The sequence below is a fragment of the Streptomyces typhae genome (genome assembly GCF_009755605.1).
GTDB classification, from domain to species: Bacteria; Actinomycetota; Actinomycetes; order Streptomycetales; family Streptomycetaceae; genus Streptomyces; species Streptomyces typhae.
In genome coordinates this window covers 1-57,050 of record NZ_WPNZ01000026.1, presented here as the reverse complement: position 1 = coordinate 57,050, position 57,050 = coordinate 1, and the positions used below count along the sequence as shown (strand labels likewise).

General features: G+C 71.6%; 49 protein-coding genes, 1 tRNA gene, 1 rRNA gene and 1 pseudogene. 23 read left to right on the top strand and 29 right to left on the bottom strand.

The window, feature by feature from the left end; translation table 11 throughout:
* Positions 1 to 161: 161 nt before the first annotated feature.
* Together GPA10_RS34405 and GPA10_RS34400 are read left to right on the top strand one after the other, a co-directional pair.
* On the top strand, positions 162 to 713 hold the full coding sequence (locus tag GPA10_RS34405) for a hypothetical protein (RefSeq protein ID WP_157168879.1): 552 nt from the start codon (positions 162 to 164) through the stop codon (positions 711 to 713).
* 25 nt (positions 714 to 738) lie between these two features.
* Positions 739 to 1,050: an antitoxin gene (locus GPA10_RS34400; RefSeq protein WP_157168878.1), complete on the top strand. Its 312-nt coding sequence runs from the start codon at positions 739 to 741 to the stop codon at positions 1,048 to 1,050.
* 258 nt (positions 1,051 to 1,308) lie between these two features.
* Here GPA10_RS34400 and GPA10_RS34395 read toward each other — a convergent pair whose 3' ends face one another.
* The 5 genes from GPA10_RS34395 to GPA10_RS34375 all read right to left on the bottom strand — a co-directional run bounded on the left by GPA10_RS34395 (position 1,309) and on the right by GPA10_RS34375 (position 5,365).
* Positions 1,309 to 2,133 carry a class III extradiol dioxygenase subunit B-like domain-containing protein gene (locus GPA10_RS34395; protein WP_157168877.1) on the bottom strand — a complete coding sequence of 275 codons (825 nt, stop codon included), beginning with the start codon at positions 2,131 to 2,133 and terminating at the stop codon, positions 1,309 to 1,311.
* A gap of 32 nt (positions 2,134 to 2,165) precedes the next feature.
* Complete coding sequence (gene miaB / locus GPA10_RS34390; protein ID WP_058852629.1) at positions 2,166 to 3,698, bottom strand: tRNA (N6-isopentenyl adenosine(37)-C2)-methylthiotransferase MiaB; 1,533 nt, start codon at positions 3,696 to 3,698, stop codon at positions 2,166 to 2,168.
* Between the two features lie 70 nt (positions 3,699 to 3,768).
* A complete protein-coding gene (locus GPA10_RS34385) occupies positions 3,769 to 4,110 on the bottom strand; it encodes an Asp23/Gls24 family envelope stress response protein (RefSeq protein ID WP_157168876.1) in 342 nt (113 codons plus the stop codon).
* Positions 4,107 to 4,787: a hypothetical protein gene (locus GPA10_RS34380; protein WP_246260298.1), complete on the bottom strand. Its 681-nt coding sequence runs from the start codon at positions 4,785 to 4,787 to the stop codon at positions 4,107 to 4,109. Before GPA10_RS34380 ends, GPA10_RS34385 begins: the two co-directional genes overlap by 4 nt.
* Positions 4,778 to 5,365: an RNA polymerase sigma factor gene (locus GPA10_RS34375; protein WP_425505865.1), complete on the bottom strand. Its 588-nt coding sequence runs from the start codon at positions 5,363 to 5,365 to the stop codon at positions 4,778 to 4,780. The genes GPA10_RS34380 and GPA10_RS34375 overlap by 10 nt, the downstream gene beginning before the upstream one ends.
* Before the next feature lie 267 nt (positions 5,366 to 5,632).
* Here GPA10_RS34375 and GPA10_RS34370 point away from each other — a divergent pair, with 267 nt between their 5' ends.
* The 7 genes from GPA10_RS34370 (at position 5,633) to GPA10_RS34340 (ending at position 11,789) form a co-directional block, all read left to right on the top strand.
* Positions 5,633 to 6,145, top strand: a complete 513-nt coding sequence (locus tag GPA10_RS34370) for an Asp23/Gls24 family envelope stress response protein (protein WP_058852632.1) — start codon at positions 5,633 to 5,635, stop codon at positions 6,143 to 6,145.
* Between the two features lie 237 nt (positions 6,146 to 6,382).
* Positions 6,383 to 6,586, top strand: coding sequence for a hypothetical protein (locus tag GPA10_RS34365; protein WP_157168875.1), 204 nt, complete (start codon positions 6,383 to 6,385; stop codon positions 6,584 to 6,586).
* The gene (locus GPA10_RS34360) at positions 6,583 to 7,935 is read left to right on the top strand and encodes a DUF6286 domain-containing Asp23/Gls24 family envelope stress response protein (protein WP_157168874.1); all 1,353 of its coding nucleotides are present in this window, start codon (positions 6,583 to 6,585) and stop codon (positions 7,933 to 7,935) included. The genes GPA10_RS34365 and GPA10_RS34360 overlap by 4 nt, the downstream gene beginning before the upstream one ends.
* Complete coding sequence (locus tag GPA10_RS34355; protein WP_157168873.1) at positions 7,932 to 8,516, top strand: hypothetical protein; 585 nt, start codon at positions 7,932 to 7,934, stop codon at positions 8,514 to 8,516. The genes GPA10_RS34360 and GPA10_RS34355 overlap by 4 nt, the downstream gene beginning before the upstream one ends.
* A 348-nt stretch (positions 8,517 to 8,864) precedes the next feature.
* Positions 8,865 to 9,662: an SAM-dependent methyltransferase gene (locus tag GPA10_RS34350; RefSeq protein WP_343041651.1), complete on the top strand. Its 798-nt coding sequence runs from the start codon at positions 8,865 to 8,867 to the stop codon at positions 9,660 to 9,662.
* A gap of 127 nt (positions 9,663 to 9,789) precedes the next feature.
* The gene (locus tag GPA10_RS34345; RefSeq protein ID WP_246260311.1) at positions 9,790 to 10,683 is read left to right on the top strand and encodes an aminoglycoside phosphotransferase family protein; all 894 of its coding nucleotides are present in this window, start codon (positions 9,790 to 9,792) and stop codon (positions 10,681 to 10,683) included.
* A 110-nt stretch (positions 10,684 to 10,793) separates the two neighbouring features.
* Positions 10,794 to 11,789: a TAXI family TRAP transporter solute-binding subunit gene (locus GPA10_RS34340; protein ID WP_157168871.1), complete on the top strand. Its 996-nt coding sequence runs from the start codon at positions 10,794 to 10,796 to the stop codon at positions 11,787 to 11,789.
* Here GPA10_RS34340 and GPA10_RS34335 read toward each other — a convergent pair.
* A complete protein-coding gene (locus tag GPA10_RS34335) occupies positions 11,779 to 13,203 on the bottom strand; it encodes a sensor histidine kinase (RefSeq protein ID WP_058852638.1) in 1,425 nt (474 codons plus the stop codon). The two genes, GPA10_RS34340 and GPA10_RS34335, sit on opposite strands and share 11 nt — an antisense overlap.
* Before the next feature lie 9 nt (positions 13,204 to 13,212).
* On the bottom strand, positions 13,213 to 13,902 hold the full coding sequence (locus GPA10_RS34330; protein WP_058852639.1) for a response regulator transcription factor: 690 nt from the start codon (positions 13,900 to 13,902) through the stop codon (positions 13,213 to 13,215).
* A 436-nt stretch (positions 13,903 to 14,338) separates the two neighbouring features.
* Between GPA10_RS34330 and GPA10_RS34325 the strand changes: the two genes are divergently transcribed.
* From GPA10_RS34325 to GPA10_RS34295, 8 genes and pseudogenes are all read left to right on the top strand, one after another.
* Complete coding sequence (locus GPA10_RS34325) at positions 14,339 to 15,115, top strand: amino acid ABC transporter ATP-binding protein (protein WP_058852640.1); 777 nt, start codon at positions 14,339 to 14,341, stop codon at positions 15,113 to 15,115.
* Between the two features lie 83 nt (positions 15,116 to 15,198).
* A complete protein-coding gene (locus tag GPA10_RS34320) occupies positions 15,199 to 16,119 on the top strand; it encodes a glutamate ABC transporter substrate-binding protein (RefSeq protein WP_157168869.1) in 921 nt (306 codons plus the stop codon).
* A 183-nt stretch (positions 16,120 to 16,302) separates the two neighbouring features.
* A complete protein-coding gene (locus GPA10_RS34315) occupies positions 16,303 to 16,950 on the top strand; it encodes an amino acid ABC transporter permease (RefSeq protein WP_058852642.1) in 648 nt (215 codons plus the stop codon).
* Positions 16,947 to 17,828, top strand: coding sequence for an amino acid ABC transporter permease (locus GPA10_RS34310; RefSeq protein WP_058852643.1), 882 nt, complete (start codon positions 16,947 to 16,949; stop codon positions 17,826 to 17,828). Before GPA10_RS34315 ends, GPA10_RS34310 begins: the two co-directional genes overlap by 4 nt.
* Before the next feature lie 307 nt (positions 17,829 to 18,135).
* Positions 18,136 to 19,788, top strand: a pseudogene (locus GPA10_RS34305) (FAD-dependent monooxygenase); the annotation flags it as partial.
* A 382-nt stretch (positions 19,789 to 20,170) separates the two neighbouring features.
* A complete protein-coding gene (locus tag GPA10_RS44190; protein ID WP_425505864.1) occupies positions 20,171 to 20,338 on the top strand; it encodes a putative leader peptide in 168 nt (55 codons plus the stop codon).
* Between the two features lie 72 nt (positions 20,339 to 20,410).
* Positions 20,411 to 20,959, top strand: a complete 549-nt coding sequence (locus tag GPA10_RS34300; protein WP_157168868.1) for a cupin domain-containing protein — start codon at positions 20,411 to 20,413, stop codon at positions 20,957 to 20,959.
* Positions 20,956 to 21,402, top strand: coding sequence for a rhodanese-like domain-containing protein (locus GPA10_RS34295; protein WP_058852645.1), 447 nt, complete (start codon positions 20,956 to 20,958; stop codon positions 21,400 to 21,402). The genes GPA10_RS34300 and GPA10_RS34295 overlap by 4 nt, the downstream gene beginning before the upstream one ends.
* A 224-nt stretch (positions 21,403 to 21,626) precedes the next feature.
* Here the strand turns inward: GPA10_RS34295 and GPA10_RS34290 are convergent, their stop codons facing one another.
* The 4 genes from GPA10_RS34290 to GPA10_RS34275 all read right to left on the bottom strand — a co-directional run bounded on the left by GPA10_RS34290 (position 21,627) and on the right by GPA10_RS34275 (position 25,481).
* Complete coding sequence (locus GPA10_RS34290; protein WP_058852646.1) at positions 21,627 to 22,268, bottom strand: DUF6629 family protein; 642 nt, start codon at positions 22,266 to 22,268, stop codon at positions 21,627 to 21,629.
* A gap of 227 nt (positions 22,269 to 22,495) precedes the next feature.
* Positions 22,496 to 23,287 carry a recombination regulator RecX gene (gene recX, locus GPA10_RS34285; protein ID WP_343041639.1) on the bottom strand — a complete coding sequence of 264 codons (792 nt, stop codon included), beginning with the start codon at positions 23,285 to 23,287 and terminating at the stop codon, positions 22,496 to 22,498.
* Positions 23,288 to 23,290: 3 nt separating this feature from the next.
* Complete coding sequence (recA, locus tag GPA10_RS34280) at positions 23,291 to 24,418, bottom strand: recombinase RecA (protein WP_058852647.1); 1,128 nt, start codon at positions 24,416 to 24,418, stop codon at positions 23,291 to 23,293.
* Between the two features lie 244 nt (positions 24,419 to 24,662).
* Complete coding sequence (locus tag GPA10_RS34275; protein WP_157168867.1) at positions 24,663 to 25,481, bottom strand: SAM-dependent methyltransferase; 819 nt, start codon at positions 25,479 to 25,481, stop codon at positions 24,663 to 24,665.
* Positions 25,482 to 25,640: 159 nt separating this feature from the next.
* Here GPA10_RS34275 and GPA10_RS34270 point away from each other — a divergent pair, with 159 nt between their 5' ends.
* Complete coding sequence (locus GPA10_RS34270) at positions 25,641 to 26,021, top strand: SRPBCC family protein (RefSeq protein ID WP_058852649.1); 381 nt, start codon at positions 25,641 to 25,643, stop codon at positions 26,019 to 26,021.
* Between the two features lie 161 nt (positions 26,022 to 26,182).
* Here GPA10_RS34270 and GPA10_RS34265 read toward each other — a convergent pair whose 3' ends face one another.
* A complete protein-coding gene (locus GPA10_RS34265) occupies positions 26,183 to 27,469 on the bottom strand; it encodes an AI-2E family transporter (RefSeq protein WP_343041638.1) in 1,287 nt (428 codons plus the stop codon).
* Between the two features lie 139 nt (positions 27,470 to 27,608).
* Complete coding sequence (locus tag GPA10_RS34260) at positions 27,609 to 27,803, bottom strand: DUF3046 domain-containing protein (protein WP_058852650.1); 195 nt, start codon at positions 27,801 to 27,803, stop codon at positions 27,609 to 27,611.
* A gap of 79 nt (positions 27,804 to 27,882) precedes the next feature.
* On the opposite strand from GPA10_RS34260, the gene GPA10_RS34255 reads away from it, so the two are divergent.
* A complete protein-coding gene (locus GPA10_RS34255; protein ID WP_157168866.1) occupies positions 27,883 to 28,824 on the top strand; it encodes a hypothetical protein in 942 nt (313 codons plus the stop codon).
* 12 nt (positions 28,825 to 28,836) lie between these two features.
* On the opposite strand, the gene GPA10_RS34250 is transcribed toward GPA10_RS34255, so the two are convergent.
* Genes GPA10_RS34250 through GPA10_RS43035 form a run of 3 tightly spaced genes read right to left on the bottom strand, consistent with a single transcriptional unit; the run spans position 28,837 to position 30,910 of the window.
* Positions 28,837 to 29,145, bottom strand: coding sequence for an AzlD domain-containing protein (locus tag GPA10_RS34250; RefSeq protein WP_157168865.1), 309 nt, complete (start codon positions 29,143 to 29,145; stop codon positions 28,837 to 28,839).
* Positions 29,142 to 29,999, bottom strand: coding sequence for an AzlC family ABC transporter permease (locus GPA10_RS34245; protein WP_425505863.1), 858 nt, complete (start codon positions 29,997 to 29,999; stop codon positions 29,142 to 29,144). The genes GPA10_RS34250 and GPA10_RS34245 overlap by 4 nt, the downstream gene beginning before the upstream one ends.
* A complete protein-coding gene (locus GPA10_RS43035; protein ID WP_157168864.1) occupies positions 29,984 to 30,910 on the bottom strand; it encodes an AraC family transcriptional regulator in 927 nt (308 codons plus the stop codon). Before GPA10_RS43035 ends, GPA10_RS34245 begins: the two co-directional genes overlap by 16 nt.
* Positions 30,911 to 30,989: 79 nt before the next feature.
* Between GPA10_RS43035 and GPA10_RS34235 the strand changes: the two genes are divergently transcribed.
* From GPA10_RS34235 to GPA10_RS34225, 3 genes are all read left to right on the top strand, one after another.
* Positions 30,990 to 35,681, top strand: a complete 4,692-nt coding sequence (locus GPA10_RS34235) for an Lhr family ATP-dependent helicase (protein WP_157168863.1) — start codon at positions 30,990 to 30,992, stop codon at positions 35,679 to 35,681.
* A 68-nt stretch (positions 35,682 to 35,749) separates the two neighbouring features.
* Positions 35,750 to 36,550, top strand: a complete 801-nt coding sequence (locus GPA10_RS34230) for an Fpg/Nei family DNA glycosylase (protein ID WP_157168862.1) — start codon at positions 35,750 to 35,752, stop codon at positions 36,548 to 36,550.
* A 36-nt stretch (positions 36,551 to 36,586) separates the two neighbouring features.
* Entirely contained in the window at positions 36,587 to 37,363 is a 777-nt protein-coding gene (locus GPA10_RS34225; RefSeq protein ID WP_157168861.1) for an SDR family NAD(P)-dependent oxidoreductase, read from the top strand.
* On the opposite strand, the gene GPA10_RS43030 is transcribed toward GPA10_RS34225, so the two are convergent.
* The 10 genes from GPA10_RS43030 to GPA10_RS34175 all read right to left on the bottom strand — a co-directional run bounded on the left by GPA10_RS43030 (position 37,311) and on the right by GPA10_RS34175 (position 52,971).
* Positions 37,311 to 37,556: a hypothetical protein gene (locus GPA10_RS43030; RefSeq protein ID WP_343041636.1), complete on the bottom strand. Its 246-nt coding sequence runs from the start codon at positions 37,554 to 37,556 to the stop codon at positions 37,311 to 37,313. The two genes, GPA10_RS34225 and GPA10_RS43030, sit on opposite strands and share 53 nt — an antisense overlap.
* 20 nt (positions 37,557 to 37,576) lie before the next feature.
* Positions 37,577 to 38,047 carry a Dps family protein gene (locus tag GPA10_RS34215; RefSeq protein ID WP_058852657.1) on the bottom strand — a complete coding sequence of 157 codons (471 nt, stop codon included), beginning with the start codon at positions 38,045 to 38,047 and terminating at the stop codon, positions 37,577 to 37,579.
* 222 nt (positions 38,048 to 38,269) lie between these two features.
* Positions 38,270 to 38,644: a helix-turn-helix domain-containing protein gene (locus GPA10_RS34210; protein ID WP_030688912.1), complete on the bottom strand. Its 375-nt coding sequence runs from the start codon at positions 38,642 to 38,644 to the stop codon at positions 38,270 to 38,272.
* A gap of 109 nt (positions 38,645 to 38,753) precedes the next feature.
* Positions 38,754 to 39,341, bottom strand: coding sequence for a CinA family protein (locus GPA10_RS34205; protein WP_157168918.1), 588 nt, complete (start codon positions 39,339 to 39,341; stop codon positions 38,754 to 38,756).
* A gap of 305 nt (positions 39,342 to 39,646) precedes the next feature.
* Positions 39,647 to 40,453 (bottom strand): CDP-diacylglycerol--glycerol-3-phosphate 3-phosphatidyltransferase, encoded by an 807-nt coding sequence (gene pgsA / locus GPA10_RS34200; protein WP_157168860.1) that lies wholly within the window; start codon positions 40,451 to 40,453, stop codon positions 39,647 to 39,649.
* Positions 40,450 to 42,024, bottom strand: a complete 1,575-nt coding sequence (gene rimO, locus GPA10_RS34195) for a 30S ribosomal protein S12 methylthiotransferase RimO (RefSeq protein ID WP_157168859.1) — start codon at positions 42,022 to 42,024, stop codon at positions 40,450 to 40,452. Before rimO ends, pgsA begins: the two co-directional genes overlap by 4 nt.
* A gap of 95 nt (positions 42,025 to 42,119) precedes the next feature.
* On the bottom strand, positions 42,120 to 43,001 hold the full coding sequence (locus GPA10_RS34190) for a helix-turn-helix domain-containing protein (protein WP_058852660.1): 882 nt from the start codon (positions 42,999 to 43,001) through the stop codon (positions 42,120 to 42,122).
* A gap of 246 nt (positions 43,002 to 43,247) precedes the next feature.
* A complete protein-coding gene (locus GPA10_RS34185; protein ID WP_157168858.1) occupies positions 43,248 to 46,055 on the bottom strand; it encodes an FtsK/SpoIIIE family DNA translocase in 2,808 nt (935 codons plus the stop codon).
* 393 nt (positions 46,056 to 46,448) lie between these two features.
* Positions 46,449 to 47,132 (bottom strand): response regulator, encoded by a 684-nt coding sequence (locus GPA10_RS34180; protein WP_058852662.1) that lies wholly within the window; start codon positions 47,130 to 47,132, stop codon positions 46,449 to 46,451.
* A 265-nt stretch (positions 47,133 to 47,397) separates the two neighbouring features.
* Positions 47,398 to 52,971 carry a HAMP domain-containing protein gene (locus GPA10_RS34175; protein ID WP_343041635.1) on the bottom strand — a complete coding sequence of 1,858 codons (5,574 nt, stop codon included), beginning with the start codon at positions 52,969 to 52,971 and terminating at the stop codon, positions 47,398 to 47,400.
* A 263-nt stretch (positions 52,972 to 53,234) separates the two neighbouring features.
* Here GPA10_RS34175 and GPA10_RS34165 point away from each other — a divergent pair, with 263 nt between their 5' ends.
* Positions 53,235 to 55,895 carry a SpoIIE family protein phosphatase gene (locus GPA10_RS34165; protein WP_157168857.1) on the top strand — a complete coding sequence of 887 codons (2,661 nt, stop codon included), beginning with the start codon at positions 53,235 to 53,237 and terminating at the stop codon, positions 55,893 to 55,895.
* A gap of 94 nt (positions 55,896 to 55,989) precedes the next feature.
* Here GPA10_RS34165 and GPA10_RS34160 read toward each other — a convergent pair.
* From GPA10_RS34160 to rrf, 3 genes are all read right to left on the bottom strand, one after another.
* Positions 55,990 to 56,062: transfer RNA gene (locus tag GPA10_RS34160), tRNA-Thr, on the bottom strand.
* A gap of 93 nt (positions 56,063 to 56,155) precedes the next feature.
* The gene (locus tag GPA10_RS34155) at positions 56,156 to 56,815 is read right to left on the bottom strand and encodes a DegT/DnrJ/EryC1/StrS family aminotransferase (RefSeq protein WP_198351790.1); all 660 of its coding nucleotides are present in this window, start codon (positions 56,813 to 56,815) and stop codon (positions 56,156 to 56,158) included.
* Between the two features lie 115 nt (positions 56,816 to 56,930).
* Positions 56,931 to 57,047, bottom strand: a 5S ribosomal RNA gene (rrf, locus tag GPA10_RS34150).
* Positions 57,048 to 57,050 lie beyond the last annotated feature (3 nt).

The window sequence follows — 57,050 nt, the reverse complement described above, 5'->3', positions numbered from 1 at the left end:
GGGGCAGGTGCCCGAACGAGCTACGTGACGGCACGGCTCCGGGGTCGTTGCCTGTTGCGAGGTTCCGGCCGCCGGTTTCGAGAACCGGTGACCCGGGCGACGCAATCGGACGCACCGGGCGGCGCGGGATTTCGCCCACACGAGTACTATATGGAGTAGATATGGGCGTTTTTGCACGGTTCCGCCGGAAGTCAAAGGGCACCGAGGAGGTCTCGACCGCCGAGGCGACCGCCGACGGCCGGACGGCCGAGCAGGAGGCGGCCGTCAAGCCCTCCGAGCCCTCCGAGGCTGAAGGCGGGGCCGCCGCGGACGACGCCAAGGCGGAGGCGGAGGCAGAGGCGAAGACGGAGAGCGACGCGGGCACCGGCTCCGCGTCCGGATCCGACTCCTCCGGTCCCTCCAGGCCCTCCGCTTCCACCCGTTCCACCGCTTCCACTGGTTCCTCCGGTTCCTCCGGTTCCTCTGTGTCCGACTCGGTCGGGGGATCCGGCTCCCAGGTCGACACCGACGCCGATGTCGACTCCGACCTCGACTCCAAGTCGACGGAAACGGCCGCGGCCGCGGACAAGGGCGGAAGCGGCGGAGGCTCTGAGGGCACCGAGGCCGCCGACGACAGCACCGCCGCCGACGGCGCGGACAACGTGGAGATCCCCAAGCAGCAGTCAGCGCAGGAGGCGGCCGACAACGAGGCCGGTGAGAGCGCCCGCAAGTGAGACACCCGTCAGGAAAGGTGACCCCATGGGCTTCCTGAACCGTCTGAAGGACAAGCTCGCTCCGGCCAAGGGCAAGGCCTCGGAACTCGCGCAACAGCACGGGGACAAGGTCGACCAAGGCCTCGACAAGGCCGCCCAGCTGGTCGACCGGAGGACCAAGGGCAAGTACAGCGACAAGATCCAGACGGGGGCGGGCAAGGCGAAGGACGCCCTGGACCGTTTCGCGGGAGCGGACGACGGCCGCAAGGAGGACGGCGACCGCAAGGACGGGGGCGGTCGCACTCCCCCCGGCGACACTCCGCCGCCGTCGTCACCGACGCCCCCTACGGCTTCCTGAGCACCCTGCACCACCGGCTGACGGCCGTGAAGCGCACTCGGCTTCGCGGCCGTCGGCCTGTGCGGCCTGCGTACGGGGTTACGGGGTTACGGGTTACGGGTTACGAGTTACGGAGTTATGGGGCTACGAAGGGGCTCGCGCGCGGCGCGCGACCGCGTACGCACGCCCCGCGTCCCCCGTGTCCGCCGTGTCCCCCGCGCCGCCCCGGCAGCCCCGACGCCGCCCCGGCGACCGCCGCACCCCGCACGGCCGGGCGGCCTACGACCAGGTCGCCACCAGGTAGCCCACCCCGTACGGCGCGTCGTCGAAGAGCAGCCGGCCGCCCAGACCCGCCCCGCCCGCCGCCCCCGCGAGCACCTGCCAGGGCGCGCGTCCGGCCGCCTTGAGCTGCCCCGCGAGGTCCACGTCCAGTTCCTTGAGCGCCTCGACGTCCGCGGCGGCCAGTGCCCGCGCCACCGCCACGTCGAAACCGGCCGCCCGCTCGTCCAGATAGCCGGGCGCCTTCAGTGTCCGGCAGGCGCTGGCGTCGCCCATCACGAGCAGCGCCACCCGCTTCGCACGCGCGGCGATCTCCTCCCCCACCTGGACGCACCGCTCGGCCGCGAGGGATTCCGCGACGCCGACGCCTTCGAGGGGCGCGGCCGCCCACCTCGTGCGCTCCAGGAGCCACCCCGCGACGGCCAGGGACACCGGGAGCTCACCCGCCGCGTCCGGCTCCCCTTCGGAGCCGTCTCCGGGGCCGTCTTCGAAGCCGTCTCGGGGGCCGTCTTCGGGGCCGCTCTCCCCTTCGGGAGCGTCTTCCCCCTCGGGGGCGCCGACGGCATCCGCGAGTGTCTCCCCCAGACGTACGTCCAGGTCCACACCGAAACCCCGGAACGAACCGCGCGCCCCCTGGGCGTGCGTACCCGCGTCGCCCGCCCCCGCCGGGCCCACGACGACGAGGCGGTCCGGCCTGGACGCCGCGAGCACCGCGATCGCGTCGGAGCACGCGGCCCGCGCGGCGTCCATCTCGGGTGCCGCGCCCGCGGCGACCTCGGGGATCAGCAGGGGCGGGCAGGGGCAGACTGCTGCGGCGACAAGCATGATCCGCAGCGTATCGGGTCCAGTCGCGGGATCTAGTCGCAGCCGCAGCCGCTCCCCGCGGCCACCGGCAGCGGCTGCGGCACGCCCACCTTGGGCAGGCCGAGCAGGACGCCCGCGGGCTTCGCGGCCTCCGCCGCGTTCCGCTTCTCCCAGGCGTCGCCCGCGCGGGTGCGCCGTACGTCGAGGACGGCACCCTCGGCGAGCAGGTGGTGCGGCGCCGCGTATGTGATCTCGACCGTCACCACGTCGCCGGGGCGCACCTCGGTGTCGGGCTTGGTGAAGTGCACCAGGCGGTTGTCGGCGGCACGCCCGGACAGGCGGTGCGTGGCGCCGTCCTTGCGGCCCTCGCCCTCGGCGACCATCAGCTCCAGGGTGCGGCCGACCTGCTTCTTGTTCTCGTCCCAGGAGATCTCCTCCTGGAGGGCCACCAGGCGCTCGTAGCGTGCCTGCACGACCTCCTTGGGGATCTGGTCGTCCATCTCGGCGGCGGGCGTCCCGGGGCGCTTGGAGTACTGGAACGTGAACGCCTGCGCGAAGCGGGCCTCGCGGACCACGTGCAGGGTCTGCTCGAAGTCCTCCTCGGTCTCCCCGGGGAAGCCGACGATGATGTCCGTGGTGATAGCGGCGTGCGGGATGGCCGCGCGCACCTTCTCGATGATCCCCAGGTAGCGCTCCTGGCGGTACGAGCGGCGCATCGCCTTCAGGACGGTGTCCGAGCCCGACTGCAGCGGCATGTGCAGCTGGGGCATCACGTTCGGCGTCTCGGCCATCGCGGCGATCACGTCGTCCGTGAAGTCGCGCGGGTGCGGCGAGGTGAAGCGCACGCGCTCCAGCCCCTCGATGCGCCCGCAGGCGCGCAGCAGCTTGCTGAAGGCCTCGCGGTCGCCGATGTCGGAGCCGTAGGCGTTCACGTTCTGCCCGAGCAGGGTGATCTCCGAGACGCCCTCGGCGACGAGGGCCTCGATCTCGGCGAGGATGTCGCCCGTCCTGCGGTCCTTCTCCTTGCCGCGCAGCGCGGGGACGATACAGAACGTGCAGGTGTTGTTGCAGCCGACGGAGATCGAAACCCAGGCCGCGTACGCGCTCTCACGGCGGGTGGGCAGCGTCGAGGGGAACGCCTCCAGGGACTCGGCGATCTCGACCTGCGCCTCCTCCTGCACGCGGGCGCGCTCCAGGAGGACCGGCAGCTTGCCGATGTTGTGCGTACCGAAGACGACGTCCACCCAGGGCGCCCTCTTCACGATGGTGTCGCGGTCCTTCTGGGCCAGGCAGCCGCCCACGGCGATCTGCATGCCTGGACGCTGTGTCTTCCTGGGGGCGAGGCGGCCGAGGTTTCCGTAGAGGCGGTTGTCGGCGTTCTCCCGTACCGCGCACGTGTTGAAGACGACGACGTCCGCGTCGCCGTCCGAGCCCTCGGGTGCCCGCACGTAACCGGCATCCTCCAAGAGGCCGGAGAGCCGTTCGGAGTCGTGGACGTTCATCTGGCACCCGTAGGTGCGGATCTCGTAGCTTCGCGCAACGGCCACTTCGTCCACTGCTCCGGTCCGGACACTGCTGCTGGTCATCCCTCAAGGGTAAGGGGGCACCCGTGGTGCACCCTCACCCCGTCGGCCGCGCCCTCGTCCGCACCGCGGCTCACACGACTCCGGTCACCGTCACCTTGACCTGTGCGGAGCCGCCCTCACCCGCCTCCTTCAGGACGGCGTCGAGAACGGCCGAGCGCACCGCGCGGGTCACGTCCAGGGCGCGGTGTCCGCGGTTGAGCACCACGTACACCTCGACGTCGAGGCCCCTGGAGCCCTTGTGCCGCCGCACGCGCACCCCGGAGGCCCCGGTCGTGCCCCGGGCCGCTCCGAGACCCACGGAGGAGCGCAGGAGTCCGGCGAGGCCGGGCCGGAGGAAGGCCACGCCCCGGGTCGCGAGGACGGCGGCGCCGACGGTGTCCTCCAGGGTGCGGGGAACCTGCTGGTCCGTCATGGCTGCCGCCCTTCCGTCGCGTCCGCGTCCTCGTCCGCGTCCTCGTCCTCGTCGAGCAGGTCGGTGACCACGACGTCGACCGCCGCAATACGCATGCCGAGCTCGTGGTCCGCTGCCCCGACGACCCGGGCGCGCACCTCGTCCGCGACGAGCTGCAGGTTCCAGGAGAGGCCCACCTGCACTTCGACGCGGACCCTGGCAGGGCCCCGCGGCAGCCGTCCCGGAGGGGGCGCGGACGAGGGCGCCTCCTGGGCGTCGGCCTCGATGCGGCAGCTTCCCGCACGGACCCCCGGCAGGGTGTCGACGGCGGCCCGGAACGTCCGCGCGGCCGCGGCCTCCACGATCCACGCGTCCTCGTCGGCCTCGCCCAGCGGCAGCGTCCGCCCCGGCCGCAGCTCCAGGCGCACCACGTCCATGACGCGGTCGGCGAGCGCGGCGGTGTCCCACGGCGGTACCCGCGGCTCGTCGTCGCGTGCCCGCGCGACGACACCCTCCAGGGCCCGCAGGGCCCGGAGCGCCTCGCCGCAGTGCGGGCACTCGGCCGTGTGCGGGTCCTGCCCGCCCGTCTCCGCCAGCTCCCAGACCTGTGCGAGCCGACGGCCGCACGGCAGGAGCTCCTCTTCGGAGGGGCCGTCGAACGATGTGCCGTCCGGTGCCCCGCTCTCGTTCATCGCCATCCGGCCATCGCCTCCGTCAGATAGCGCCGGGCCCTGAAGACACGGCCGCGGACCGCCTCCTGGCTGATGCCGACCGTCTCGGCAATGGACTCGTAGGGCACCCCGTCCAGCTCCCGCAGGACCCAGCACACCCGCTGCTCCGGAGAGAGCCCTTCTATCGCCCGCGACAGGTCGGCGACGGCCGCGTGGGCCTCCGCCGCGCGCGGCGGCGACACCTGGTGCTCGGGCGCCTGCGGTTCCGGAACGCTGTCCAGGGCCGTCACCGGCTGCCGCGAGCGCAGCACGTTGAGGCAGCGGTTGGTGACGATCCGGTGCATCCAGGTGCCGAACCGGGCGTCCCCGCGGAACTCCGGAAGCTTGCGCCAGGCGCTCACGAACGACTCCTGTACGGCGTCCTCGGCTTCTGTAGGACTGCCGAGCAGCCGCGTGCCGAGACGCAGTAGGGCAGGTGCATGACGGTGTACGAGCGCCTCGAAGGCCTCTTCGTCACCCTCGGCGGCACGCACCGCCAGCAGCGCGTCCTCGTGCGGCAACGGCGCATCCGCGTCCTCCGGCTCTCTGCCCCGGTCCCCGGGCACACGCGGCTCCTCTCGCTTCGGTCGTGCTCGTACGACACACAACGAGCCGCCCGCGTTATGCGGCGCGGGCACGCTACCCGTCCGCGGAAGAAATTTCCGGGAGGCGCGTAACGGATCCGGGGCATCCGTGTCAGTGGGAGTGAAGGGCTCGGCGAGAGTGCGGCGTCCGCTCCGACGCGCGGCGCCCGTCGGGGGCATACGGAACGCGCGTACGTCCGTACCTCGTACCGGGCATCAACAGAACGCACACGACTAGGAGATGCCGATATGGCGACACAGGAGCTCACCTCGAAGCCGACGACGTCCGGCACCGAGAAGGACATCGCCGGCGGTGCGCGGACCGCTGAGGGAGCCACCACCCTCTCGGGCCGCACCGGCGCCGGGGAGCCGGCGGCCACGCGCGGCAAGACCTCCATCGCGGACGTGGTCGTCGTCAAGATCGCCGGTATGGCGGCGCGGGAGATCCCCGGAGTGCACGACATGGGCGGCGGTCTCTCCCGGACCATCGGCGCGGTGCGCGACCGCGTTCCCGGCGGCCGTCCGAACGTGGGGCGCGGCGTGAAGGTGGAGGTCGGCGAGCGGCAGACGGCGATCGACCTGGACATCGTCGTCGAGTACGGCGTGCCCATCACGGACGTCGCCCACGACGTCCGAGAGAACGTCATCGCGGCCGTGGAGCGCATCACCGGCCTGGAGGTCGTCGAGGTCAACGTAGCCATCAACGACGTGCACCTGCCCGAAGACGACCGGGACTCCACCGCCGAGACCCGCGTGGAGTAGAACCTGCGTGGAGCAGAACCCGCGTGCAGCAGAACCTGCGTGGAGTACCGCCTGCGTGGAGCACAGCCTGCTTGGAGCAGAAGTGGCGCAGAAGCCGCGCGGAGACGAGCCGCGCGCGGGTGGATACGGCCCGAGCGGTGCAGGTCCGCGAGCGCCGGCTGCCCCCGCTGGGCGCCCCCGCAGTTGCCTCCTGGGGCGCCCAGCCTGATTGTCCTTCTCTGCGGTGTGAGGTGAGTGGTGAACAAAGCCCTGGTGGGCCTGTTGGTGGGCATGGCGCTGGGATTCGCCGGCTGGTTCGGCGGATTCGGTGCGTTTCTGCTGGTCGCCGCGCTCGGCGCGGTCGGTTTCGTCCTCGGGCGCCTGGTGGATGACGGCGTCGATGTCCGCGACTTCCTGTCGGGCCGTGACCGCGACCGTGTGCGCGGCCGGGAGCGGCGATGAGCGGTCCCGCGGCGGAGCACGGTCCGGCGCCCGCCGCCGGGCGTGGGGTCGCACCCGCCGCCGAGCGCGGCGCGACCACCGTCGCCGACCGGGCGGTGCGCCGCATCGCGGAACGGGCCGCCACGGGGGCCATGGGGCCGGGTGATGTCCAGGTCGGCCGGGGCTCGGCGGCCGTGCGTGGCCGCCGGGCGCGGGTGGGGGTCACGGTGTCCGTGCCCTATCAGGGTGTGCTGGACGACACCGGCGCACGGGTGCGGTCCCATGTGGCGGACCGCACGGCCCAGTTGACGGGCCTTTCCGTGGACCCGGTGCGGATCCATGTGCGGGAACTGTCCTCTGCCGCTGTCGCACAGCCGTCTGCCGCTGTCGCACGGCCGTCGCCCACAGAGGCGACATCCACCAAGGTGTCCTCCACGGAGCAGCCGTCCGTCGAAGGGCTGTCCACGGAGGCGCCGGTTGCCCACGGTGGTCGACGGCCGTGGTCCGAACGCCGGGTTCCCGTTGCCGTGTTGGTTCTCGCCGCGGCCGCCGCCTCCGGAGTCGTGCTGTACGACGTGGTGGCGGTGCACGCGGCGGGGCAGCCGCCCGCGCGGTGGCGGGTCCGGCTCATGGAGTGGCTGGCCACGCACGGGCCGGAGGCGGGAACGGTGGTGAATCTCGCCGCCGCGGCGGCCGTGTTCGCGCTCGGTGTGTGGCTGCTGTTCCTCGCGATCACCCCGGGGCTGCGGCGCCGCCTGCCGCTCACGCCGCCGCTGCCCGGGGTGCGGGCCGTCCTGGAGCGCGGGGCGGCCGCGGCCCTGTTGCGCGACGCCGTCGCGGAGGTGCCCGGCGTCACGCGGGTCCGGGTGCGGCTCGGCCGCCGCCAGGCCCGCGTACGCGGCGGGGTGGAGTTCGGGGATCCCCTCACCGCCCGCCAGGAGGCCCTCAGGGCGGCCCAGGAGGCACTGGCGGAGATGGGCCTCGCCAGACCGCCCCGGCTGCGCCTGCGGCTGCGTACGGAGCCGCTTTGGCGCGCGCCCGAGACGGCGCGGCGGAAGTCCGGGGCTCCGGAAGAGCAGCGAGTTCCAGAAGAGCATCAGGTTCCGGAAGAGCATCAGGTTCCGGAAGAGCATCAGGTTCCAGACGAGCAGCGGGTTCCAGAAGAGCAGGTCCGGGAAGAGCAGCAGGTCCCGGATGCGCAGCAGCTCCCCGAAGCGCAGCAGGTCCCGAGGAAGACGCCGGGTCCGAAGGACGTGCCGGGCCCGAGAGAGGCTCAGGGTCCGGCGGGAGCGCCGGATCCGACAGCGGCGCAGGACCCGCCGGACCCCAGAGATCCACATGAGCCCCCCGGGAGGAACACCCCCTCATGAGCGCACTTCGTCGAGGCGTGAATCGCGCGACGCTGTTCTGCACCGCGGCGGCGCTCCTGGGCGCGGGCGCGGCGCTGGCCACCACGGCGGACCCCGTCCGCGACCGCCTGCCGTCCGGCTGGCCGCTCCTGAACACCGACCGTGTGTGGCTGGGCGAGCGCACGGTCGACGGCTGGCGCGACCACGGCTGGTGGACGCCCGCGGTCATCGCGGGTCTGTCCCTCGTCCTGCTGCTGTTGCTGCTCTGGGCCGCTCTGGAGCTGCGCTCCGGACGCCTGCGCGTCCTGCAACTGGGGCGGCCCGGCGTGACCCTCGCGGGCCCGGCGCTGGCTGCCGCCATCGCCGAGCGCGTACAGGCCGTCGACGGCGTGGCGAGGGCCCAGGTGCGCCTCGTCGGCCGTCCCCGGCGTCTACGGGTCCGCATCACTCTCGTCCTGGCCCCGGACGGCTCGCCCCGTGCCGCGCTGCGGCAACTGTCCCTTCAGGCGGTGGCGGAGGCCCGTGCGGCCGCCGCCCCGCGGGAGCTGGAGGCGGAGGTGCGGATGAGCGTCCAGACCCACAAGGCACGGCGCATCCGCTGAAAGGGCACGGCGTGTCCGATTGAGCAGCGCGGCGCGGCCGCTGAAGAAGTGCGGCGCATCCGCTGAAATAGTGCGGCGCGCCCGCTGAAAAAGTGCGGCGCATCCGCTGCAAGGGGCATCCGCGCGTACCCCTCAAGCGCGCTTCTCAAGCCCCCCTTGCGGAAGTTGGTGCGGGAGGGACAAGTTCCGGCAGTAGATTGCCTGTTGACGCCCCACCCTCATGACGTCACGCCAGGAGGCGATCACGTGACCGCGAGTCCATCCCCGCAGGGCGAGTCAGGTTCCCCGCAGGGCGAATCGGCTTCCCCGCAGGGCGAATTCGGCTCCCCGCAGGACGCGGCGGCAGCCGTGCGGGACCGGATCAACACCGCGCAGCCGCACACGGCCCGCATCTGGAACTACTGGCTCGGCGGCAAGGACAACTACGCGGTCGACCGCGAGGCGGGCGACAGCATCCGCGAACTGCACCCGGGAATCGGCGACTACGCGCGCGCGGACAGGCTGTTCCTGGGGCGCGCGGTACGGCACCTGGTGGCCGACTGCGGCGTACGTCAGTTCCTCGACATCGGCACGGGCCTGCCGACAGCCGACAACACCCACGAGGTGGCCCAGCGGATCGCCCCGGAGTCACGCATCGTCTACGTGGACAACGATCCGCTGGTACTGACCCACGCCCGCGCCCTGCTGACCAGCGCCCCCGAAGGACGCACGGACTACCTGGACGCCGACATGCGCGATGTCGACTCCGTCCTCGAGCACGCGGCGAAGACGCTGGACTTCAGCCGCCCGGTGGCGCTGATGCTCCTCGGGGTGGTGATCTTCATCGAGGACGACGAGGAGGCGCTCGCACTCGTACGCCGTGTGATGGACGCGCTGCCCCCGGGAAGCCACCTGGTGCTCTCGCACACGATCACCAGCCCGGCGATGCCCGACGTCGACGCGGCCGTGGCCTTCTGGAACGAGCACGGAACTCCCAAGCTCACACAGCGCACCCCCGCGCAGGTCGCCCGCTTCTTCGACGGCCTCACCCTCCTGGAGCCCGGCGTGGTGTCCTGCTCTCGGTGGCGCCCGGACCCGGCCGAGCAGGACCAGCAGGGCGAACCGGACGAGGTGGCCATGTTCGGCGCGGTGGCCCGCAAGGACTGAGCCACAACGAATTCGCTTTCGCCGCGTCCCCGCGACGATCAACAATGCGCGCATGCAGTCCCCCTTGCCGCCCTCGAACGACTCCGCCCCACCGGACGCCCTCCCGGACGCCCCGCCGCACCACAAGTTGCACGCCGACGAACCGGACGTGGACACGCCCCTGGTGCGGAGACTGATCGCCGCGCAGTTTCCGCGGTGGGCCGGCCTGCCGGTCGAGCGGTTTCCCTCGTCCGGCACCGTGAACGCGGTGTTCCGGCTCGGGGACACCATGGCGGTGCGCCTTCCGCGTACTCCCGGGGGCGCCGACGACGTAGCCATGGAGAGCCGCTGGCTGCCGTGGCTCGCCCCGCAGCTCCCGGTGGCCGTCCCGGCCGTGCTCGGCCGTGGTGAGCCCGGTGAGGGCTACCCCTGGGCATGGTCCGTGCACCGCTGGCTCGACGGCGCGAACCCGGTCGCCGGTGAGCTGACCGCGCCGGGCCCCCTGGCCGCGGATCTCGCCGCGTTCCTCGCGGCGTTGCGCCGCGCCGACCCCTCGGACGGGCCGCCCGCCTATCGCGGGGGCCCGCTGGCGGCGGTCGACACCGAGACCCGGAACGCCCTGGCGGAGCTGCGGGAACTCGCCGTCGGCCTCGACCTGGCCGCGGCGACCGCCGTCTGGGACGCGGCCCTGCGCGCCCCCGCCTGGGAAGGACCGCCCGTCTGGGTCCACTCCGACCTCATGCCGGGCAACCTCCTGGTCCGCGCCGGACGCCTCGACGCGGTGATCGACTTCGGCACCGCGGGCGTGGGCGACCCCGCCTGCGACCTGATCGCCGCCTGGAACCTCCTGCCCGCCGGCGTGCGCGCGGAGTTCCGCGCCGGTACGGGCGCCGACGACGCGACATGGGAGCGCGGGCGCGGCTGGGCGCTGTCCATGGCGCTGATCCAGCTCCCGTACTACGCCGTGACGAACCCGGTCATCGCCGCCAACGCCCGCCACGTCATCCGCGAGGTCCTGGCCGACCACGCCCGGCAGGGCTGAGGCGCTGGCCACCGCCAGACACCCGGCACCCCCTCCCGGTCCCGACCCGGCCGCTCCGGACCGGGACCGGCCCTGGTCAGCACCGCGTACGAAGTGGCAGGATCGCGCCCATGCTCGCGGCCCTGCCCCATCTCAGCCGGCGCCGGGCCCTCCAGGTCTCGGCGGCCGGTTTCGTGGTGTGCGGGCTGCTCCTGTGGTGGCTGCTCCCGGTCGGCGAGAGTTCGCCGCAGGGCCGGATGACGTTCAGTACGGGCGTCAAGGGCGCCGTCTACGAGCGGTACGGGAAACTGCTGCGCAACGCGGCGGCCAAGGACATGCCGGACGTCGACATCAAGCTCCTCAACAGTGAGGGGTCGCCGCAGAACGTGGAACGGGTGGCCACCGGCAGGGCCGACTTCACCATCGCGGCGGCCGACGCCGTGGAGGCCTACCGCCTCGACAACGGAGCGGGCGCGGACCGGTTGCAGGGCTGCGCGCGCCTGTACGACGACTACGTACAGCTCGTCGTCCGGGACTCGTCCTCGATCGAGGAGGCGAAGGACCTGCGGGGCAAGCGCGTCGCCGTGGGGCAGCTGCGCTCGGGCGTGCGGCTGATCGCGGGCCGGGTGCTCAAGGCCGCGGGGCTGAACCTGGACAAGGACCTCACGGCCCTGCCCGCGGGCATAGACACCGCCCCCGACATGCTGCGGCACAACGAGATCGACGCGTTCTTCTGGTCCGGCGGGCTGCCCACGACGTCGGTGCGCGAGCTGTCCCAGAGCGTGGACATCCGTTTGGTACCGCTCGGCGACCTGGTCGACGCGCTGCACAAGCAGGGCGGAGCGTCCCGCTACTACCGCGCCGCCGTCATGCCGGCCGACGCCTACCCGCAGGCACGGCAGACCGGGTCCGTGCCGACGCTGGCCGTGGCGAACCTCCTGGTGACCACGGACCGGGCCGACCCCGAACTGACCGCGGGCCTGACCCGTACGGTGATCGACAGCCGGGACCACATCGGCGCGCGCGTGCACGCGGCGCAGCTGGTGGACCTGCGCACCGCGCTGTACACGGATCCGCTCACGCTGCACGAGGGCGCGCGCCGCTACTACCGGTCGGTCAAGCCCTGACCGCGCCCTGAGGCGCTTGGCGGGGTATGCGCACGGTCACCTTCAGGCCGTGCGGCTCATGACGCTCGTACGCCATGCTGCCGCCACCGGCGGCGAGCAGCGCGCGGGAGATCGACAGGCCGAGGCCGGAGCCCTTGACGTTCTGGTGCCGGTTGCTGCGCCAGAAGCGGTCGCCCACCCGGTCGAGTTCGTCGTCCGTGAGGCCGGGGCCGCCGTCGGTGACGACGACGGTCGTCGTCGAGTCGGCGGAAGCGACCCGTACCTGCACCTCCTCTCCTTCCGGTGTGAACTTCAGGGCGTTGTCGATCACCGCGTCCAGGGCGCTGGACAGGGCGACCGGGTCGGCCCAGCCGGTCGTCGCCGGGCACTGCCCGGTGAGCCGGACGCCGCGCTCGTCGGCGAGCGGGCGCCACGCGGCGACCCGCTCGGCCGCCAGCTCACCGATGTCGGTGAGCCGCAGATCCGCCGCCGCGTGTTCCGCGAGCGCCAGGTCGAGCAGGTCGTCGAGGACCTGCGCGAGGCGCTTGCCTTCGGTGCGCACCGAGGCGATCTCCTCGTTCCCCTCGGGCAGTTCGAGGGCGAGGAGCTCGATGCGGAGCAGCAGGGCGGACAGCGGATTGCGCAGTTGGTGCGAGGCGTCGGCGACGAAGGCGCGCTGCTGCTCGAGGACGTCTTCGACGTTGTCGGCCATCTCGTTGAACGACCGGGCCAGGCGTCTGAGTTCCGGGGGCCCGCCGGCGGCCGCGACCCGCGAGTTGAGGCGTCCGGTGGCGATGTCGTGGGTGGTGGCGTCGAGGACCCGTACCGGACGCAGGACCCAGCCGGTGAGGCGCAGCGCGGCGCCGACCGCGAGGAGCATCGCTGCCGACTCCCCTGCGACGATCAGCAGCCAGCCGTGCAGGGTCTTCGCACGCATGCGCCCGGTGGGCGAGTCGGTGACGACGACGGCCACCACGTCGCCGTCGCGGATCACCGGTGAGGCGACGACGATGCGCCCGCCCTCCTCCCAGGGCCACACCTGGGGAGGGTCGTGGCTGCCGCGGGAGCGCAGGGCCTCCTCGAAGGCGCCGCTCACCCCGTCGCTGCCGGTGGGCAGGAACCAGTCGCCGGGGGCGTGCGCCATGGGGAAGCGGTCGCGGAAGAAGACGCCCGCCTTGATGCCGTACACCTCGTGGTAGTAGTCCAGTTCCTTCTGGAGGGTCGCGCGCCGTTCGTCCTTGTCCTGCACGCGGGAGCCCGTGGGGCGCTGGGTGACGAACTGGGCGAGGGCGGCGAAGCGCGCGGTGTCGTCGATGCGGTCGACGACCACCTTCTGCTGCTGCGCCGACGCCACGCTGACGGCGAGCGGGAACCCGAGGGCCAGCAGGACGCCGGCCATCAGGACGATGAGGAGCGGCAGGAGGCGGGCGCGCACCTGTGCCCGCTACGACGCCGGGGCGACGAGCCGGTAGCCGACTCCGCGCACGGTCTCGATCAGGGCGGGCATGTGCAGTTTGGCGCGCAGGGACGCCACGTGCACCTCCAGTGTGCGGCCGGTGCCCTCCCAACTCGTGCGCCAAACCTCGCTGATGATCTGCTCCCGGCGGAAGACGACTCCGGGGCGCTGGGCGAGGAGCGCGAGCAGGTCGAACTCCTTGCGGGTCAGCTGGACGGCGGCTCCGTCCACGCTGACCTGGCGGGTGGGCAGTTCGATACGGACGGCGCCGAGGCGCAGCTCGGTCTCGGCGGGCACCTGCGGGGTGTCGGCGGCGGGGCGGCGGATCACCGCGTGGATGCGGGCGATGAGCTCCCCGGTGTCGTACGGCTTCACCACGTAGTCGTCGGCACCGAGGTTCAGGCCGTGGATGCGGGAGCGTACGTCGGCGCGGGCGGTGACCATGATGACGGGGGTGCTGGTGCGCTTGCGGATCTTTCCGCACACCTCGTAGCCGTCCTGGTCGGGCAGGCCGAGGTCGAGGAGCACCACTCCGAAGGGTGCCGCTTCGCAGGGCAGCAGGGCCTGGAGCGCCTCCTCGCCGCTGCGCGCGTGGGTGACGGCGAAGCCGTGCCGGGCCAGGACCGCGGACAGCGCGGCGGCCACGTGGTCGTCGTCCTCGACGAGCAGCAGTCTCATGCGGTCCCCCTCCAGCCCATAGGCCCCCCAGTGGTTCATCGGTCGTCCGCGGCCCATCGGACATCAGTGGTTCGTCGGCTGTCCGCGGCCCCTCGGACATCAGTGGTTCGTCTATCGTCCGCGGCCCCTCGGACGTCAGTGGTTCATCGGTCGTTCCGTCGTCCCTCACGCCGTGCTGTGGGACCGTTCGCGGGCACCCGGCACGCGCGCGTGAACGCACCAAGGCATCCACGCCGATGGATAAGGACCGCGTCAAGACCTCTCGGGTCACGGACACGTTCCGTTATGTACCCGGTACGCAGCCGGGGCGCCCCCTTCACGCGGAGTGTCCGGTTGCGGCCGGATCGTTATGCTCAATTTCCCCTCAGATGTAATGACGCTGGTCGCACCGGGTTACTACTGTCCTCCCAACCCGAGGAGGATGGAGCAACAAGCCGTGACCGAAGTATCGGTGACCAAGGACGCCAAGCCCGCGGCGGACGACCTTGTCGTGCTGAAGGGTGTCAACAAGCACTTCGGCGCCCTGCACGTCCTCCAGGACATCGACCTGACCATCGCCCGCGGCGAGGTCGTCGTGGTGATCGGCCCCTCCGGGTCGGGCAAGTCGACGCTGTGCCGCACCATCAACCGCCTGGAGACCGTCGACTCGGGTGCGATCTCGATCGACGGCAAGCCGCTGCCCCAGGAGGGCAAGGAGCTCGCGCGGCTCCGCGCGGACGTGGGCATGGTCTTCCAGTCCTTCAACCTCTTCGCGCACAAGACCGTGCTCGAGAACGTGATGCTGGGCCAGGTCAAAGTGCGCAAGACGCCCAAGGCGGAGGCGGAGGAGAAGGCGCGCGGCCTGCTCGACCGGGTGGGCGTCGGCTCGCAGGCCGACAAGTACCCGGCGCAGCTCTCCGGTGGTCAGCAGCAACGCGTCGCGATCGCCCGCGCGTTGGCGATGGGCCCCAAGGTGATGCTCTTCGACGAGCCCACCTCGGCGCTCGACCCCGAGATGATCAATGAGGTCCTCGAGGTCATGCAGCAGCTGGCCCGCGACGGCATGACGATGGTGGTCGTCACGCACGAGATGGGCTTCGCCCGGTCGGCGGCCAACCGCGTCGTCTTCATGGCCGACGGCCGGATCGTCGAGGAAGCCGTACCGGACCAGTTCTTCAGCAACCCGCGCAGCGACCGGGCCAAGGACTTCCTGTCGAAGATCCTTAAACACTGAGACAAACACTTGAGACACACACTGAGGCAAACACCGAGGCTTCACGCCGTCTCAACGCCAGTCAAGACAAAGGATGTTCACTCATGAAGCTCCGTAAGTCCGCCGCCGTCGCAGCGGCCGTCGCTGCCCTCTCGCTCACCGCCACCGCCTGCGGCGGCAAGGAGGGCTCCGCCGGTGACAAGCCGGAGGGCCCCGCCAAGTCCAGCGGCAAGGAACTGAGCTACACGGTCAAGAAGGGCGTCACGGTCGACTCCTCGGTCCTCAAGGCGGCCCAGAAGCGCGGCAAGATCGTGATCGGTGCCAAGGCGGACCAGCCCTACCTCGGCTTCCAGGACCAGTCGACCAAGGAGTACTCCGGCTTCGACATCGAGATCGCCAAGATGATCGCGGCGGACCTGGGCTTCTCGGCGAAGCAGATCGAGTGGAAGACGGTCGACTCCGGAGCCCGTGAGACCGCGGTCTCCAAGGGCGACGTCGACCTGATGATCGGCACGTACACGATCAACGACGAGCGCAAGAAGCAGATCGACTTCGCGGGCCCCTACTACCACGCCGGTGCCTCGCTGCTCGTCCGCAAGGACGAGAAGGACATCAAGGGCCCGGAGACCGTACGCGGCAAGAAGGTCTGTTCGATCGTCGGCTCCACGCCGCTGCAGAACATCAAGAAGCCGAAGTACGGCGCCAAGGTGACCGAGCTCTCCAAGTACTCGGAGTGCGTCGCCCAGATGCTGAACAACCAGGTCGACGCGGTCACCACGGACGACGCGATCCTGATGGGCTACGCCGCGCAGAACAAGGGCAAGCTCAAGGTCGTCGGCGACACCTTCTCGGACGAGCCGTACGGCGTCGGCCTGAAGAAGGGCGACGCCGCCCTCCAGAAGGCCGTCGCGGACGCCATCAAGGCGCACCAGGAGAACGGCGACTACAAGAAGGCCTTCGACGCCACGATCGGTATCTCGGGCTCCGAGTACCAGGAGCCGCCGGCCTTCACCGACCCGAAGTAGTCCAGGACGTCCCGCTCCCCCGCCGCCACGCGGCCAGGAGCGGGACGTTCCCTGTAAGAACCGATGCCGGAATCGCTGTCGGACCCGTCGCGAAGACCTGCCGGACCCGTCGACGCCGACGCCGACGGCCCGGACCTGGCGTGAACCCCCTGCGACCCGTCGCGAACACCTCGCGGAGAATCCATGGACGTATTGCTCGACAACCTGTCGCTCTTCCGCGAAGGGTTTTACGGCACTGTCAAGTTGACCGTCGTCAGTGCGCTGGTGGCCATCGTGGCCGGCGTCATCGTCGCAGGGTGCCGCGTCTCGCCGGTGCTGCCCCTGCGCATATTCGGGACCGCCTGGGTCACCCTGCTGCGGAACACGCCGCTGACGCTGCTGTTCCTGGTGGCGTTCTTCGTCGTCCCGAAGGTCCTCTACCCGGACCTCGACTCCTTCGCCCTCGCCGTCGCCGCGTGCGGGTTCTACACGTCCGCCTTCGTGGCCGAGGCGGTGCGCTCGGGCATCAACACGGTGCCGCTCGGCCAGGCCGAGGCGGCCCGCTCGATCGGTCTCACGTTCACGCAGAGCATGCGCCTGGTCGTGCTGCCCCAGGCCACCCGCAACGTGGTGCCGCCGCTGTCCAGCATCTTCATCGCCCTGACGAAGAACACGGCCATCGCGGGCGCCTTCGACAACACCGAACTGTTCAACGTCTCGAAGACCCTGAGCAACGACGGCTACGACATCGTGATGATCTTCGTCTGGATCACGGTCGCCTATCTGATCATCACGTACGCCATCAACGGCCTCTTCCGGGTCCTGGAGCACCGTCTGGAGGTCGCCCGATGAGCGCCAACGTCCTCTTCGACGCCCCGGGCCCCAAAGCCCGCGTCCGCAACATCATCTACACCGTCATCGGCGGCCTGGCCGTCGTCGGCGGCATCGTGTGGATCATCCTGCGACTGAACGACAAGGGCGAGTTCGACCCGGACCTGTGGGACATCTTCAACTACTCCGGCATCCGGCAGAACATCTTCGACTCGCTGCTCGCCACCCTGAAGGTCTTCGCCCTCGCCGGTGTCCTGTCGCTGGTCTTCGCGGTCATCCTGTGCGTGGCCCGGCTGTCCGAGCACCGTCCGGTGCGGTGGTTCGCCGTCGCCTTCATCGATCTCTTCCGCTCGATCCCGCTGCTCATCACCATCTTCGCCCTCTGGGTCGGCCTCGTCGGTGACATGACGCCCTTCTGGGCGCTGGTGCTCGGCCTGACGATCTACAACGGGTGCGTGCAGGCGGAGGTGCTGCGCGCGGGCATCAACGCGGTGCCCAAGGGCCAGAAGGAGGCCGCGTACGCGCTCGGCCTGCGCAAGACCCAGGTCATGGCGACCGTGCTGTTCCCGCAGGCCATCCGCTCGATGCTGCCGTCGATCATCAGTCAGCTCGTGGTGACGCTGAAGGACACCTCCCTCGGCTTCATGATCCTCTACCCGGAACTGCTGCAGTCCGCCCGGCTCATCGCCAACAACACTCCGGTGAACGGCGTCTATCCGTTCGTCCAGACGGTCACCGTCTTCGGTGCCATCTACATCTCGCTCTGCATGCTGCTCTCCGCGCTCGCCACCTGGCTGGAGCGGCGCGGGCGGCGCGCGAAGACGGGCATCCGGGTGGCCGCCGCGACCGAGCCCACCGCGGCGGCGGACATCGCCGACACGGCTCCCGACCCGAAGTAGCACGGGGGCTCCGGACCCCGAGCAGGACCGGCGGGGCCAGCAGGACCAGCAGGACCAGGCTCTCTGGTACGAACGTGTGGGGGTCCGCCGGTGTTCCGGCGGACCCCCACACGTTCCCTCCGCGGCAGCCGCCGGACGTTCTGGCAGGTCATGAGGCATTCTGAGGGTTCCGCCCCCGAGCGTCCGGCTTGACGGGGTGGCACGCAGTCTGTTGCATACGTTCTGTGATCGTGCACCGGGCTTCAACTGCCATTTCCTGTACGTACGTCCACCCCGCGCGGACCGTGACGACAGGAGGCCGTGCCCCGTGGACCCGGTGATCGTCGTCGGCGCGGGCCCCGTCGGTCTCACCCTCGCCCTGGCTCTCGCACGTCACTCCGTCCCCACCGTCGTCCTCGACGAAGGCCCCGGCAAGGACGAGCACCGGCCCGCGCGGACGGCCGTCCTCCGGGACGACACCGCAGCGCTCGTGGAACGGCTCGCCGGGCGCTCCTTCGGCCGCGGGGACGGCGGCACGCGCGGTGGCTGGGACAGCGGCACGCGCTGGAGCGGCTGGCGTGCGATGCGCAGGAAGCAGGTGATGCGGCAGCTCACTTTCAGTGATGAGCTGCCCGCTCCCCTGCACCTGCCGCAGCACGTGCTGACCGGCGCCCTGCGCGACGCCGTCGCCGACCAGCGCCTCGTCAAGATCGCAGTCGAGAGCAAGCTCGACACCCTGGAGCAGCACGCGTCCGGGATCACCGCGCACACCCGCGGCCCCAAGGACACCTGGTGGCGCGGCAGCCACCTGGTGGGCTGCGACGGCCCGCGCTCGACCGTGCGCAAGCTGCTCGACGTCCGCTTCCCCGGACGCACCGCGGTGGAGCGGCACGCGGTCGCCGCGCTGCGTACGGAACTTCCGTGGCCCGGTGAGGCGTTGTTGCACCGTAGCCCTCCTTGGCGGGGCGGGGGCCCCGAGGTGACGGCCCGTCCGCTCGACCAGGGGGTGTGGCGGATCGACTGGCTGCTGCCCCCGCGCGGCGAGCTGGTGACGCCCGAAGCCCTCGTGGCCCGCATCCGGGAGACCCTCGCCGGGTGGTGCGGCGGCGCCACCCCGTCGTACGAGCTGCTCGACACCGGTGTGCACACCGTCCACCACCGCCTGGCCCGCCGGTGGCGGGTGGGCCGCGCCTTCCTCGCCGGCGACGCCGCGCACCTCCTGGGAGCGCTCGGCACGCACGGCCTGGACGAGGGCCTGCGCGACGCCGACAACCTCGCCTGGAAGCTGGCGCTCGCCTGGCACCACGGCCCCCACGAAGCCCTGCTCGACAGCTACCAGACCGAGCGGCGCGGCGCCGTCGCCACCCGCCTGCGCACCGCCGACCAGGCACTGCCGCTGCTGCGCGGTGGCAAGGGCCTGCGCGCGTACGTGCCCGGCTCCGCGCGCAGCCAGGACGCGCTGCTGATGGACGGCCATGTGGGCAGCGGAGCGTTGGGCACGCCCGGGTCGTACGCCGACTCGCCGCTGGCGGCGGAGCCCTCTGACTCCGTGGTGCCGGTGGACACGCCTCCGGGCACCCCCGTCGCCGACGTTGGCGTGACGGCGCCCGACGGCTCCTTCGTGCCGCTGCGGGGCCGGCTCGGCCGCGGCAAACTGCTCGTCGTGCTCGTCGCCCCCGGCACCATCGTGTGGGAACGGCGGCACTGGGTGACGGCCGGGATCATGCCGCGGCTCGCCGCCGCGGTCACCGCGCTCCCCTGCCCCGCCGAGCTCCTCGTCGCGGAGGCCTACCCGGGCGCCGCCGCGCACACCGTCCTCCTCGTACGCCCCGACGGCCATCTGGTCACCGCCCTCAACGGCGTACGTCCCGCCGAGCTGTACGCGGCGGCGGAGGCGGTGCTGGGCAGGAGCGCGGGACGGGCGGGCGGGCCACGGCCACGCGCCGCCGAGGGGGCGGAGGGCGACGGCGCCGAGGCGGGCGGCAGCGAGGGCGACGGCGGCAAGCCCGGCGACGGTCCTTCGGGCGGCGGCGACGGCAGGGGCGCCGCCGGTGAACCGGTCGGGACGCCTTCGGGATCAGCTTCCGCCGGGGCGCCCTCAGAAGCGGCTGCCCCCGGGGCGCCCTCGGGACCGGTTTCCGCCGGGGCGACGGCGGGCCCGACATCCGGAGGTGCACCATCGGGACCGGGGTCCACCGGCGTGCCTTCGGGGCCGGGGTCCACCGGCGTGCCTTCCGGGCCGGGCTCCACCGGCGTGCCCTCGGGGCCGGGCTCCGAACGCCGGTCCGGGCCTGCGCCAGACGTGCCGTCGCGTACCGCTCCGGCCGCTCCCACCAGCGGAAAAGCTGGTCCTCAAGGTCCTGATGCGACCCCCGGGAGCGACCGACGGACCAGATGATGAGCATGAGTTGACCGCTCTGCTGCTGCATGGTCTACTCCGGACCATGACCGACACCGCTGTTCGCCTGTGGCGGCGGGTCCACATGGACCTCGTGCGCTACGCAGGCTGCGTGTGTCGGCCGTCCTGCTGAATTCGCCACCTTCGTCTTTCTGCGCGCGCCGTGAACCGGCGCGCTCTTCCGCGAACTCACTGGACGGTTCTCATGTCTGCCTCCGTACCGGCTTCTGCCTCCGTACCGACGCCCGCCCGCCCCGCGGGCACGCCCACCTCTGCCGAACTTCTCGACTTCGTGCGCCGCACCGCGGCCGACACCGACCTGGTCGCCTCACTGCCCCTGGACCCCGAAGGCCGTACCTGGGTACGCCTGGAGGGCCCCCGCGGCAGTGAGGCCTGGCTGATCGGCTGGCCGCCGGGCACCGGCACCGGCTGGCACGACCACGCCGAGTCCGTCGGCGCCTTCACCACCGCCGCGGGCACCCTCAAGGAGCACTCGCTCGCCGCTCGACTCCCCACCGACGGCTGGAAGACCCTGGAACTCACCGAAGGCGTCGACCGCAAGCGGAACCTCGCCACCGGCCAGGGCCGCGCCTTCGGCCGCAACCACGTGCACGAAGTGCTCAACGAGTCTCCGACCGAGCACGCCGTCTCCGTACACGCCTACTATCCGCCGCTGCCACAGATCCGCCGCTACAGCCGCACCGGCGCGGTGCTGCGCCTGGAGCACGTCGAGCGTCCGGAGGACTGGCAGTGAGCGCCGGACGGGAACTGAACGCGCTGAACGAGGATCCGGGCGTGGCCAAGACCCCGTTGGGCATCGACGAGTTGCTCGACCGTGTGCGACTCGGCCTCGACAGGGTGACCGCGGAGCAGGCGCACGCCATCTGGAGCTCCGGCGGACTGCTCGTCGACACCCGGTACGCGGCGCTCCGCGAGCGCGACGGCCTGGTACCGGGCGCTCTCGTCGTCGAACGCAACGAACTGGAGTGGCGTCTCGACCCGCAGGGCAGCCACCGCCTCCCCGAGGCCGTGAGTCACGACGTGCGCGTCGTGGTGTTCTGCAACGAGGGCTACGCGTCGAGCCTCGCGGCCGCCTCCCTGCGGCAGTTGGGGCTGCGGCACGCCACGGACCTCATCGGGGGATTCCAGGCGTGGAAAGCCGCGGGTCTGCCGGTCGAGCAGAGCGGCCTCTCCTAGCTCTTCCTGTCCTGCCCGGCCTGTCCTGGTCGGCCAGCTCTGGTCTGCCTGTTCTGCCCGGCCTGTCCTGGACGGCCAGCTCTGGTCTGCCTGTTCTGGTCGGCCTGTTCTGGTCTGCCTGTCCTGGCCGGCCAGCTCTGACCGGCCTGTTCTGGCTCTTCCTGGACCAGCCCCTTGAGGTGTGGTCGGCCCCCGGGCCGGGGAGTACGCGCGCGTGGACGCGCCTAGCCTCGGCCCGGGGGTCGTGGAGCGTGCGCCCTGCGCCTTGCGACCCACACCGTCAGGACCACCGAACTCACCGCGGCGAACGCGCACCACGTCGAGATGTACTCCTGCCGCCACAGCACCGCGGACACCACTGCCCCGACGGCGACCAGGACCCCGAACAGGACCAGGCCCCGGTCACCGGACAGGAGCAGCGAGCCGATGGTGGCGAGGAGATAGCCGACGACGATCAGCCCCGCCTGCGGCAGCCCCAGGGAGTACCCGACGGTGTGACCGCGGATCTCGGCCGTCACGGTGCGGGTCGCGAGGGTGTGGGCCAGCACCGCCGCGGTCACGGCCCCCGCGGCCAGGGGGACGAGCAGACGGCGGCGGGCGCCCGGCGGTGCGGCGCACAGCACGGCCGCCGGTACCCACAGAGCGAGGAGCGGCAGCGCGATGACGGCCCAGGCGATGGTGGCCGGTCCGCTGCCGCCGTGGTTGTGCCAGACCGCGGCCTCAATGATTTGGTGGGCTCCCAGGAGGAGCGGCAGTGCGGCCAGCGGCAGGTCACGGGGCCGGCGCGCCGCCAGGGTCACCGAGAGGACCCCCACGGCCGCGATGCCCGTTCCTGCGACGAGGTCGGCCGTTGCGCTCCAGCACATGACAGCAACGCTACGACTGCCGTGGCGCGTGAGCGCGCCGGGCCCTCCTCCGGAGCCACGTCACCCGCCCTCACGGATACGGCCCTCACGGATACGCCCCGCCTCCGGGGGCACGTCGCGGATGCGGAGCCACGTCACGGCTGCGGAGCCGCGCCGTCCTCCTTCGGAGCCGCACCGCGCCTCGCGAAATATGTGACCCTACCCGGGCCGGGCAGGCCCGTGACTGCTCAGAACCCCTCGTACCCCAGCTCTTCCGTGTCCTCCCCCTCTTCCTCAAGCGCCTGCCGCACCACCCGGAGGGCCATGCCTTCCGGGTAGCCCTTGCGGGCGAGCATGCCCGCGAGGCGGCGGAGCCTCTTGTCGCGGTCGAGGCCGCGCGTGGAGCGGAGCTTGCGGGCTACGAGCTCGCGGGCGGTGGCCTCTTCCTGGTCCGAGTCCAGCTGTCCGACGGCTTCCTCGATCACCGACGAGTCCACGCCCTTGGTCCGCAGCTCCCGCGCGAGTGCCCGTCGGGCCAGCCCGCGGCCGTGGTGCCGGGACTCGACCCAGGCGCCCGCGAAGGCCTCGTCGTCGATCAGGCCGACCTCTTCGAAGCGGGAGAGGACTTCCTCCGCCACGTCGTCGGGGACCTCCCGCTTGCGCAAGGCGTCGGCCAGCTGCTTGCGCGTGCGCGGGGTCCCGGTGAGCAGGCGCAGGCAGATCGCCCTCGCCCGCTCAGCCGGGTCCCCTGTGGGCGGCTCCCCGTCCTCGGCCCTCGACGAGGACGGGGAACCGCTGTCCTGTGGGTCACCGAAGCCGCCGCGGCGCCGTCGTCCACCGCTGCGGGAGCCCCTGTCACCCTGTCTTCCGCCCTGACGGCCGCCACTCCGCCGACCAGAGCCCTGCCGACCGCCGCCCTCGCCGTCGTCCGGAGCCCCGGGGTCGGCATCCTCCAGCGCGTACTCGTCCGGCCCGACGGCGGTGAAGCGGTCACGCCCCGCGGGGGCGGCGTGGTCCGCCCAGTCGGTTCGTCGTGTCACGGCCTAGCTCTTGGCCGCCGCGGCCTTGGACTTGGTGGCCTTGACCGCGGGGGCGGGCACCGCCTTGGCCGCTTCCTCCGCGGCGGGAGCGGCGGCTGCCGCCGCGTCGGCGCCGGGCTCGGCCGCGGCCTCCGGGCGCACGCCGACGCCCAGCTTGTCCTTGATCTTCTTCTCGATCTCGTTGGCGAGGTCGGGGTTGTCCTTGAGGAAGTTGCGGGCGTTCTCCTTGCCCTGGCCGAGCTGGTCGCCCTCGTACGTGTACCAGGCGCCGGCCTTGCGGACGAAGCCGTGCTCCACGCCCATGTCGATCAGGCCGCCCTCGCGGCTGATGCCCTGGCCGTAGAGGATGTCGAACTCGGCCTGCTTGAAGGGCGGCGCGACCTTGTTCTTGACGACCTTGACGCGGGTGCGGTTGCCGACCGCGTCCGTGCCGTCCTTCAGGGTCTCGATGCGGCGGATGTCCATGCGCACCGAGGCGTAGAACTTCAGCGCCCGGCCACCGGTCGTGGTCTCCGGGGAGCCGAACATCACGCCGATCTTCTCGCGCAGCTGGTTGATGAAGATCGCGGTGGTCTTCGACTGGTTGAGCGCACTGGTGATCTTCCGCAGGGCCTGGCTCATCAGACGGGCCTGGAGACCCACGTGCGAGTCACCCATCTCGCCCTCGATCTCCGCGCGCGGCACCAGGGCGGCGACGGAGTCGATGACGATGAGGTCGAGCGCGCCGGAGCGGACCAGCATGTCCGTGATCTCCAGGGCCTGCTCGCCGTTGTCCGGCTGGGACAGGATGAGGTTGTCGATGTCGACGCCGAGCTTCTTCGCGTACTCGGGGTCGAGTGCGTGCTCCGCGTCCACGAAGGCCACCGCGCCACCCGCCCGCTGGGCGTTGGCCACGGCGTGCAGGGTGAGGGTCGTCTTGCCGGAGGACTCCGGGCCGTACACCTCCACCACGCGGCCGCGGGGGATGCCGCCGACGCCGAGCGCGACATCGAGCGCGGTCGACCCGGTGGGGATGACCTCGATGGGCTCGTTCGGCCGCTCGCCCATGCGCATCACTGCGCCCTTGCCGAATTGCCGTTCAATCTGTGCGAGCGCGGCGTCGAGCGCCTTCTCGCGGTCGGTTCCTGCCATGGGTTCCACCCGGTTTGCTTGAGTCGATCGCTTCACGTCAAAGACGCTAACGCCTGCCACTGACAATGCGCCCCGACGCCCTCTCGGCCTGTGGACAACCCGGGCCGATCCGTCCCGCCGCAATCCACCGGCGCGCCCCGGGGACACCCCCTGCGAACCCTTGGGACAGCACCGCCGGAACCCCAATCAGAATGGATGTTCGATTTAACTGTCAAGCGCACCACGCGGGGGCGGCCCGAGCTGATCATCCAGTCGGCTTGCGGGCCAGGCCACCGTGCTCGCCGATGGCCACCGGGGCCGGGGAGGCCGCGTCCGGACGCCAGAACGGCACCGAGACGACTCCGGGTTCGAGCAGTTCCAGGCCGTCGAAGAACGCCGTGATCTGCTCGACGGGGCGCAGGAAGTACGGCAGGGCGCCGCTCTCGTTGTACGCGTCCTGGGCCTGTTCGTAGTCGGCGTCGGTCCCGCGCGAACCATCGTTGATGGAGAGGTAGCTGCCGGGCGGCAGCCCGTCCAGGAGGCGGGAGACGATGGCGCGCGCCTGCTCGTAGTCGGCGATGTGCCCCAGGATGTTGCTGAGGATGAGAGCGGTGGGGCGGGTGAGGTCCAGCGTCTCGGCCGCCGCCGCCAGGATGCGGCCGGGGTCGGACAGGTTGGCGTCGACGTAGGCGGTCGCGCCCTCGCTCGTGGAGGTGAGCAGGGCGCGGGCGTGCGCGAGGACCATCGGGTCGTGGTCGACGTAGACGATCCTGCTCTCGGGGGCGAGCCGCTGGGCGACCTCGTGGGTGTTGTCCACGGTCGGCAGGCCGGTCCCGATGTCCAGGAACTGCCGGATGCCCGCCTCGGTGACCAGGTGGGCGATGTTGCGGCGCAGAAAGGCGCGGCTGCTGCGGGCGACGGTGACGATGCCGGGGAAGACGGCGCTGTAGGCGTCACCAGCTGCCTCGTCGACGGGGTAGTTGTCCTTGCCGCCCAGCCAGTAGTTCCAGATGCGGGCCGAGTGCGGGACCGACGTGTCGATCTTCTGGCGCGCCGCCGGTCCGGGCGTCTTGTGGTCGCTCATGGCTCCCGTCCGTCCTTCGAGGTGTGGCAGTTCCACCGCACAACCTACGTGTCAACAGCACGCACGCGTGCCCCAGTTCACGCGCGCGGCGGGCGGGGCGACGAAGAACCGCCGTGCGGGCGACGAAGATCCGCTGCGCGGGCCGCTACGGTGGCGCCCATGCACGTGAGCGCCGAAACGGTGGTGCCGGCTCCGCCGGGCCGGGTCTGGGAACTGGTCACGACGCCCGAGGGCTTCGCCCGGTGGTACGCCTTCGGAGGGGCCACGATCGATCTCAGGCCGGGCGGCACCATGGCGCTGCGCTGGGACGAGCACGGGGTGTCCGCCGCGCGCGTCGTCGACGTCCAGGAGGGACGCCTCTGGTCGTTCCGCTGGGAGCCCGGACCGGGGGCGCTGGTGGAGATCTCGCTGCTGCCCGCCGCGGACGGTACCGACGTGCGCATCGTCGAGAGCGGTGACCTGGAGGACCCCGGGCTGAGCGAGATGGCCTGGCAGAGCGCGCTCGGGCTGCTGCGGGACCTGGCACTGCGCGAGGACTGAGCCGGGGGCTCGGTCGGTGCCACGCCTGCGCCCGGACGCCTCGCACACCCGCCCCCGCGTCCGGAACGGCGTCCGCCGAGTTCGTCACGGCGTCTGCCGGGTCCGATGCGGTGTCCGCCGAGCCCAGTGCGACGTCCACCGAGCCCGATACGGCATCCGCGCTACCGCGGACCGCCGGGCGGCGTCCCGTCGTCGCCCGCGGACGACGGCGGCGCGTCCGGCCCCGGTCTCTCCGGCGCCCTCAGCACGCGCCGCACGCGCGCGAGGAGGGGTGCTCCGCCACGCCGGTGGTGTCCGTGGACGCGCGGGTCGTCCGTCACGTCGTACCGCTTCACGTACGCCCCCAGGAAGGCCTGGAGCGTCGCCACCGCCGGGATGGCGACCAGGGCGCCGACCGCGCCCAGGAGGGCCGTGCCCGCGATGACCGACCCGAAGGCGACCGCCGGATGGATGTCGACGCTCTTGGCGGTGAGCTTGGGCTGTAGGACGTAGTTCTCGAACTGCTGGTAGATCACGACGAACACCAGCACCCACAGGGCGTACCAGGGGTCCACGGTGAAGGCGATCAGCATCGGCAGGGCGCCCGCCAGGTAGGTGCCGATCGTGGGGATGAACTGGGAGACCAGGCCGACCCAGACCGCGAGCACGGGCGCGTACGGCACGCCCAGGACCTCGAGCAGGATGTAGTGCGCGATCCCGGAGATCAGCGCCATCAGGCCGCGGGAGTAGAGATAACCGCCGGTCTTGTTGACCGCGATCTCCCAGGCGCGCAGGACCTCGGCCTGCTTGGCGGGCGGCAGCACCGAGCACAGCGCGCGCCGCAGCCGCGGGCCGTCGGCCGCGAAGTAGAACGAGAACAGCAGGATCGTCAGGAGCTGGAACAGGCCGCCGAGCACCTGCGCGGAGACGTCCAGGACGCCGCTGGCGCTGTTCTGCACGTACTTCCGCAGCCAGTCGGAGTGGATCAGGCTGTCCTGGACCTCCACCCGGGACAGGTCCGTGTCGAAGTTCTGGTTGATCCAGCGGATGACCTTGTCCAGGTAGTCGGGGAAGTCCTCGACCATGTCGACGATCTGCCCGGCGAGCATCGACCCCATCATCGTGATGAACCCGGCGCTCGCGATCACCACGCCGAGGAAGACGATGCCGGTGGCGAGGCCGCGGCGCAGACCGCGCGCCGCCATCCAGCTCACGGCCGGCTCCACGGCGAGGGCCAGGAAGAACGCGATCAGGATGTTGATCAACAGCCCGGTGAGCTGGTGGAAGGCCCAGCTGCCGAGCTGGAAACAGGCGATCAGCGCGAGCGCGAGCACCATGGCGCGCGGCAGCCAGCGGGGCATTCCGGCGCCCCTGCCCCGGTCGGTGCCCGCGGGGGGCCCTGCGGGCGGCGTGGTGCCGGGCGGCGGTGCCTCGGAGGTGATGTGCGCTGTCTCGTCTGTGGGTGCCACCGTGACAGTCTCGCCCACAGCGCCGACATTCGGCCGCCGACCCCTGTTTCCGGGGCCCTGCGCGCGCTCGCGGGGGCGCACGGCGCACGGACCGCCCGCTGGAGGGCCACCCGGCCGCCTCCCGAGCTACGGACGGCTGTCAGCGGTTTTCGGCCGGTACGTCCATGGCGGAGCAGACCGCGCGCCACACGTCCTTGGCCTCCCAGCCCGCGTCCAGTGCCTGGTGCACCGTGCGCCCGCCGAGTTCCGTCATCACGTGATCGCGCGCGAAGGTGTCGGCGTACCCCGCACCGAAGTGCTCCGCCATCCGCTGCCAGAAGACCGTCAACCGCATGCGTCCAGTATCGCGCCCCTGAGAGTGCAGCCCCGCCCGGAGGGCTCCCCGGGGCCGCGTTCCGCCCTACCTTCGGAGCATGGCCGAAACTGGAGCGTCCCCGCACGCCGCTTCCCCTCCGCTCTCCCCGTTGCAGCGCGCCGAGCAGTTCGTCTGGCTCACCGCCCGCGTCCTCGAACAGCGACGGTTCGCGTTCCACTTCCTCGACGGCGGGGCCGACGCGGTGGAGACCGCGCTGTCCGCGTACGGCAACGAGGACGGCGGTTACGGCCACGCCCTGGAGCCGGACCTGCGCGGCCCGGTGAGCCAGCCGCTGCACACCGGGCACGCGCTGCGCGTCCTGGACTCCATCGGGCGCTGCGGGGGCATGCGCGTGGAGCGTGTCTGCCGCTATCTGACCTCCGTCTCGACGTCCGACGGCGCCCTGCCCGCGATCCATCCCAGCCAGCGCGGCTACCCCTGCGCGCCGTTCGTGCCGGTGGTGGACCACCCGCCGAGCGAGCTCCTCGCGACCGGTCCGGTAGTGGGTCTGCTGCACCGCAACGAGGTGTGGCACGCCTGGCTCTTCCGGGCCACCGACTTCTGCTGGCTGACCGTGGAGTCCCTGGAGAAGTCGCATCCGTACGAGGTCCAGGCGGCCGTCGCCTTCCTCGACGGGGCACCCGACCGCCCGCGCGCGGAGGCGGCCGCGGACCGGCTCGGCCGCCTCGTGCGCGAGCAGCGGCTGGTGGTCCTCGACCCGGAGCGCGCCGGCACCGCCCCGGTCTCTGCGGGGTACGGGCCCGGGGAGCACCACTTCGCACACGACTACGCGAAGGCGCCCGAATCGCTCGCGCGCGCGTGGTTCACGGACGAGGAGATGGCACGTTCCCTGGACTTCCTGGTGGCCGAGCAGGAGGGGGACGGCGGCTGGCCGGTCCGGTGGCGGCGCTGGGCTCCGGGCACCGCCCTGGAGTCACGTCCGATCGTCACGATCGAGGCGCTGCGTACGCTGCGGGCGTTCGGAAGGGCCATCGCCTGAGGGCGGTGCCGCTCACCCCGTGAGCGCCCGCACGCCCGCCGTGACGACGACGGCCGCCCCGATCACCACCAGGAAGGGCGCGCGCAGCAGGAGGGCCACGAGGGCCGCGGCCAGGCCCGCCGCCCTGGCGTCGAGCACGAGCTCCCGGCCGTCGGCGAAGGCCTGCTGGGCCGTGAGCGCGGCGAGCAGCGCCACGGGGAGGAGGGCGGCCAGGCGCTGCACGAGCGGCCGCTCCAGCGTGCCCGCGGACACGAGGAGCCCCGCGAGCTTGACGACGTAGCAACCGACGACCGTCACGGCGATCGCGATCCAGATGCTCAACGGCCCTCTCCTTCTTCACGGTTCGGCTGCGCACGCCCTCCCTGTTCACGGTTCCCCAGCCCACGCCCCCCTCGGTCCCGCCGTGCCGCACGCCCCGCTGCGCACCGCCCCGCCACGCGCCCCTCTACGTAGAGGACGGTCGGGACGGCCAGGGCCGCGGCAAGGACCGGTACTCCCGCCGGAAGGAACGGCAGCAGGCCGAGGCCGAGAAGAACGGCCACGGCCGCGACGGCCCGGTGCCGCGCGGTCCGCACCATCGGCGCGAGCAGGGCGAGGAACACGGCGGGGCCCGCGGCGTCGAGCCCCCAGGTGTCGGTGTCGCCGATCGCCTCGGCACCCAGGGCGCCCAGGAACGTGGTGAGGCCCCACAGGACGTACAGGCTGACCCCCGTGACGGCGAACCCGAGGCGGGCGGCGCGCCGTCCCGTCTGCGCCAGGGCCACCGCGGCCGTCTCGTCGATCACGAAGTGGGCGGCGAGGGGGCGCACCGCGCGCGGGAGGGCCAGCAACTGGGAGAGCCGCAGCCCGTAGAACGCGTTGCGCATGCTGAGGAAGACGGCACCCACGGCCGCCGCGACCGGGCTCCCGCCGCCCGCGAGCGCGCTCACCAGGGCGAACTGGGAGGCACCGGTGAACGCAAGAAGGCTCAGGGCACAGGACTGAAGCACGGTGAGGCCGCTGCCGGCCGACGTGACTCCGAAGGCGAACCCGGAGAGGCCGACGGCGACCCCGACGCCGAGCGCGTCCCGGACGACGGGCGAACGCACGCCCGTGGCCCGTGCATGCCTCCGGGCGTCCTGCGGGTCCTGGGGGCGGCCCCCGGAAATGTCTGCGGACGCTATTCGCTCTGCCACCCCGCGGACGCTACGAGAGGCACCCGCGGGCGGTCTTGTACGTTCTTGCGCTCCCGCTGGTAGGCGCCCGGAGGCACCCCCACGATGCGGGCGAAGTGACGGTTCAGATGCGGTTGGTCGGTGAAGCCGACGGCGACGGCCGCGGCGGCCGGGGACGTACCCGCGTCCAGGAGGTGGCGGGCACGGCGCACGCGCGCGTCCGTCAGCCAGGCGTGCGGCGGCATGCCGTACGCGTCGCGGAAGGCACGCAGCAGCGCGAAGGAGCTCACGCCGAGACCGGCGGCGAGCCGCTCCAGGCTCGGCGGGTCGGCGAGCTGCTCCTCCAGGACGGCACGCGCGCGTGCCGCCACGCGTGCGCCCGCCGAGCGCACGGCGCGCTGCGGCAGGCTGCCGCCGTTGCGCCGCAGCAGCCGGGTGACGGCGACCCGCAGGAACGTGTCGGCCGCCAGCGCGTTGCCCTCCTCCGCGGCGCGCAGCACACGGTGGACCAGGGCCACCGCGTAGGGATCGTCGACCACCGGCAGCACGAAACCGGGCGTCCCCTTGAGGGCGGTGGTCTCCGCGGCGATGGCGGCGACCACCTCGGGTGCGGGGTAGACCGCACCGTACCGCCAGCCCTCGGGTGCTCCGGCGCGGCCGGTGTGCGGAGTGTCGGGGTTGACGAGGGCGACGGCCCCCGGTCCTGCGTGCCGGTCGGCACCCGTGTGGTGGAACACGTCGACGCCCTCGCGGATCGCGGCGAGGACGAAGTGCTCGTGGGTGTGGCGGCTGAACGTCTTGCGGACGTAGTGGGCGCGCAGCAGGTCGACGCCGGGCAGCTCCGCGTAGGTCCAGTGCCGCGCCCGCTCGCCTCCCGACGGACCGGCCCCGCGACGGGCCGAACCGGCCACGCCCCGCGTCGAACCAGCCATGCCCCCATTCTGCGCCACGGACGCAACCCGTTTTCCGCAGGTCGGAGGCATTGTCAGTGGCGGGGTGCACGATGGGTCCATGGTCAGGTCCGCACGCAGTCCCGACGACGCCCTCGACGGCTTCTCCCCCGCGACCCGCGGCTGGTTCACGGGAGCCTTCTCCGCGCCGACGTCCGCCCAGGCAGGCGCCTGGCGGGCCATCGCCGAGGGCTCGGACGTGCTGGTGGTGGCGCCGACCGGCTCCGGCAAGACCCTCGCCGCGTTCCTCGCCGCGCTCGACCAGCTGGCCTCGACCCCGCCGCCGGCCGACCCCAAGCAGCGCTGCCGGGTGCTGTACGTGTCGCCGCTGAAAGCCCTCGCCGTCGACGTGGAACGCAATCTGCGCAGCCCGCTGACGGGCATCCGCCAGGAGTCCGTGCGTCTCGGCCTGCCCGAGCCCGAGGTCCGCGTCGGCATCCGCTCCGGCGACACTCCGGCGGCCGAGCGCCGCGCCCTGTCCACCCGCCCGCCGGACATCCTGATCACGACACCCGAATCGCTGTTCCTGATGCTGACGTCCGCCACGCGGGACGCCCTGACGGGCATCGAGACGGTGATCCTGGACGAGGTGCACGCGGTCGCGGGCACCAAGCGCGGGGCGCATCTGGCGCTGTCCCTGGAGCGCCTCGACGCCCTCCTGAAGCGTCCGGCCCGCCGGATCGGCCTGTCGGCGACGGTCCGCCCGGTGGACGAGGTCGCGCGGTATCTGTCGCCGCAGCGCCGCGTCGAAGTGGTCCAGCCCGCGTCCGGCAAGGAGTTCGACCTCTCCGTGGTGGTGCCGGTCGAGGACCTGGGCGAGCTGGGCGGCTCCCCGGCGACGGACTCGGACGAGGGCGCCGAGCGCTCCTCGATCTGGCCGCATGTCGAGGAGCGCATCACCGACCTGGTGCAGGCGCATCGCTCGACCATCGTCTTCGCCAACTCCCGCCGCCTGGCGGAGCGCCTGTGCAACCGCCTGAACGAGATCGCCTACGAACGCGCGACGGGCGAGGCGCTGCCCGAGGACCACAGCCCGGCCGAGCTCATGGCCGAGTCGGGTGCCGCCAAGGGCGCGCCGCCGGTCCTGGCCCGCGCGCATCACGGCTCGGTCTCCAAGGAGCAGCGCGCCCAGGTCGAGGAGGACCTGAAGGCGGGCCGGCTGCCCGCGGTGGTCGCCACGTCCAGCCTGGAGCTGGGCATCGACATGGGCGCGGTGGACCTGGTGATCCAGGTCGAATCACCCCCCTCCGTGGCATCCGGCCTGCAACGGGTGGGCCGCGCGGGGCACCAGGTGGGAGCCGTGTCCACCGGAGTCGTCTTCCCCAAGTACCGAGGGGACCTGGTCCAGGCCGCCGTCGTCACCGAACGGATGCGCACGGGCGCCATCGAGTCGCTGCGCGTCCCCGCCAACCCCCTGGACGTGCTGGCCCAGCAGCTCGTCGCGATGGTGGCCCTCGACTCCTGGCAGGTCGACGACCTGCTGGCCGTGGTCCGCCGGGCCGCGCCGTTCGCCTCGCTCCCGGAGTCGGCGTTCACGTCCGTCCTGGACATGCTCGCGGGGCGCTATCCGTCCGACGCGTTCGCGGAGCTGCGCCCGCGCGTGGTGTGGGACCGCGTGGCGGGCACGGTCACGGGCAGGCCGGGCGCCCAGCGCCTCGCGGTGACCTCCGGCGGCACGATCCCCGACCGCGGCCTGTTCGGCGTCTTCCTCGCGGGCGCGGACCCGAAGAAGGGCGGCGGCCGCGTCGGCGAGCTCGACGAGGAGATGGTCTACGAATCCCGCGTGGGCGACGTCTTCACACTCGGCACGAGCTCCTGGCGCATCGAGGACATCACCCGCGACCGCGTCCTGGTCTCCCCCGCGCCCGGCGTGCCCGGCAGGCTGCCGTTCTGGAAGGGCGACCAGCTGGGCCGCCCGCTGGAGCTGGGCCGCGCCCTCGGCGCGTTCCTGCGCGAGGTCGGTTCGCTGTCCCCGGACGACGCGCGGTCGCGCCTGCTGGCAGCGGGCCTCGACACCTGGGCCGCGGAGAACGTCCTGACGTACCTCACCGAGCAGCGCGAGGCGTGCGGCCACATCCCGGACGACCGCACGATCGTGGTCGAGCGCTTCCGGGACGAGCTGGGCGACTGGCGCGTGGTGGTGCACTCGCCGTTCGGCGCCCAGGTGCACGCCCCCTGGGCGCTGGCCCTCGGTGCCCGCCTCACCGAGCGGTACGGCATGGACGCCCAGGTCATGCACGCGGACGACGGCATCGTGCTGCGTCTGCCTGACGCCGACCTGATGGGCCTCGGTCTCGACCTGCTCGACCAGGACCCCGCGGACCGCGGCGCGCCCCTGGACGCGTCGGGATCGGCGTTCGACTCCGACCAGCCCCCCGTGGGCGCGGGCGACGTGGCCTTCGACAAGGGCGAGGTCCGCCAGATCGTCACCGACCAGGTCGGCGGCTCGGCGCTGTTCGCCTCCCGCTTCCGCGAGTGCGCGGCCCGCGCGCTGCTGCTGCCGCGACGCAGCCCCGGCAAGCGCACCCCGCTGTGGCAGCAGCGCCAGCGCGCCGCCCAGCTCCTCGAAGTCACCAGCGAGTTCGGTTCGTTCCCGATCGTCCTGGAGGCCGTCAGGGAGTGCCTCCAGGACGTCTTCGACGTACCGGGCCTGACCGAGCTGATGGGTGACATCGAGTCCCGGAGCGTCCGCCTCGTCGAGGTCACCACGCCGGAGCCCTCCCCCTTCGCCCGCTCCCTCCTGTTCGGGTACGTGGCCCAGTTCCTGTACGAGGGCGACTCCCCCCTGGCCGAGCGCCGCGCCGCCGCGCTGTCCCTCGACGCCCGTCTCCTCGCCGAACTCCTCGGCCAGGCCGAACTGCGCGAACTCCTCGACGCGGACGTCCTCGGCACGCTGGAGCAGGAACTCCAGTGGCTCACGGAGGACCGCCGCGTCAAGGACGCCGAAGGCGTGGCGGACCTGCTGCGCCTCCTCGGGCCGCTCACGGACGCGGAGCTCGCCGAGCGCGGCGCGGAGCCCGAGTGGGCCACGGAGCTTGCCGGAGCCCGCCGCGCCATCCGCGTCCGCATCGCGGGCGCTGACCACTGGGCGGCGATCGAGGACGCGGGCCGACTGCGGGACGCGCTGGGCACAGCACTGCCGGTAGGAGTGCCGGAGGCCTTCACCGAGCCGGTGAAGGACCCCCTGGGCGACCTCCTTGCGCGCTTCGCCCGCACCCACGGCCCGTTCACCTCCGCCGCGGCCGCCGCCCGCTTCGGCCTCGGGGCGGCCGTCACGGACGGGGCGCTGCACCGCCTCGCGGCGAACGGCCGCGTCGTACAGGGCGAGTTCCACCCGGCGGGAATCGGCCAGGAGTGGTGCGACGCCACCGTCCTGCGCCGACTGCGCCGCCGCTCCCTGGCAGCCCTGCGCCATGAACTGGAGCCGGTGCCGCCGACCGCCCTCGCCCACTTCCTGCCGCAGTGGCAGCATCTGAGCGGACACGGACTGCGCGGCATCGACGGCCTCGTACGCGCCATCGAACAGCTCCAAGGAGCGTCCGTCCCGGCATCCGCCCTGGAAAAGCTCGTCCTGCCCGCCCGGGTCGGCGGCTACACCCCGGCCATGCTCGACGAACTGACGACAGCGGGAGAAGTGATCTGGGCCGGAGCGGGCGCGCTCCCCGGCAAGGACGGCTGGATCAGCCTGTATCTGGCGGACGCGGCCCCGCTGCTCCTCCCGCCCCCGCACCCGCTGGAGCCGACGGCGCTCCACCAGTCCGTCCTCGACACCCTGTCCGGCGGGTACGGCCTGTTCTTCCGCCAGATCACCGACCAGGTGCGCGCCACCACGCACCCCGAGGCCACCGACCCGCAACTGGCCGACGCCGTCTGGGAGCTGGCCTGGTCGGGCCGCCTCACCAACGACACGCTCGCCCCCATGCGCGCCCTTCTGGGTTCCGGCCGCACCGCGGGCTCGACGGCCCACCGCGCCAAACGCACCGTCCCGCGCGGGCGGTACGGCACGCTGACGGGCGCGGCCCGCCCCGTCTCCCGCACGGGCCCGCCCACGGTCGCGGGCCGGTGGTCCCTGCTGCCCGCCCGCGAGCCCGACACGACACTGCGGGCCCACGCCCTGGCCCGTACGCTGCTCGACCGGCACGGTGTGGTGACCCGCGGGGCGGTCGGCGCCGAGGGCGTGGAGGGCGGTTTCTCCGCGGTGTACCGCGTCCTGTCGGCCTTCGAGGACAACGGCCAGGCGCGGCGGGGGTATGTGGTGGAGGGGCTCGGGGCCGCGCAGTTCGCGATGGACGGTGCGGTGGACCGGCTTCGGGCGGGAGCCAACGCCCGGGAGCGGGGCGACGGCTCCCTGCGGTCCGACGCCCAGGTCGTCGTGCTGGCCGCCGCGGACCCCGCCAATGCGTACGGCGCCGCTCTGCCATGGCCCGATTCGCCCGACGACGCCGGCCACAAGCCGGGCCGCAAGGCGGGCTCCCTGGTCGTTCTGGTCGACGGCGAGCTCGTGCTCTACATGGAGCGGGGCGGCAAGTCGCTCCTGGCCTGGCCGACCTCTCCGGGCGACGCGCCCCCGGCGGACGACCCACGGCTGCTCGCCGCCGCCGGAGCGCTGGCCGGCTCCGCCAAGGCGGGCGCCCTGGGAACCGTCACGGTGGAACGCATCAACGCCTCCCCCGCCCTGACCTCCCCCTACGCCCCTCTCCTGGAACACTCCGGCTTCCACGCCACCCCCCGGGGCCTCCGCCTGCGCCCCTGACGCTCCCCACGGCACCCACGCTGCGCCACCCCCACCGGCACGAAGCAGAAAGATGCAACGCTACCCCCATGCCCGAAGGAGACACCGTCCACCAAGCGGCCCGCCGCCTCCACGTCGCCCTGGCAGGCCACACCCTCACCCGCTCCGACCTGCGCGTCCCCAAACTCGCCCTCTCCGACCTCACCAATCGCACCGTCCTGGACGTGACCCCCCGCGGCAAACACCTCCTCACCCGCGTCGAAGGAGGCCTCACCCTCCACTCGCACCTGGGCATGGAAGGCTCCTGGCGCCTGTACACCCCGGCAGAACGCTGGCGAGGAGGCCCCGCCCACCAGATCCGAGCCATCCTCGCCACCGCCGAACGCACAGCCGTCGGCTACCGCCTGCCCGTCCTGGAACTGCTCCGCACGACCGACGAACACCGGGCGGTGGGCCACCTGGGCCCCGACCTCCTCGGCCCGGACTGGGACCCGGAACAGGCCCTGCGCAACCTCCGCGCCACCCCCGAGCGCTCCCTGGGCGAGGCACTCCTCGACCAGCGCAACCTCGCGGGCGTCGGCAACGTCTACAAGAGCGAGGCCTGCTTCCTTCTCGGCGTCACCCCCTGGTTGCCGGTGGGCGAGCTCCCCGAGGAGACGGCGACCCGCATCCCCGCCCTGGCGAAGAAGCTCCTGGAAGCGAACCGCAACCGCCCGGCGCGCATGACGACAGGCGTGGACGCCCCGGGCCGCCGCCTGTACGTGTACGGCCGCGCACCCCGCCCCTGCCTGCGCTGCGGCACCCGGGTGCGCAAGGCGGAGCAGGGCGACCCGACCCGCCGCCGCCCCACGTACTGGTGCCCGACATGCCAGCAGGGCCCGACCCCTTAGTTGACGCCCCGTCAGGTCCACCTCTACGTTCACCCCATGCCGACAAGGGCGTACGACCTCACCGGCCGCACCGCATTCGTCACGGGCGCCGCCGGCGGCATAGGGCGCGCCACCGCGGTACTCCTCGCGGAGGCGGGCGCGGAAGTGCACTGCGCCGATCGCGACGCGCAGGGGCTGACGGGAACGGCCACCCGGGTAGCGGCGGACGGCGGCAAGGCGGTGACGTACACCGTGGACGTCACCGACAGGAGACAGGTGGACCGGGCGGTGGCCGAGGCCGCGGAGAGCGCGGGCCGCTTGGACGTGATGGCGGCGATCGCCGGGATCATGCACAGCAGCACGGTCCTGGAGACCTCGGACGAGGACCTGGACCGGGTCCTGGCCGTGAAATTCAAGGGAGTGCTGTACGCCTGCCAGGCGGCGGCCCGCACGATGATCGCCACCGGTGCGGGCGGCAGCATCGTCACGATGGCGTCGGGCGCGGTGGACGCCAGCCGGCCGGGCCTGCTCTGCTACGCCTCGGCGAAGGCGGCCGTCGTACAGCTGACGAAGACGCTGGCGACGGAGGCCGGCCCGTACGGCATCCGGGTCAACGCGGTGGCTCCGGGGTGGATTCGTACGCCGATGACGCACCGCCACGATCGGGCGGCGCGAGAGGCGGTCGAGGCGACACTGGCGCGCAGATCACCGCTGGGCAGGGTGGGCGAACCCGACGACGTCGCACATGCGGTTCTGCACCTGGCGTCGGACGCGTCGGCGTTCACGACGGGTCAGATCCTCCGCCCGAACGGCGGGGTTGCCATGCCCTGGTAGGGGCGGCCCGCCCGCGCCGGGCCTGCCGCATGGCCCGAGCCCTGGGCACACAGTGCACCGGCAGCAGACTCAGCCCCCACCCCCCGGCGGCGACGGCGCCTTCGAGCACGCCCGCGCCGGGAGCGAGGGCAAGCCGGAGAACGGCCCACCACCACAGCGCGGAAAGGCCCAGGGCCGTCACCCAGCGGAGCACGACCGGCGACCCGCCGTCCGCTACCCGTTCTCGGCCTGGAACATCCAGTGGTGCTTCTCCAGGTCGCCGGTGATCTGGATGAAGATGTCCTGGCTGACGGGATCCGCCTCACCGGTGGCGTTCACCCGCTCCCGCATCCGCGTGATCACCGCGCCGAGGGCGTCCACGAGCGTCCCGACCGCGTCGACATCCTTGACCCAGCCGTCGGCGACCTTGCCGATGCCGCTGCTCGACGCCACCGTCGCGGCCCGCCCGTCGGGCGGGACCCCGAGGGCGGAGGCCCGCTCGGCCACGGTGTCGGAGTGCTGCCGGGCGGTGTCCACGACCTCGTCGAGCTGGAGGTGCACGGAGCGGAAGCGGGACCCGACCACGTTCCAGTGGATCTGCTTGGCCACCAGGGACAGGTCGACGAGGTCCACGAGGGCTCCCTGCAGCGCCTCGGACACCGTCTTCAGGTCGGCGTCGGGCAAGGGGCTCTTCACGACGTACATGGTTCCTCCGCGTCTCGGCAGTGAGGGAGATCGAAGTGATGGAGATCAAGTCGTCCCGAACCACCACCATGGCGCAAGCACGTGAGTGCGGCCACTTCAGCACAGACCAGCACCCACGCCGCAAGAACCACACACGACAAAAACCCCGACCGATCACCCGGCCGGGGCTTTCTGTGCACGTGCGCGTGCGCGTGGGGGACGACCGAACGTCAAGCAGCCACGTCAGGCGGCGACGACGTCGACCGCCTCCGCGGGCGCCTTGATGGTCACCCGTTCTGGTGGCACACCGGTCACCGAGACGGAATTGAGCATCGGACGCACCGGTGCGCGCACCGGTTCCGTAGCCGCTGCCGACTCGGCCAGCTCGGCGAGCGAGAGCTCGTCGCTCACTTCCCGCATGAGCTCGGACATCCGTACGTCAAGCGCGTCGCAGATCGCGGAAAGCAGCTCGGAGGAAGCCTCCTTCTGCCCCCGCTCCACCTCGGAGAGATAGCCGAGTGAGACTCGGGCGGACGAGGAGACTTCGCGCAGAGTACGGCCCTGGCGCTGGCGCTGCCGACGCAGCACGTCACCCAGCAGGCGACGGAGCAGAATCATCGGTGGCTCCCTCCTCGGACCGCGTAGCCGCATCCTTCTCGCCCCACCGTACCGCCTCGCGCGGCGGCCGTGCGGGGAGCGATGTCGTGTTCACTCAGGGCTGCAAACATCAAGTCCCCCCGTTCTGTTCCGTATCCTGTGCCCGCCCATTCCCGGTCCGTTCGCCGGAGAGCTGGTCGAGAAGCAGTTCCAGCACGCTCCGGACGCTCTCCATACGGATTTCCGTACGGTTTCCGTTCAACCGCAGTGCGGCGACTTTCCCCTCAGAGCGAAGCGCGGAACCCGAGCCGGATTCGAGGCAACCGTCAGTTTCAGGCCGGTCCGAACCCCCCGGTCCGGCGACGGCGACGAACACCGTTCCGACCGGCTGGCCGTCCTGCCGCTCCGGCCCGGCGACGCCGGTGGTGGCGACGCCCCAGTCCGCGCCGAGCAGCGCGCGCACACCGCGGGCCATCTGCAGCGCGACCTCGCCGTCCACGGCACCGCGCTCGGCGAGCAGGTCGGCGTCGACACCGAGCAGATCACGCTTCACCTCGGTCGCGTACGAGGTCACCGAGCCCTTGAAGGCCCGGGAGGCACCCGGCGCCGAGGTCACCTCGGCGGCGACGAGGCCTCCGGTCAGTGATTCGGCGACGGCCAGCGTCTCCCCGCGCTCGACGAGCAGGCGCAGCACCTCGACGGCGGACTTGGCGAGCAGGGCCCCCTCGGCGATCCGGGCGGTCACCGCGACCCGGGCGTCCTCGACGACGTCGACGCCCTCGGCAACATCGGCCGACACCGAATCGGCGCCGCCGGCAGCGGACACCGAACCAGCCACCGCACCGCCATCAGCACCAGCGCCAGCACCACTCGCACCAGCACCAGCACTCGCACCGGCACCAGCACCAGCACCAGCACTCGTACCGGCACCAGCACCAGCACTCGTACCGGCACCGGCACCGCCACCACCGACGCTGCCGGCACTGCCGCCGGCACCGGCACCCCCGTCACGCCCCGAACCAGTCACTTCGCCGCCCTCCGGGCAGCCGACGCCCCGCCCTCCGACTCGGCCCCGGCGCCGGTGACACCCTCCACACCGTCCGGAGCCGTCTCCGAGTCCTCCTGAGCCGTCCCCATGGCCCCCACGGCCCCGGGGTCCTCCACAGCCCCAGGAACGGCCTCCGCGGCCCTCCCGTGGCGCCGCAGCACGATCGCCTGCTTCACGTAGTCCAGACCGGTCACGACGGTCAGGACGACCGCGACGGCCATCACCCAGAAGCGCAGCGTGGCCAGCGGCCCGGTCAGCGCGAGGACGTACATGCCCACGGCCGTGCCCTGGGCCAGGGTCTTCATCTTGCCGCCGCGGCTGGCGGGGATGACCCCGTAGCGGATCACCCAGAAGCGCAGCAGGGTGATCCCGAGCTCACGCCCGAGGATCACCCCCGTCACCCACCACGGCAGATCGCCGAGCCAGGACAGACAGATCAGCGCCGACCCCATGATCGCCTTGTCGGCGATGGGGTCGGCGATCTTCCCGAAGTCCGTGACCAGGTTGTACGTGCGGGCGAGGTGACCGTCGAAGAGGTCGGTGATCATGGCGATGGCGAACGCGGCCCAGGCGAACGAGCGCCAGGCCGGGTCGTAGCCGCCGTTGCCGAGGAGCAGCATCACAAAGCCGGGCACGAGCAGCAGCCGGACCATGGTCAGCAGGTTGGCGACGTTCCACAGACTGGCCTGGTCGACCGCGGCGGCGCCCAGCTTGCCACCGCGCACCGGCTTCGCGCCGGGCGCGCCGGAGCCGCCCGCCGCGGATGCCGGGACCTGGGTCATCTGCCCGTCCCTTCACCGACGCCAGGGGATCGGCCCGCCAGGCCCGCCCGGCTCGCGCCGAGGGCCTCGGGAAGGGCCGCAGGACGGGCGTCGGGACCGGCGGCACCGGCCCCCTCGCCCAGGAGCTCGCACTGCTCCGCCACCAGATCCACGCCTTCCGTGCCGACGACCTTTGCCACGACCATACGGCCGACGCGCAAGGCCTCCCCAGCCGTCGCGTCCGCGAAGCGGATCTGGCCGTCGGTCTCCGGGGCCTGGTGCGCGGCGCGGCCGAGGGCGCCGTCCTCGTCGTCGACGGACTCGATGAGGACTTCGAGGCGCTCGCCGACGCGCTCCTCGGCGCGCTGCGAGGTCAGGTCCTCGGCGAGCCGGGAGACCCGCGCGAGCCGCTCGTCGACGACGTCCTGGTCGAGCTTGTGCTCGTAGGTCGCCGCCTCGGTGCCCTCCTCGTCGGAGTAGCCGAAGACACCGATGGCGTCGAGCCGCGCGCCCGTGAGGAAGCGCTCCAGCTCGTCGACGTCGGCCTCGGTCTCGCCGGGGAAGCCGACGATGAAGTTGGAGCGCACACCGGCCTCGGGGGCCTTCTCGCGGATCGTCTCCAGGAGCTCCAGGAAGCGGTCGGTGTCCCCGAAGCGGCGCATCGCGCGCAGCACGCCGGGCGCGGAGTGCTGGAAGGACAGGTCGAAGTACGGGGCGACCTTCTCCGTGGAGGTGAGGACGTCGATGAGGCCGGGACGCATCTCGGCGGGCTGCAGATAGCTGACCCGGACGCGCTCGATGCCGTCGACGGCGGCCAGCTCGGGCAGCAGCGTCTCCAGGAGACGGATGTCGCCGAGGTCCTTGCCGTACGAGGTGTTGTTCTCGGAGACCAGCATGACCTCCTTCACGCCCTGCTCGGCGAGCCAGCGCGTCTCGCCGAGCACGTCCGAGGGGCGGCGCGAGATGAAGGAGCCGCGGAAGGACGGGATGGCGCAGAAGGAGCACCTGCGGTCGCAGCCGGAGGCCAGCTTGACCGAGGCGACGGGGTTGCTGCCGAGACGGCGGCGCAGCGGCGCGCGGGGCCCGGAGGCGGGCGCGACGCCTTCGGGCAGGTCGACGGGCGCGTGTCCCGGCAGGGCGACGTCCGAGCCCGCGTCCTGGCGCTCGGCGGGGCTGATCGGGAGCAGTTTGCGGCGGTCGCGCGGGGTGTGCGAGGCGTGGATGCCGCCGTTGAGGATGGTCTGGAGGCGGTCGGAGATGTCGGCGTAGTCGTCGAAACCGAGGACTCCGTCGGCTTCGGGGAGCGCGTCGGCGAGGTCCTTGCCGTAGCGCTCGGCCATGCAGCCGACGGCCACGACGGCCTGGGTGCGGCCGTGGCCCTTGAGGTCATTGGCCTCGAGCAGGGCGTCTACGGAGTCCTTCTTGGCGGCTTCGACGAAGCCGCAGGTGTTGACGACGGCCACGTCCGCGTTCTCGGCGTCCTCGACGAGGTCCCAGCCGTCCGCCTCCAAGCGGCCTGCCAGCTCCTCCGAGTCCACCTCGTTACGGGCGCAGCCAAGCGTGACAAGGGCGACGGTGCGGCGTTCGGGCATGGAATCAAGACTACTTCGTCCATGCGTCGGCGCCCGCCGCCAGGGTTCTGGGTGCCCGCGACAGGCGCTCGGTGCGGGCCCCCGGGGCCCGCGGTTCAGCCGACTTCCGGGTCACCCTTCGTGTACGTGAGGCGCTCGACCTGGCCCGGTTCGAATTCGTTGTCGACGGGCTTGCCGTTCACGAACAGCTTGATCGCGCCGGCGTCGCCGAGCACCAGGTCGATCTTGTCCTTGTCCTGGAAGGTCTTGGTCTGGCCCTGCTCGAGCAGGCCGTCGTAGAGCAGGCGGCCGTTGTGGTCCTTCACCGAGATCCAGCTGCGGCCGTCGGCGGCGTCGACCTTGACGGTGACCTTGTCCCGCGGGACCCCGGCGATCGCGCTGTCCGAGGGGTCCGGCTTGGGGTCGGCGGGCTTGGTGGCGCTGGGCTTCGGGGCGGGCTGCTTGCTGGCGGGCGTGCCCTCGGCGACCTGCTGGCCCCCGTCACCGTCGTCGTCACCGCTGAACGCCGTGTACCCGACGAAGGCGATCACGGCGACGATGGCGGCGACCATGGCCGCGGTCCAGTTGGGGCGGCGGGGGTCGGAACGGATCCGCTCGGCCTCGAACAGCGGCGCGGCGGGGGTGGGCGCGGGCGGCCTGCCGCCGTGCCCCTCGTCGTACTGGGCGATCAGCGGCGCCGGATCGACGCCGACGGCGCGCGCGAGCGTACGGATGTGCCCGCGGGCGTACACGTCGCCGCCGCAACGGGAGAAGTCGTCCTGTTCGATCGCGTGCACGATCGGGATGCGCACCCGGGTGGACGTACTGATCTCGTCGACGGTCAGGCCCGCGTCGACGCGGGCCTGTCGCAGCACATGCCCGATCGGGGTGCGGTCCTCGGCGGGACGTTCCTCCGCGGGACGTTCGGCCGCGGTGCCGTCCTCTGCGAGGCGGTCGTCTGAAGGGTGGTCGTCTTCAGGAGAGTTGCCGATGGACACGGGTGCGCCTTTCGAGCGTGTAGCCACCTGCCGGACATTCAGTCTAGGGGGGCCGAGAAAGGGTGGGGCAACCGGGCGGACGGACTTTGTACGCCATCAGAATGGCCGGACATCCTGATGGTGGGAGATCGTGTTGTTCTTCCCCTCAACTTGACGTGAGCCGAAGAGAAACGGTTGCTTGCATTCTCGAACGGGTGGGCCGCTCCTCGTACGAGTGAATCGGTTGCGTACGGGTGAACCGGCCTGTCAGGAAGCCTCCCCGCGGATCACCGCGAGCACTCCATCCAGCTCATCGGGTTTCACAAGAACGTCACGTGCCTTCGAGCCCTCGCTCGGGCCGACGATGTTGCGCGACTCCATGAGGTCCATGAGCCGGCCGGCCTTGGCGAAGCCGACGCGCAGCTTGCGCTGGAGCATCGAGGTGGAGCCGAACTGCGTGGAGACGACCAGCTCGGCCGCCTGGCACAGCAGGTCCAGGTCGTCGCCGATGTCCTCGTCGATCTCCTTCTTCTGCTTGGTGCCCACGGTGACGTCGTCCCGGAAGACCGGCGCCATCTGGTCCTTGCAGTGCTGGACGACCGCGTGGATCTCGTCCTCGGTGACGAAGGCGCCCTGCATACGGGTCGGCTTGTTCGCGCCCATCGGCAGGAACAGGCCGTCGCCCTTGCCGATCAGCTTCTCGGCTCCTGGCTGGTCGAGGATGACGCGGCTGTCGGCGAGCGAGGAGGTCGCGAACGCGAGCCGGGAGGGGACGTTCGCCTTGATGAGGCCGGTGACGACGTCCACGGACGGCCGCTGGGTGGCGAGCACCAGGTGGATGCCGGCGGCGCGCGCGAGCTGGGTGATGCGCACGATCGAGTCCTCGACGTCGCGCGGCGCGACCATCATCAGGTCGGCGAGCTCGTCGACGATCACCAGCAGGTACGGATAGGCCTTCAGCTCGCGCTCGCTGCCCTCGGGGGTCTTGAGCTTGCCCGCGCGCACGGCCTGGTTGAAGTCGTCGATGTGGCGGTAGCCGAACGCCGCGAGGTCGTCGTAGCGCAGGTCCATCTCGCGGACGACCCACTGCAGGGCCTCGGCGGCCCGCTTGGGGTTGGTGATGATCGGCGTGATCAGGTGCGGGATGCCTTCGTAGGCGGTCAGCTCGACGCGCTTGGGGTCGACGAGGACCATGCGGACGTCCTCGGGAGTGGCCCGCACCATGATCGAGGTGATCAGGCAGTTGATGCACGAGGACTTACCGGAACCGGTGGCTCCGGCGACGAGGATGTGCGGCATCTTGGCCATGTTGGCCATGACGTAGCCGCCCTCTACGTCCTTGCCGAGCGCGACCAGCATCGGGTGTTCGTCCTCGGCGGCGTCGGCGAGCCGCAGCACGTCGCCGACCTTGACCATCTCGCGGTCGGTGTTCGGGATCTCGATGCCGACCGCGGACTTGCCGGGGATCGGCGAGATGATCCGCACGTCCGGGGACGCGACCGCGTACGCGATGTTCTTGGCCAGGGCCGTGATCTTCTCGACCTTCACCGCGGGGCCGAGCTCGATCTCGTAGCGCGTGACCGTCGGCCCGCGCGTGAAGCCGGTGACCCGCGCGTCGACCTTGAACTCCGTGAAGACGTTGGACAGCGAGTCGACGACCGCGTCGTTCGCCGCGCTGCGGGCCTTGCCGGGGCCGCCGCGCTCCAGGAGGTCGAGCGAAGGCAGCGAGTAGGTGATGTCTCCGGAGAGCTGCAGTTGCTCCGCGCGCGGGGGCAGGTCCCGGGGTGCCTCGGGGGCTGCCTTGGTCAGGTCCGGGACGCCGCCCGTGGACTCCTCGGGCGGGTTCCTGCGGCCTGCCACCGGGGCGTCGGACGGCTTCTTCCGCCCGGCCGCGGGCGGAGCCTCCGTCGCGCGCGCGGAGGGCACTGGCGCGGACCGCTCCGACTCGTCGCGGTCCCCGGAGACGCCCTGGGTGAGGTCGGCGACCAGGGCCGAGGGCGGCATGCCGTGCATGACGGCGCCGTCGAGCGCGGCGGCCGCGGCGGCCGCCACGTCCACCGCGTCCATGGAACGGTCCGCCCCGGCCTTTCCCGAGCCGCGGCGCGGCCTGCGACGCTTGGTCAGCGCCGCTTCCTCGGCCTCGTCCGGGGAGGACGTCTGAGGGCCATCTGCGGGCGTTCTGCGCCGGCGTGCGCGGGCGGGCAGGGCCTCGCGCCACTGCTCCTCGTACCGCTCGTCGTCGTCGCTGTACTCGCTGTACGCGTCGCTCTCCCCGTACGCGCCCGCCTCCTGGAGAGCGGCCCGGTCCTCGACGACGCCGAGCCGCACCCCGAGCTGCCGCAGCCGCTGCGGGATGGCGTTGACCGGCGTGGCCGTGACCACGAGCAGCCCGAACACCGTCAGGAGGACCAGCATCGGCACGGCGAGCACCTCGCCCATGGCCTTGTTCAGCGGCGTGGACGCGCCCCAGCCGATGAGCCCGCCCGCGTCCCTTATCTGCTGCATGCCGTCGGCGCGCGCGGGCGACCCGCACGCGATGTGCACCTGCCCGAGCACGCCGACGACGAGCGCGGACAGGCCGATCACGATGCGGCCGTTGGCGTCGATCTTCTCCGGGTGCCGGATGAGCCGTACGGCGATGGCGGCGACCAGTATCGGCACGAGCAGGTCGAGCCGCCCGAAGGCGCCGGTCACCAGCATCTCGACCAGGTCGCCGACGGGGCCGCGCAGATGGGACCAGGTGCCCGCGGCCACGATCAGGGCGACACCGAGCAGCAGCAGCGCGAGGCCGTCCTTGCGGTGCGCGGGGTCCAGGCCCTTGGCGCCGCGTCCCACGCCGCGGAACATCGCGCCCACGGCGTGCGCGATGCCGAGCCATATGGCGCGCACCACGCGGTAGAGGCCGTTGGTGGGGCTCGGCGCCGGCTTCGGGGCGGGCTTCTTCGCGGGTGCCTTCTTCGCCGCGGGCTTCTTCGCGGGCGCCTTCTTGGCAACGGCCTTCTTCGCCGGAGCCTTGGTCGGCGCGGCCGCCTTCTTCGCGGGCGGCTTCTTGGCTGCGGGCTGACGTGAGGCCATGGGTGTGAGGTTACCGGGGGAGACGACGGTGGACACGTGTGCCTACTGCTTCACCCGTCTGTGTCGCCCTTGCCGAGGACAAGAACTGACGGTTGCTCACAGCGGGCGTACGGAGCCGGGGCTCGCGCGCGGCGCCGCGGGCGTACGGAAGATCCGCTTCCGCGCGCCGTGCGCCGCTCCGGAGCCTCCGCTTCCAGACACGCGGCGCCCCTCGGAGCCTCCGCTTCCAGACACGCGGCAACCCTCGGAGGCTTCGCTTCCCGACATGAGACGCCCTCGAATTCCCCGCTTCCAGGAACGCAGGCGCCCCGGAGAATCCGCTTCCGGACGCACCGAAGCCCCCGGAACCCTCGCGTTCCGCACGCGTGTGGCGCCGGGAGCCGCTAGCTCGCGTCAGCCCTGCGACGGCACGGAGGCGGCACCGCTGCCCGTGCCCGGCTCCAGGGCGTCAAGAGCCCTGCGCAGGCCGGTCAGTTTGCGTTCGAGATGAGCTGCCGTGGCGACGGCCGCCGCGTCCGCGGAGTCGTCGTCGAGCTGCTTGGAGAGCGCCTCCGCCTGCTCCTCGACGGCCGCGAGGCGCGCGGACAGCTCGGCGAGGAGACCGGCGGGCTCCTTGGTCTCCGCGGCGGCGGACTTGGCGCCGCCCTCCAGCTGGAGCCGCAGCAGCGCGGCCTGCTCGCGCAGTTGGCAGTTCTTCATGTACAGGTCGACGAACACCGAGACCTTCGCGCGCAGGACCCACGGGTCGAAGGGCTTGGAGATGTAGTCCACGGCGCCCGCGGCATACCCGCGGAAGGTGTGGTGCGGGCCGTGGTTGATGGCGGTGAGGAAGATGATCGGGATGTCCCGGGTCCGCTCCCGCCGCTTGATGTGCGCCGCGGTCTCGAATCCGTCCATGCCCGGCATCTGGACGTCCAGCAGAATGACTGCGAAGTCGTCCGTCAGCAGTGCTTTGAGCGCTTCCTCCCCGGACGATGCCCGTACCAGCGTCTGATCGAGCGCAGAGAGGATGGCCTCCAGCGCCAGCAGATTCTCCGGCCGGTCATCGACCAGGAGGATCTTGGCCTTCTGCACCATGGCCCGCCCTCCTCGCCCCGGCGGTACACCGGGCGCCGCCCCAGAGGACGACTCCCTTGCGCCGTCCGTCCTTGTGCCGGTCATCGTAGCCGCACCCCGCCTGTCGCCACACCCTGTCACCGCGATGTCACTGTGCACGTAGCAGAAACGCAGCGGCGGACCAGAAGGTTCCCCGAATACCGCGGTTCTACACGACGTCGGCCACACTCTGTCAGCAACTGCGTGTAGCGACGCGGCCTGCGCCCACCGTCCGCGAACCGCTCCGTCACTCCGTGTGCATCCACTGTTCCATGACCGACAACAGGTGATCGGGGTCGACCGGCTTGGTCACGTAGTCCGAAGCCCCGGAGTCGATCGCCTTCTCCCGGTCGCCCTTCATGGCCTTGGCCGTGAGCGCGATGATCGGCAGCCCGGCGAACTGCGGCATCCTGCGGATCGCCGTCGTCGTCGCGTACCCGTCCATCTCCGGCATCATGATGTCCATCAGGACCAGCGTCACGTCGTCGTGCTGCTCCAGGACCTCGATGCCCTCCCGGCCGTTCTCCGCGTACAGCACGGACAGGCCGTGCTGCTCCAGGACGCTGGTGAGCGCGAAGACGTTGCGGATGTCGTCGTCGACGATGAGGACCTTCTCCCCGCCGAACTGGTACCTCACCCGTGCCGCCGACGCCTCCGGACCCTGCCCTTCCGGCCACTGCTCCGGGGTCCCCGCGCCCGCTCCGGCGGCAGGCTGCCCCGGCAGCGGCGGCGTGGACTCCGCTGCGGGCGGCGCGGCCCTGCGGCGGCGCCGGAACAGCGCGGCGGGGCCGGGAGCGGCCTGCGGCGGTGACGCCTGCGACGACGCGGGCGCGGGCCGTGCGCCGTTCCGCAGGGACTCGGGGGACCCCATGGAGCCCGTGTGCTCCCCGGTCTCCCTGGGGTCGAGGAGTTCCCGGGACTCCAGGGCGGGCAGTTCGGGGGTCGCGGGAGGCGGCGGGAGCTGGGTGTAGCCCTGCGGCGGCAGTTCGCTGGGGTGCAGCGGCAAATACAGCGTGAAGGTGGAGCCGCGCCCCGGTTCGCTCGCCGCGTGGATCTCGCCGCCGAGCAGCCGCGCGATCTCCCGGCTGATCGACAGGCCGAGGCCCGTACCGCCGTACTTGCGGCTCGTCGTACCGTCCGCCTGCTTGAACGCCTCGAAGATCACCCGCATCTTGCTGGCCGCGATGCCGATGCCGGTGTCGGCCACGGAGAACGCGATCAGGTCGGCGTCCGCGTCCCGCAGCGAACCGGCCTCCAGGAGCTGCTCCCGGATGGCGTTCGGCACGTCGTTGCTGGCGAGCCGGATGACCAGTTCCACCGCTCCGGAGTCGGTGAACTTCACCGCGTTGGCCAGCAGATTGCGCAGCACCTGAAGGAGGCGCTGTTCGTCCGTGTGCAGCGTGGCGGGCAGCTCCGGCGAGACACGGACGGAGAAGTCGAGGCCCTTCTCCGCGGTCAGCGGCCGGAACGTGGCCTCCACGTAGTCGACGAGTTGGACGAGCGCGATACGGGTCGGGCTGACGTCCATCTTGCCCGCCTCGACCTTGGACAGGTCGAGGATGTCGTTGATGAGCTGAAGCAGGTCCGAGCCCGCGCCGTGGATCGTCTCGGCGAACTCCACCTGCTTGGGCGTGAGGTTCGCGTCGGCGTTGTCGGCCAGCAGCTTGGCGAGGATCAGCAGCGAGTTGAGCGGCGTCCGCAGCTCGTGTGACATGTTCGCGAGGAACTCGGACTTGTAGCGCATGGAGACCGCGAGTTGCTCGGCGCGCTCCTCCAGGACCTGCCGCGCCTCTTCGATCTCGGTGTTCTTGACCTCGATGTCGCGGTTCTGCTGCGCGAGCAGCGCGGCCTTGTCCTCCAGTTCGGCGTTGGACTCCTGCAACGCCTTCTGCCGGTTCTCCAACTCGGCTGAGCGCTCCCGAAGTTGTTCGGTGAGTTCCTGAGACTGCTTCAGCAGGATCTCCGTCTTGGTGTTGACGCTGATCGTGTTGACGCTCGTCGCGATCATCTCGGCGATCTGGCTGAGGAAGTCCTTCTGGATCTGCGTGAACGGCTGGAACGACGCCAGCTCGATGACGCCGAGCACCTTCCCCTCGAAGAGCACCGGCAACACGATGACCTGCGCCGGCGGCGCCTCACCGAGCCCGGAGGCGATCCGCAGATAGCCGGACGGCGCGTTCTCCACGAGGATGGTGCGCCGCTCCTTGGCGGCCGTGCCGATCAGCGTCTCGCCGGGCCGGAACGACGTCGGCATCGACCCCATCGAGTAGCCGTAGCTGCCCTGCATGCGCAGCTCGTACGCGTCCTCGCCACTCTCGCCGTCGAGGTCCTTCGCGTCGTCCGTGGGCATCGCCAGGAAGAACGCGCCGTGCTGCGCCGAGACCACGGGCGTCAGCTCGCTCATGATCAGCGAGGCGACGTCCTCCAGGTCGCGGCGGCCCTGCATGAGACCGGAGATCCGCGCGAGGTTGCCCTTCAGCCAGTCCTGCTCCTTGTTGGCGAGGGTGGTGTCGCGCAGGTTCGCGATCATCGTGTTGATGTTGTCCTGGAGGACCTGGATCTCCCCCGCCGCGTCCACGTCGATCTTCAGGTTCAGATCGCCGCGGGTCACCGCCGTGGCGACGGCCGCGATGGCACGCACCTGCCGGGTCAGGTTCCCGGCCATCTCGTTCACCGACTCGGTCAGGTCGCGCCAGGTGCCGTCGACGTCGCGCACCCGCGCCTGACCGCCGAGCTGCCCCTCGGTGCCCACCTCGCGGGCGACCCGGGTCACCTGCTCGGCGAACGACGACAGCTGGTCGACCATCGTGTTGATGGTGGTCTTGAGCTCCAGGATCTCGCCGCGCGCGTCGATGTCGATCTTCTTGGTCAGATCGCCCTTGGCGATGGCCGTGGTGACCATCGCGATGTTGCGGACCTGCCCGGTCAGGTTGGACGCCATCCCGTTCACGGACTCGGTGAGGTCCTTCCACGTCCCCGAGACCCCGGGGACGCGGGCCTGCCCGCCGAGGATGCCGTCCGTGCCCACCTCACGGGCCACCTTGGTGACCTGGTCGGCGAACGAACTCAGCGTCTTCACCATGGTGTTGAAGGTGTCCGCGAGCTGCGCGACCTCGCCGCGCGCCTCGATCGTCACCGTCTTGGTCAGATCGCCGTTGGCGACGGCCGCAGCGACCTGCGAGATGTTCCGCACCTGCATGGTCAGGTTGTTGGCCATCAGGTTGACGTTGTCGCTGAGGTCCTTCCAGATGCCCGTGACGCCGACCACCCGCGCCTGGCCGCCCAGCTTGCCCTCCGTGCCCACCTCACGGGCCACCCGCGTGACCTGCTCCGCGAACGACGACAGCTGGTCCACCATCGTGTTCACGGTCGTGACCAGTTCGAGGATCTCGCCCTTCGCGTCGACGGTGATCTTCTTGGACAGGTCGCCCATGGCCACGGCCGTCGTCACCTCGGCGATGTTCCGCACCTGGAGGGTGAGGTTGTTCGCCATGCCGTTCACGGACTGCGTCAGGTCCTTCCACGTACCCGACACGCCCTGCACCTCGGCCTGGCCGCCCAGGATGCCGTCCGTACCCACCTCGCGGGACACCCGCGTCACCTGCTCGGCGAAGGCCGAGAGCTGGTCCACCATCGTGTTGAGGGTGTTCTTCAGCTCCAGGATCTCCCCGCGCGCGTCCACGTCGATCTTCTGCGACAGGTCACCGCGCGCCACCGCCGTCGCGACCTGCGCGATGTTGCGCACCTGAGCCGTGAGGTTCCCGGCCATGCCGTTCACCGAGTCGGTGAGGTCGCGCCACACACCGGCGACGCCCGGCACCTGCGCCTGCCCGCCGAGCCGCCCCTCCGTGCCCACCTCGCGCGCCACACGCGTCACCTGGTCGGCGAACGCGGAGAGCTGGTCCACCATCGTGTTGATGGTGTTCTTCAGCTCCAGGATCTCCCCGCGCGCGTCCACGTCGATCTTCTGCGACAGGTCGCCCCGCGCCACCGCCGTCGTCACCTGCGCGATCTGACGGACCTGCGACGTGAGGTTGCCCGCCATGAAGTTGACGGAGTCCGTCAGCTCCTTCCACGTGCCGCTGACGCCGTCCACCCGCGCCTGGCCGCCGAGCCGCCCCTCTGTGCCCACGTCCCGCGCCATCCGCGTGACCTGGTCGGCGAAGGACGACAGCTGGTCCACCATGGTGTTCACGGTGTTCTTCAGCTGGAGCATCTCTCCGGAGACGTCGACGGTGACCTTCTGCGACAGGTCGCCGTTCGCCACCGCCGTCGTCACCTGCGCGATGTTGCGCACCTGGCCGGTGAGGTTGCGGAAGGCGGTGTTCACCGAATCGGTGAGGTCCTTCCACGTGCCCGCCGCACCCGGCACCTGCGCCTGCCCGCCGAGCTCGCCCTCGACGCCGACCTCCCGCGCGACGCGCGTCACTTCGGCGCCGAACGCCGAGAGCTGGTCCACCATCGTGTTGACGGTGTTCTTCAACTCCAGCATCTCGCCCGCGACGTCGACGGTGACCTTCTGCGACAGGTCGCCGTTCGCCACCGCCGTCGTCACCTGCGCGATGTCGCGCACCTGCGTGGTCAGGTTCCTGAACACCGTGTTCACGGAGTCCGTGAGGTCCTTCCACGTGCCCGCCGCGCCCGGCACGTTCGCCTGACCGCCGAGCTGCCCCTCGGCACCGACCTCGTTGGCGACGCGCGTCACCTCGTCCGCGAACGTCCGCAGCGTCTCCGTCATCTGGTTGATGGTCTCGGCGAGCTGCGCCACCTCACCGCGCGCGCTCACCCGCACCTTCTGCGACAGATCACCGTTCGCGACGGCCGTCGTCACCTGGGCGATGCCCCGCACCTGCGCCGTCAGGTTGCCCGCCATCAGGTTCACCGAGTCGGTGAGGTCCTTCCACACCCCAGCGACACCCGGCACCTGCGCCTGCCCGCCGAGCTCGCCCTCCGTACCGACCTCCCGCGCGACCCGGGTGACCTCGGAGGAGAACGAGGAGAGCTGGTCCACCATGGTGTTGACGGTGTTCTTCAGCTCCAGCATCTCGCCGGCCACGTGCACGGTGACCTTGCGCGACAGATCGCCCTTGGCCACCGCCGTCGTCACCAGGGCGATGTCCCGCACCTGCGCCGTCAGCCGGTACGCCATGGTGTTGACGGAATCCGTGAGGTCCTTCCACGAACCGGACATGCCGCGCAGCCTTGCCTGGCCGCCCAGCTTGCCCTCCGTGCCGACCTCGCTGGCCACCCGCGTGACCTCGTCGGTGAACGTCGACAGCTGGTCGACGAGGTTGTTGACCGTGCGCCCGACCTTGAGGAACTCGCCGCGCAGCGGATGGCCGTTCCCCTCGTCCGCCTGCGCGCGCAGCTCCATGCGCTGCTCCAGGTCGCCCTCCGCGACCGCGGACAGCACCCGGCCGACCTCGGAGACCGGCCGTACGAGATCCTCGACGAGCGCGTTCGACGCCTCGATGGCGGCAGCCCAGGAGCCCTCCATGGCCCCGCCCTGCAACCGCTCTGTGAGCTTTCCCTCACGTCCGACCGTGCGCCGCACCCGCGACAGCTCACCCGTGAGGTGGAGATTGCGGTCGGCGACCTCGTTGAAGACGGCCGCGATCTCCGACATCACGTCGTCGCCGGACACCGTCAGGCGCTTGCGGAAATTTCCGTCCCGCATCGCCACCAGGGCCACGAGCAGCCTGTTGAGGGCCGCTGCGTCCACTGTGGCGGTCGTCCCGTTCTTCGGTTTGCGCCGACTGCTCGGGGACGGTCCGTCTTTCGCGCGCGTCTTTGCAGCCCGCGTCGCAGCGCCAGACTCCACTGTGTCCCTCCCGCAAGGGTCGACCGTACTGCTGGGGCTCCATCTGGAAGCTTCCCCAGTGTTTCACCATGGCCGAAGCAGGCCATAACAGTTCGGCAGCTTCGCACACCGTCCGCACACCCTCCGGGCGGAAACACTGGCGACCGGCATCAGCATGGACGGCGAAGGTAAGTAACCTGGCATCCGGCTGTCCAACCACCCCGGTCCTGCCCGGCCAGGGCGGTGGCACACATAACAGCGGGCATCGGAGGGGCGGCCGCACCATGGGACTGCAGATTCCCGGGGGACTGAGGACGAGGAGCTCTGTGATCACCGCGCGCGCGGCTGCGACTTTCGAACCCGTCGGGCGTTCCGTCGCGACGGCCCGTTCGTTCGTCCGCGACACACTCCAGGGCTGGGGTTTCACGGACGTCGTCGACGACGCGGTCGTGCTGACCAGCGAACTCGTCACCAACGCCGTCGTCCACGCGGGCACGGCCGCCGATGTTCTGTGTCTTCGTACGGAGGACGCCGTCCGCATCGAGGTCTCGGACCGCTATCCCGAGCGGGAGATCCCGCTGCAGAGCTCCCCCGCGACCATGGGGAGTCCGGACCGCGAGGGCGGCCGCGGCCTCCAGCTCTGCGCCGCGCTCGCCACCCGCTGGGGCGTCGACTACACCCCGACGCACAAGCAGGTCTGGTTCCAACTCGACCTGCCCGACCGCCCGGTGGGCACCCGCGCCGCGGGCCCCCAGCTCCCCCTCGACCTGCTGCCCGTCACCGACGGCCGCGTCCGCGTAGCCGTCGTCCAGATCGACCGCGCGGGCGCCATCTCCGCGTGGAACGAGGACGCGGAGGAGCTGTTCGGGTACGTGGCCGAGCAGGTCACCGGCAAGCCCCTCACGGACTTCGCCGCCTGGCCGCACACCCCCGGCACCAGCACCGGCATCGCCGACGCCCTGCGCCTCTCCCGCTGGGAGGGCAGCTACGGCATCCGCGACTCCGGCGGCCGCGTCACCCCGGTCTACGCCTCCCACCTGCGGGTCCGCGACACCGACGGCGAGCCGTCCACGGTCTGCCTCCTGGTACGGGACGACGAGCGCGCCGTCCTTCAGACCCCGCTGCGCGGCCCGGCCCCCGAGCCCGGCACCCTCAGCGAGCCGCACACCGCCGACCCCTTCGAAATCTTCATCGGCTCCCCCGCCCCCGACGACCTGGACGGGCTCCTCCAGCGCACGGTCGAGCGCGCCCGCGACATGCTCGACGGCGACGCCGCCTTCCTGCTGCTCGCCACGGACGACGAGACGGAGCTGGAGGTGCGCGCCTCCACGGGCCTGCCCTCGGCCCGCCAGCGCTTCGCCCGCGTCCCCGTCGAGGCGGGCCCCGGCCGGTACGGCTCCGCCCGCATGCCCGCGGTCCACGAGGACCTCACGGTGGTGCCCGGCGCCGTCCCGCTGCTCAACGGCACCGGCATGCGCTCGGTCGTCACGGTCCCGCTGAAGGTCGAGGGCCGCCTCACGGGTTCCCTCGGCGTCGCCGCGGAGGCCCCCGAGCGGTACTCGAACGAGGAGGCCCTGCGTCTGCAGTTCGCCGCCGACCGCATCGCCCTCGCCGTCGAGTCGGCCCGTCTCGGCGAGCTGGAGCGGCTGCGCAGAGGCTCGCTCTCCTTCCTCGTGGAGGCCTCCGACCTGCTCGCGGGCACGCTCGACCGCGATCAGACACTGGCTCTCATGGCTCAGATGACGGTGCCGACCCTGGCCACCTGGTGTGCCGTGTACACCATCGCCGACCAGGCGTCGGAGCCGTATCTGTCGTACGTCCTGCACGAGGACGAGGAGCGCATCGACGGCGTGAAGGCGCTCCTCACCAAGGTCGACCCGCCGGACCCGGTGACGACGCCGGGGGCCCGTGTCTGGGCCGCGCCGTCCGAGGCCGCGCACCAGGCGGCCCTGCGCACGTCGATGCGGAACCTCGGCCTCGGTGAGCCGATGACGGTCGGCACGGGCATCGGCACGACGCTCGCGACGGCTTCCGCCGTGGGCGGCGAGACGGTGGTCCTGCCCCTGGTCGCCCGCAATCGCGTCATCGGCATGCTGGTCCTCGGCAAGCCGTCGGACGAGCACTTCCGCCAGGAGATCCTGGAGCTGGCCGAGGACCTGTCCCGCCGGGCCGCCCTGGCTCTGGACAACGCCCGGCTGTACTCGGAGCGCATGGCGATCAGCCAGTCCCTCCAGCGCAGCCTCCTGCCGCCGGAGCTGCCGCAGGTCCCGGGCGTGGAGGTCGAGGTCATCTACCGCGCGGCCGGCGAGGGCAACGAGGTCGGCGGCGACTTCTACGACCTCTTCCCGATCCGCGACGGCGCGTACGGCTTCGCCATCGGTGACGTCTGCGGCACGGGCCCGGAGGCCGCCGCGGTCACGGGCCTGGCCCGGCACGCCCTGCGCCTGCTCGCCCGAGAGGGCTTCGGCGGCCCCGCGGTCCTCGAACGCCTGAACGCGGCGATCCTCGACGAGGGCGCCCGCAGCCGCTTCCTCACGCTCCTGTACGGCGAGTTGTGGCCGCAGGAGGACGGCTCCGCGGTCCTCAAGGTCGTCTGTGCCGGCCATCCGCTTCCGCTGCGCCTGCGTCAGGACGGCACGGTCGAGCCGTACGCGGAACCGCAGCCGCTGCTCGGCGTCATGGACGACCTGGAGTTGTACGAGCAGACGATGACGCTGGACCCGGGCGATGTCCTGCTGTGCGTCACCGACGGTGTCACGGAGCGCCGCGAGGGCACGCGCATGCTGGGCGACGACGGTCTCGCCGATGTACTCACGACCTGCACGGGTCTCACTGCGGGCGCGGTGGCGGCGCGCATCATGCGTGCGGTGGAGCGGTTCGCGACGGACGCGCCGTCGGACGACATGGCGATCCTCGCGATGCGGGTGCCCGGCCTGGAGGACTGAGGGCCCCGGGCGGGACGACCTGGCGAGGGGGCGAGCAGAACAGAAGAAAGAAGGCCACCATCGAGGATGGTGGCCTTCTTTCTTCTGTCTTCGGAGCCCCCAAGCGGAATCGAACCGCTGACCTTCTCCTTACCATGGAGACGCTCTACCGACTGAGCTATAGGGGCCAGTTGCGCTGTGCGGGTTTCCCCGCGGCAACGAAAGAAATCATACCCGATCTCCGAGTGGCTCAGAACCGCCGCCATCCGGACTGGCCGAATTCAGAAGGCGGGCTGAAGCAGTCCGCCGAGGGAGTTGCAGGCGGAGACGATCCGCTGGAGTTCACGTCGCGTCAGTGAGGCGTCGACGGGCAGCGCCAGGGTCTCGTCGGCTGCGCGCTCGGTCTCGGGCAGGTCCACGTCACGCCAGTACTTCGGTGTGCGGTGCAGGGGCGTTTTCACGGGTACGTGGCAGTCGACGCCGCGGGCGCGCACTGCGCGCGCAAACGCGTCGCGGTCGGGCCGGCCATTGCCGGGCACCCGGACGACGTACTGATCGCTGTGGGGGGCGTTCCCGCCGGGTGTTATGACTCCGGTCAGCCGCCCGTTGAGGTACGTGGTGTAGGCCCGCCGCTGGGCACTGCCGTCGTGCGGTGGGTGGGTTTCCCGGTGTTCCAGTACGAGAAAGCCGTTGCGCCGTCCGAGGGTGTGGAGGCCCGCGGTGTCGGCCTGGTTGCCGAAGCGGTGGACGACGACCACGGCGGCGGTCCGGGATGTGGTGACGGCGTCGACCGCCACGGGGCTGAGGCAGTACGTCAGCGGGTCGATGTCGGCGAACACGGGCATGGCGCCGGCGAGCACGACGGCCTCGGCGACCTCGGCGTTTCCGTACGCGGGCACGATGACCTCGTCGCCGCTTCCGACTCCGGCGGCCCGCAGCATTGCATGTGTCCCCATGTCTGGGGATGGTTGTCGCGCAATGTGAACAGCACGTGACGCACAACAAAAAAGAGCTGGTCCCCGAACCGAAGTTCGGGGACCAGCTCTTCTAAAATGAGTTCGGCGGCGTCCTACTCTCCCACAGGGTCCCCCCTGCAGTACCATCGGCGCTGTGAGGCTTAGCTTCCGGGTTCGGAATGTAACCGGGCGTTTCCCTCACGCTATGACCACCGAAACA

Coding starts and splice junctions, on each gene's coding strand:
- GPA10_RS34405 (WP_157168879.1), top strand. CDS start 162: ATGGGCGTTTTTGCACGGTTCCGCCGGAAGTCAAAGGGCACCGAGGAG.
- GPA10_RS34400 (WP_157168878.1), top strand. CDS start 739: ATGGGCTTCCTGAACCGTCTGAAGGACAAGCTCGCTCCGGCCAAGGGC.
- GPA10_RS34395 (WP_157168877.1), bottom strand. CDS start 2,133: ATGCTTGTCGCCGCAGCAGTCTGCCCCTGCCCGCCCCTGCTGATCCCC.
- miaB (WP_058852629.1), bottom strand. CDS start 3,698: ATGACCAGCAGCAGTGTCCGGACCGGAGCAGTGGACGAAGTGGCCGTT.
- GPA10_RS34385 (WP_157168876.1), bottom strand. CDS start 4,110: ATGACGGACCAGCAGGTTCCCCGCACCCTGGAGGACACCGTCGGCGCC.
- GPA10_RS34380 (WP_246260298.1), bottom strand. CDS start 4,787: ATGGCGATGAACGAGAGCGGGGCACCGGACGGCACATCGTTCGACGGC.
- GPA10_RS34370 (WP_058852632.1), top strand. CDS start 5,633: ATGGCGACACAGGAGCTCACCTCGAAGCCGACGACGTCCGGCACCGAG.
- GPA10_RS34360 (WP_157168874.1), top strand. CDS start 6,583: ATGAGCGGTCCCGCGGCGGAGCACGGTCCGGCGCCCGCCGCCGGGCGT.
- GPA10_RS34355 (WP_157168873.1), top strand. CDS start 7,932: ATGAGCGCACTTCGTCGAGGCGTGAATCGCGCGACGCTGTTCTGCACC.
- GPA10_RS34340 (WP_157168871.1), top strand. CDS start 10,794: ATGCTCGCGGCCCTGCCCCATCTCAGCCGGCGCCGGGCCCTCCAGGTC.
- GPA10_RS34330 (WP_058852639.1), bottom strand. CDS start 13,902: ATGAGACTGCTGCTCGTCGAGGACGACGACCACGTGGCCGCCGCGCTG.
- GPA10_RS34320 (WP_157168869.1), top strand. CDS start 15,199: ATGAAGCTCCGTAAGTCCGCCGCCGTCGCAGCGGCCGTCGCTGCCCTC.
- GPA10_RS34315 (WP_058852642.1), top strand. CDS start 16,303: ATGGACGTATTGCTCGACAACCTGTCGCTCTTCCGCGAAGGGTTTTAC.
- GPA10_RS34310 (WP_058852643.1), top strand. CDS start 16,947: ATGAGCGCCAACGTCCTCTTCGACGCCCCGGGCCCCAAAGCCCGCGTC.
- GPA10_RS44190 (WP_425505864.1), top strand. CDS start 20,171: ATGCGACCCCCGGGAGCGACCGACGGACCAGATGATGAGCATGAGTTG.
- GPA10_RS34300 (WP_157168868.1), top strand. CDS start 20,411: ATGTCTGCCTCCGTACCGGCTTCTGCCTCCGTACCGACGCCCGCCCGC.
- GPA10_RS34290 (WP_058852646.1), bottom strand. CDS start 22,268: ATGTGCTGGAGCGCAACGGCCGACCTCGTCGCAGGAACGGGCATCGCG.
- recA (WP_058852647.1), bottom strand. CDS start 24,418: ATGGCAGGAACCGACCGCGAGAAGGCGCTCGACGCCGCGCTCGCACAG.
- GPA10_RS34275 (WP_157168867.1), bottom strand. CDS start 25,481: ATGAGCGACCACAAGACGCCCGGACCGGCGGCGCGCCAGAAGATCGAC.
- GPA10_RS34270 (WP_058852649.1), top strand. CDS start 25,641: ATGCACGTGAGCGCCGAAACGGTGGTGCCGGCTCCGCCGGGCCGGGTC.
- GPA10_RS34260 (WP_058852650.1), bottom strand. CDS start 27,803: ATGCGGTTGACGGTCTTCTGGCAGCGGATGGCGGAGCACTTCGGTGCG.
- GPA10_RS34255 (WP_157168866.1), top strand. CDS start 27,883: ATGGCCGAAACTGGAGCGTCCCCGCACGCCGCTTCCCCTCCGCTCTCC.
- GPA10_RS43035 (WP_157168864.1), bottom strand. CDS start 30,910: ATGGCTGGTTCGACGCGGGGCGTGGCCGGTTCGGCCCGTCGCGGGGCC.
- GPA10_RS34235 (WP_157168863.1), top strand. CDS start 30,990: ATGGTCAGGTCCGCACGCAGTCCCGACGACGCCCTCGACGGCTTCTCC.
- GPA10_RS34230 (WP_157168862.1), top strand. CDS start 35,750: ATGCCCGAAGGAGACACCGTCCACCAAGCGGCCCGCCGCCTCCACGTC.
- GPA10_RS34225 (WP_157168861.1), top strand. CDS start 36,587: ATGCCGACAAGGGCGTACGACCTCACCGGCCGCACCGCATTCGTCACG.
- GPA10_RS34215 (WP_058852657.1), bottom strand. CDS start 38,047: ATGTACGTCGTGAAGAGCCCCTTGCCCGACGCCGACCTGAAGACGGTG.
- GPA10_RS34210 (WP_030688912.1), bottom strand. CDS start 38,644: ATGATTCTGCTCCGTCGCCTGCTGGGTGACGTGCTGCGTCGGCAGCGC.
- pgsA (WP_157168860.1), bottom strand. CDS start 40,453: ATGACCCAGGTCCCGGCATCCGCGGCGGGCGGCTCCGGCGCGCCCGGC.
- rimO (WP_157168859.1), bottom strand. CDS start 42,024: ATGCCCGAACGCCGCACCGTCGCCCTTGTCACGCTTGGCTGCGCCCGT.
- GPA10_RS34185 (WP_157168858.1), bottom strand. CDS start 46,055: ATGGCCTCACGTCAGCCCGCAGCCAAGAAGCCGCCCGCGAAGAAGGCG.
- GPA10_RS34180 (WP_058852662.1), bottom strand. CDS start 47,132: ATGGTGCAGAAGGCCAAGATCCTCCTGGTCGATGACCGGCCGGAGAAT.
- GPA10_RS34165 (WP_157168857.1), top strand. CDS start 53,235: ATGGGACTGCAGATTCCCGGGGGACTGAGGACGAGGAGCTCTGTGATC.
- GPA10_RS34155 (WP_198351790.1), bottom strand. CDS start 56,815: ATGCTGCGGGCCGCCGGAGTCGGAAGCGGCGACGAGGTCATCGTGCCC.